General features: G+C 74.0%; 42 protein-coding genes (1 of these 42 only partly in view). 12 read left to right on the top strand and 30 right to left on the bottom strand.

Translation table 11 applies throughout. The features are described from left to right. Positions 1-41: 41 nt before the first annotated feature. Positions 42-1,643: a hypothetical protein gene (locus tag AB0O11_RS02910; protein ID WP_363381079.1), complete on the bottom strand. Its 1,602-nt coding sequence runs from the start codon at positions 1,641-1,643 to the stop codon at positions 42-44. A 96-nt stretch (positions 1,644-1,739) separates the two neighbouring features. After that, positions 1,740-1,997, bottom strand: a complete 258-nt coding sequence (locus AB0O11_RS02905) for an SCO4848 family membrane protein (RefSeq protein ID WP_224277934.1) — start codon at positions 1,995-1,997, stop codon at positions 1,740-1,742. A gap of 136 nt (positions 1,998-2,133) precedes the next feature. On the opposite strand from AB0O11_RS02905, the gene AB0O11_RS02900 reads away from it, so the two are divergent. Next, positions 2,134-3,375 (top strand): D-alanyl-D-alanine carboxypeptidase, encoded by a 1,242-nt coding sequence (locus AB0O11_RS02900; RefSeq protein WP_363381077.1) that lies wholly within the window; start codon positions 2,134-2,136, stop codon positions 3,373-3,375. A gap of 27 nt (positions 3,376-3,402) precedes the next feature. Here AB0O11_RS02900 and AB0O11_RS02895 read toward each other — a convergent pair whose 3' ends face one another. After that, positions 3,403-4,377, bottom strand: a complete 975-nt coding sequence (locus AB0O11_RS02895) for a YihY/virulence factor BrkB family protein (protein WP_363381075.1) — start codon at positions 4,375-4,377, stop codon at positions 3,403-3,405. A 46-nt stretch (positions 4,378-4,423) separates the two neighbouring features. Further along, positions 4,424-5,422 (bottom strand): glycosyltransferase family 2 protein, encoded by a 999-nt coding sequence (locus AB0O11_RS02890; RefSeq protein WP_363381072.1) that lies wholly within the window; start codon positions 5,420-5,422, stop codon positions 4,424-4,426. 133 nt (positions 5,423-5,555) lie between these two features. On the opposite strand from AB0O11_RS02890, the gene AB0O11_RS02885 reads away from it, so the two are divergent. Both AB0O11_RS02885 and AB0O11_RS02880 read left to right on the top strand, forming a co-directional pair. Continuing rightward, on the top strand, positions 5,556-9,128 hold the full coding sequence (locus tag AB0O11_RS02885) for a CDP-glycerol glycerophosphotransferase family protein (RefSeq protein WP_363381070.1): 3,573 nt from the start codon (positions 5,556-5,558) through the stop codon (positions 9,126-9,128). A gap of 253 nt (positions 9,129-9,381) precedes the next feature. Further along, on the top strand, positions 9,382-11,937 hold the full coding sequence (locus AB0O11_RS02880; protein WP_363381068.1) for a CDP-glycerol glycerophosphotransferase family protein: 2,556 nt from the start codon (positions 9,382-9,384) through the stop codon (positions 11,935-11,937). Here AB0O11_RS02880 and AB0O11_RS02875 read toward each other — a convergent pair. From AB0O11_RS02875 to AB0O11_RS02850, 6 genes are all read right to left on the bottom strand, one after another. Next, positions 11,922-12,476, bottom strand: a complete 555-nt coding sequence (locus AB0O11_RS02875; protein WP_363381066.1) for a 2'-5' RNA ligase family protein — start codon at positions 12,474-12,476, stop codon at positions 11,922-11,924. The genes AB0O11_RS02880 and AB0O11_RS02875 overlap by 16 nt on opposite strands. After that, complete coding sequence (trpS, locus tag AB0O11_RS02870) at positions 12,473-13,513, bottom strand: tryptophan--tRNA ligase (protein ID WP_363381062.1); 1,041 nt, start codon at positions 13,511-13,513, stop codon at positions 12,473-12,475. The genes AB0O11_RS02875 and trpS overlap by 4 nt, the downstream gene beginning before the upstream one ends. Positions 13,514-13,543: 30 nt before the next feature. After that, entirely contained in the window at positions 13,544-14,869 is a 1,326-nt protein-coding gene (locus tag AB0O11_RS02865) for a hemolysin family protein (RefSeq protein ID WP_363381060.1), read from the bottom strand. Between the two features lie 108 nt (positions 14,870-14,977). Then, positions 14,978-15,970, bottom strand: coding sequence for a malate dehydrogenase (locus AB0O11_RS02860; protein WP_363381057.1), 993 nt, complete (start codon positions 15,968-15,970; stop codon positions 14,978-14,980). A gap of 213 nt (positions 15,971-16,183) precedes the next feature. Beyond that, positions 16,184-16,609 carry a DUF3017 domain-containing protein gene (locus AB0O11_RS02855; RefSeq protein ID WP_363381054.1) on the bottom strand — a complete coding sequence of 142 codons (426 nt, stop codon included), beginning with the start codon at positions 16,607-16,609 and terminating at the stop codon, positions 16,184-16,186. Positions 16,610-16,628: 19 nt separating this feature from the next. After that, positions 16,629-17,483 carry a bifunctional methylenetetrahydrofolate dehydrogenase/methenyltetrahydrofolate cyclohydrolase gene (locus AB0O11_RS02850; RefSeq protein WP_224282302.1) on the bottom strand — a complete coding sequence of 285 codons (855 nt, stop codon included), beginning with the start codon at positions 17,481-17,483 and terminating at the stop codon, positions 16,629-16,631. Between the two features lie 510 nt (positions 17,484-17,993). On the opposite strand from AB0O11_RS02850, the gene AB0O11_RS02845 reads away from it, so the two are divergent. Then, entirely contained in the window at positions 17,994-18,626 is a 633-nt protein-coding gene (locus AB0O11_RS02845; RefSeq protein ID WP_363381051.1) for a hypothetical protein, read from the top strand. Between the two features lie 82 nt (positions 18,627-18,708). On the opposite strand, the gene purH is transcribed toward AB0O11_RS02845, so the two are convergent. Both purH and purN read right to left on the bottom strand, forming a co-directional pair. Next, positions 18,709-20,286, bottom strand: a complete 1,578-nt coding sequence (purH, locus tag AB0O11_RS02840; protein ID WP_363381048.1) for a bifunctional phosphoribosylaminoimidazolecarboxamide formyltransferase/IMP cyclohydrolase — start codon at positions 20,284-20,286, stop codon at positions 18,709-18,711. Between the two features lie 69 nt (positions 20,287-20,355). Then, complete coding sequence (gene purN / locus AB0O11_RS02835; RefSeq protein WP_363381045.1) at positions 20,356-21,021, bottom strand: phosphoribosylglycinamide formyltransferase; 666 nt, start codon at positions 21,019-21,021, stop codon at positions 20,356-20,358. A gap of 389 nt (positions 21,022-21,410) precedes the next feature. On the opposite strand from purN, the gene AB0O11_RS02830 reads away from it, so the two are divergent. Continuing rightward, positions 21,411-22,061, top strand: coding sequence for a hypothetical protein (locus AB0O11_RS02830; protein ID WP_363381043.1), 651 nt, complete (start codon positions 21,411-21,413; stop codon positions 22,059-22,061). Between the two features lie 18 nt (positions 22,062-22,079). Here the strand turns inward: AB0O11_RS02830 and AB0O11_RS02825 are convergent, their stop codons facing one another. Continuing rightward, a complete protein-coding gene (locus tag AB0O11_RS02825) occupies positions 22,080-23,483 on the bottom strand; it encodes a DUF6350 family protein (RefSeq protein WP_363381040.1) in 1,404 nt (467 codons plus the stop codon). A 132-nt stretch (positions 23,484-23,615) separates the two neighbouring features. Between AB0O11_RS02825 and AB0O11_RS02820 the strand changes: the two genes are divergently transcribed. Further along, on the top strand, positions 23,616-25,682 hold the full coding sequence (locus AB0O11_RS02820) for a LuxR C-terminal-related transcriptional regulator (RefSeq protein WP_363381038.1): 2,067 nt from the start codon (positions 23,616-23,618) through the stop codon (positions 25,680-25,682). Positions 25,683-25,749: 67 nt separating this feature from the next. On the opposite strand, the gene sucD is transcribed toward AB0O11_RS02820, so the two are convergent. The 5 genes from sucD to AB0O11_RS02795 form a co-directional block, all read right to left on the bottom strand. Continuing rightward, complete coding sequence (sucD, locus tag AB0O11_RS02815) at positions 25,750-26,640, bottom strand: succinate--CoA ligase subunit alpha (RefSeq protein ID WP_363381036.1); 891 nt, start codon at positions 26,638-26,640, stop codon at positions 25,750-25,752. Positions 26,641-26,659: 19 nt separating this feature from the next. Next, positions 26,660-27,832: an ADP-forming succinate--CoA ligase subunit beta gene (gene sucC / locus AB0O11_RS02810; protein WP_363381035.1), complete on the bottom strand. Its 1,173-nt coding sequence runs from the start codon at positions 27,830-27,832 to the stop codon at positions 26,660-26,662. A 303-nt stretch (positions 27,833-28,135) separates the two neighbouring features. Next, on the bottom strand, positions 28,136-29,317 hold the full coding sequence (locus AB0O11_RS02805; RefSeq protein WP_363381033.1) for a VWA domain-containing protein: 1,182 nt from the start codon (positions 29,315-29,317) through the stop codon (positions 28,136-28,138). Between the two features lie 69 nt (positions 29,318-29,386). Beyond that, positions 29,387-31,753, bottom strand: a complete 2,367-nt coding sequence (locus tag AB0O11_RS02800) for a DUF5682 family protein (protein ID WP_363381031.1) — start codon at positions 31,751-31,753, stop codon at positions 29,387-29,389. Then, on the bottom strand, positions 31,750-32,832 hold the full coding sequence (locus AB0O11_RS02795) for an AAA family ATPase (RefSeq protein WP_363381029.1): 1,083 nt from the start codon (positions 32,830-32,832) through the stop codon (positions 31,750-31,752). The genes AB0O11_RS02800 and AB0O11_RS02795 overlap by 4 nt, the downstream gene beginning before the upstream one ends. Before the next feature lie 189 nt (positions 32,833-33,021). On the opposite strand from AB0O11_RS02795, the gene AB0O11_RS02790 reads away from it, so the two are divergent. Beyond that, positions 33,022-34,314, top strand: a complete 1,293-nt coding sequence (locus tag AB0O11_RS02790; protein ID WP_363381027.1) for an SWIM zinc finger family protein — start codon at positions 33,022-33,024, stop codon at positions 34,312-34,314. Positions 34,315-34,546: 232 nt separating this feature from the next. Further along, positions 34,547-36,136, top strand: coding sequence for a DUF5691 domain-containing protein (locus AB0O11_RS02785; RefSeq protein ID WP_363381025.1), 1,590 nt, complete (start codon positions 34,547-34,549; stop codon positions 36,134-36,136). Positions 36,137-36,229: 93 nt separating this feature from the next. On the opposite strand, the gene AB0O11_RS02780 is transcribed toward AB0O11_RS02785, so the two are convergent. Further along, a complete protein-coding gene (locus AB0O11_RS02780) occupies positions 36,230-36,634 on the bottom strand; it encodes a cobalamin B12-binding domain-containing protein (RefSeq protein ID WP_224285525.1) in 405 nt (134 codons plus the stop codon). Positions 36,635-36,953: 319 nt separating this feature from the next. On the opposite strand from AB0O11_RS02780, the gene AB0O11_RS02775 reads away from it, so the two are divergent. Next, positions 36,954-37,760: a peptidoglycan DD-metalloendopeptidase family protein gene (locus AB0O11_RS02775; RefSeq protein WP_363381022.1), complete on the top strand. Its 807-nt coding sequence runs from the start codon at positions 36,954-36,956 to the stop codon at positions 37,758-37,760. Positions 37,761-37,764: 4 nt separating this feature from the next. Here AB0O11_RS02775 and pcrA read toward each other — a convergent pair whose 3' ends face one another. The 3 genes from pcrA to AB0O11_RS02760 all read right to left on the bottom strand — a co-directional run bounded on the left by pcrA (position 37,765) and on the right by AB0O11_RS02760 (position 42,589). Then, a complete protein-coding gene (pcrA, locus tag AB0O11_RS02770; protein ID WP_363381020.1) occupies positions 37,765-40,374 on the bottom strand; it encodes a DNA helicase PcrA in 2,610 nt (869 codons plus the stop codon). A 111-nt stretch (positions 40,375-40,485) separates the two neighbouring features. Beyond that, on the bottom strand, positions 40,486-41,163 hold the full coding sequence (locus tag AB0O11_RS02765; RefSeq protein ID WP_355255707.1) for a response regulator transcription factor: 678 nt from the start codon (positions 41,161-41,163) through the stop codon (positions 40,486-40,488). Then, entirely contained in the window at positions 41,156-42,589 is a 1,434-nt protein-coding gene (locus AB0O11_RS02760) for a PspC domain-containing protein (RefSeq protein ID WP_363381265.1), read from the bottom strand. The genes AB0O11_RS02765 and AB0O11_RS02760 overlap by 8 nt, the downstream gene beginning before the upstream one ends. Positions 42,590-42,753: 164 nt before the next feature. Between AB0O11_RS02760 and AB0O11_RS02755 the strand changes: the two genes are divergently transcribed. Together AB0O11_RS02755 and AB0O11_RS02750 are read left to right on the top strand one after the other, a co-directional pair. Beyond that, positions 42,754-44,229, top strand: coding sequence for a PspC domain-containing protein (locus tag AB0O11_RS02755; RefSeq protein ID WP_363381019.1), 1,476 nt, complete (start codon positions 42,754-42,756; stop codon positions 44,227-44,229). Then, positions 44,226-44,435 (top strand): hypothetical protein, encoded by a 210-nt coding sequence (locus tag AB0O11_RS02750; RefSeq protein ID WP_355255701.1) that lies wholly within the window; start codon positions 44,226-44,228, stop codon positions 44,433-44,435. Before AB0O11_RS02755 ends, AB0O11_RS02750 begins: the two co-directional genes overlap by 4 nt. Positions 44,436-44,469: 34 nt before the next feature. On the opposite strand, the gene AB0O11_RS02745 is transcribed toward AB0O11_RS02750, so the two are convergent. The 7 genes from AB0O11_RS02745 to AB0O11_RS02715 all read right to left on the bottom strand — a co-directional run bounded on the left by AB0O11_RS02745 (position 44,470) and on the right by AB0O11_RS02715 (position 57,064). Then, positions 44,470-45,519, bottom strand: a complete 1,050-nt coding sequence (locus AB0O11_RS02745; RefSeq protein ID WP_363381016.1) for a Rieske 2Fe-2S domain-containing protein — start codon at positions 45,517-45,519, stop codon at positions 44,470-44,472. Positions 45,520-45,728: 209 nt separating this feature from the next. Continuing rightward, positions 45,729-47,324, bottom strand: coding sequence for a glutamine-hydrolyzing GMP synthase (gene guaA / locus AB0O11_RS02740; protein WP_363381014.1), 1,596 nt, complete (start codon positions 47,322-47,324; stop codon positions 45,729-45,731). 1,011 nt (positions 47,325-48,335) lie between these two features. Further along, positions 48,336-50,273 carry a hypothetical protein gene (locus AB0O11_RS02735; RefSeq protein WP_363381012.1) on the bottom strand — a complete coding sequence of 646 codons (1,938 nt, stop codon included), beginning with the start codon at positions 50,271-50,273 and terminating at the stop codon, positions 48,336-48,338. Between the two features lie 121 nt (positions 50,274-50,394). Beyond that, positions 50,395-52,200: a GMC family oxidoreductase gene (locus tag AB0O11_RS02730; RefSeq protein ID WP_363381011.1), complete on the bottom strand. Its 1,806-nt coding sequence runs from the start codon at positions 52,198-52,200 to the stop codon at positions 50,395-50,397. A 90-nt stretch (positions 52,201-52,290) separates the two neighbouring features. After that, positions 52,291-53,922, bottom strand: coding sequence for a succinic semialdehyde dehydrogenase (locus AB0O11_RS02725; RefSeq protein WP_363381010.1), 1,632 nt, complete (start codon positions 53,920-53,922; stop codon positions 52,291-52,293). Between the two features lie 101 nt (positions 53,923-54,023). Next, entirely contained in the window at positions 54,024-55,769 is a 1,746-nt protein-coding gene (locus AB0O11_RS02720) for a protein kinase (RefSeq protein WP_363381008.1), read from the bottom strand. Positions 55,770-55,930: 161 nt separating this feature from the next. After that, positions 55,931-57,064, bottom strand: a complete 1,134-nt coding sequence (locus tag AB0O11_RS02715; protein WP_363381006.1) for a protein kinase — start codon at positions 57,062-57,064, stop codon at positions 55,931-55,933. Positions 57,065-57,122: 58 nt separating this feature from the next. Here AB0O11_RS02715 and AB0O11_RS02710 point away from each other — a divergent pair, with 58 nt between their 5' ends. After that, positions 57,123-57,656 (top strand): SHOCT domain-containing protein, encoded by a 534-nt coding sequence (locus AB0O11_RS02710; RefSeq protein ID WP_363381004.1) that lies wholly within the window; start codon positions 57,123-57,125, stop codon positions 57,654-57,656. A 1-nt stretch (position 57,657) separates the two neighbouring features. Here AB0O11_RS02710 and AB0O11_RS02705 read toward each other — a convergent pair whose 3' ends face one another. Next, positions 57,658-57,671: the 3' portion of a serine/threonine-protein kinase gene (locus AB0O11_RS02705; protein WP_363381002.1), read on the bottom strand. It continues 1,885 nt past the right edge of the window; 14 of the gene's 1,899 nt are visible here — the last part of the coding sequence; its start codon lies off the right edge, out of view; it ends in the stop codon at positions 57,658-57,660.

The following is a 57,671-nucleotide window of genomic DNA, read 5'->3' as shown; positions in this document are numbered from 1 at the left end:
CGATCGCTCGGGCGGGGCCTTCGCGCTTCGCACGGGTCGGGTCAGTTCAGCGCGCCGAGGTCGTTCTCGTCGGTCCAGCCGCTGTACATCACCAGGTGCCGGTCGGCCGTGACGGCCCACAGGTCCGGCTTGCCGTCGCCGTCCGCGTCACCGGAGCTGCCGAGCGTCGGGTACGCGGCCACGGTGAAGCCGCTCGCCACGACGTCCGCCTTCGGGTCCGCGAGGGCGGAGAAGTCGAAGGTGCCGTCGGCCTTCTTCGGGACCGGGTAGGCGTGCAGCTCGCCGGTGGCCCGGTCACGCGCCCAGAGGGCGAGGTTGCCGGCCGCGTCCGGGCCGGGTGCGATCAGGTCGTAGCCGTTCCAGGCGCCGGAGGTGGTGAGCTTGGTGACCTTGTAGAAGCCCCAGGTGGCCCCGTCGAGCAACCAGAGGTTCCCGCCCTCCAGCGTCAGCAGCGACGGAGAAGTGCCCCCGCTCACCGGGCCGAAGGCGACGATCTGGTCGGTCTTGGACCAGTCGGCGGCGTAGCCGTCCGGGCAGGACGGGTCGTCGAAGGGGTCGCCGCACTTGCGGTCGCTCAGAACCATGGACCCCTTGGTCATGCCCCCGTAGTCGAAGTTCCGGTAGACCGTCAGGGCGGCGTCGCCCGGCTGGTGGATGAACAGGTCGTCCGAGGACGGCGCGTGGGCGCTGCTGTCCCACCCCCGGTGGGCGATCTGGTAGGGCGCCCAGCTCTTCCCGGACGGGGAGCGCCGGGCCTGGATGACGGTGGTCGGCGTGGCGTCGGTCCCGTTGACCGGGATGTACTGCAGGTTGCCCTGGGCGTCCGGCAGCAGGATGTCCGCGACGCCGTCGCCGTCCACGTCGCCGAGGGTCTTCGGCGGGTTGGGGTTCGTCGGGGCGTAGAAGCTGTAGGTCGTCCGGCCGACGTTGCCCGCACTGTCGATCACGTTGACGACGAGGTTGTTGGTGCCCCACTCCGGGACCTTGATGTCGATCTTCGCCGTCCCGTCGGCGTCCGGCTCGACGGCGTCCGGCGAGTTGCAGTCACTCCCGGCGTACGTCCAGCCGTACCGGAAGCAGGCGACGCCGGAGGCCTCGCCGCCGGCGGGGACCGCGTCCGCCCCCTTGAGGACGAAGGTGCCCTTCTGGCCCGCGTACTTGGTGGCGGTGCCGCTCGCCGGGAAGTCGGTCGAGGAGACCGTGGCGGTCGGGCTGGTGGTGTCCACGGTGAAGTGGCAGTCCGCCGACGGGGCGGAGGTCTGGGTGCCCTGCAGCGCCCAGGCATGCCAGGCATAGCTGTGCCCGTCCACCAGCTCGGGGACGCTGAGCGAGGCGGAGGGCAAGCCGTAGGTCCGGGCCTCACCGGTGAACACCGGGTCCTCGGCGCCCGTGGTCACGTCCCAGACGCCGAACCTGACGGCCTCCCCGGTGACCTTGGCGCTGAGCGCCGGGCCGTTCATGGTCCGCCCGATCCAGGTCGGATCGCCGGTCGAGTCGCAGGCGGCGGTCGCGTAGTCGGCGCCCTGGCTGGTGCCGAGGACGGCCGGCGCGGTGTCGGCCACCGCTGCGGCCGGCGCGAGCAGTCCGGCGGCCAGGGCCGCCGCGGTGACCCCGCCGAGTCTGCGGGCACGCGAAAGTTCCATGGAGATTCCCCACCCCTTGTGATCAGCGCGTCCGGTACGCGCGTGAGAGCGGTGAGGATCCTGCCAGGAGGCACCGACAGCGGCAACGGTGATTTCTCAGTCGGTGACCGGGGCGCGGCGGGTGGCGCGCAGGCCGCGCAGGCCGATGCTGCCGACGGCGATGCCGAGGACGAAGGAGGTGACGGCGAGCAGGAGGTGGATCCAGAAGAAGGCGGTGGGCTGGGAGTGGTCGCCGTTGGTGAAGGCCTGGCCGCCGGAGTCCTTCCAGAGGTTCTTCACGAAGGTCGTCCAGATGATGATCGACCAGACCCCGAAGGCGGTCAGGAACCAGGAGGTGCGGCGGCTGAGCTTCATGGGGGTCCTCGGCGTGTGAAGGCGGTGTGCATCCCCAGTATGCGCAGGCCGCCGATCGGCGTACGGCGGGCCCCTCCTGCGGAGGACGGTCCCTCGGGAGCGGGCGCCGGAAGCCGGGAGTGGGTACGGTCTGCGGGTGCCCACACCCCGTCATGCGTTCGGTCGCCTGTGCGCCGCGGTCACCGCGGCCCTGCCGGTCCTGCTCGCCGCCCCGGCGGGCGCGGCCCCGCAGCAGCCGCCCCCGTCGGCCGCGATCGGCGGCGAGCGACTCGGGCTCCCCGGGGTGCAGGTCGCCCCGATGGCGGGCGCCCCGCCGCTGCCCGCCAACCTCACCGGCCGGTCCTGGATAGTCTCCGACGCGGCGTCGGGCGAGGTGCTGGCGGCCAGCAATCCGCACCTGCGGCTGCCCCCGGCGAGCACCCTGAAGATCCTCTTCGCGGACACCGTGCTGCCCAAGTTCGACCGCAACGCGGTGCACCGGGTGGCCGACCAGGAGATCCAGGGGATCGGTCCCGGCAGCAGCCTGGTCGGCATCAAGGAGAACCTGGACTACCGGGTCGAGGACCTGTGGCGCGGGGTGTTCCTGAGCTCCGGCAACGACGCGGTGCACGTCCTGGCGCACATGAACGGCGGCGTCCGGCAGACCGTCGCCGAGATGCAGGCGCGCGCCGACGCGCTCCAGGCCCGGGACACCAAGGTGATCTCCCCGGACGGCTACGACATGGACGGCCAGGTCTCCTCGGCCTACGACCTGTCGCTGTTCGCCCGGGCCGGCCTGCGTAACGCGGACTTCCGGACGTACTGCGCCACCCGGGACGCCATGTTCCCGGGCGCCATCGACAAGAACACCGGCCAGCGCGGCAGCTTCGGGATCGCCAACACCGACCGGCTGCTGGGCAAGTACCCGGGCCTGATCGGCGTGAAGAACGGCACCACCACCAACGCCGGATCGACCTTCGTCGGCGCCGCCGAGCGCGGCGGCCGGACCCTGCTGGTGACGGTGATGCACCCGGTCAGCTACCAGAAGGTGTACGACGAGACGGCCGCCCTGCTGGACTGGGGCTTCGCCGCAGCCGGCAAGGTCCAGCCGGTGGGCAGGCTGGTCGACGAGCTCCCGCCCGCCGGCGCCGAGCCGACCGGCCAGGTCGCCACTGCCGAGCCGACCGGCCAGGCCGGCGGCGCCGACGGCACGCCCGGGCCGCCGCCACAGCCCTCGGCCGCCGCCGCACCGGCACCCCCCGCCGCGGCCGCACCGGCACCCCCCGCGGCGGGCGGGCGCGACGGGCTCGCCATCGGCGGCTGGTCGGCCGTGGTGCTGGTCGGGGCCGCGCTCGGGTACGGCGCGGTGCTGCTGCTGCGGCGCCGCCCCACCGACTGATCCGCCGACCGGTGGCAGGGCCCGGCCTCAGTCCCGGGGCCGGGCCCGCCCCTTTCCCTTCTTCTCGGCCCGGACGGCCTGCTCCTCGACGTCCGCCGCCTCCGCCTTGTCAGCTGCCTCCAGCAGTGCCCGGCCGTGCGCCCTGGTCCGTTCCCGGGCGGCCGCCGGGTCGGCCGTCGCCGTCCAGGCGACGCAGTACATCAGCAGCCGGGAGACGAAGTTGATCCACAGCAGCAGCGCCACCGGCGTCGCGAACGCCCCGTACAGGCTCCGTCCGGCGACCGAGCCCAGGTAGGAGGCGAGCAGGAGCTTCAGCAGCTCGAAGCCGACCGCGCCGATCAGCGCGCCCCGCACGAGGTCCCGGCGGCGCTGGTCGGTGATCCCGGGGAAGGGCGCCAGCAGGTAGGCGAAGAGCAGCATGTCGCACGCTATGGCGATCAGCACACCGACCGTGGTCAGCAGGTAGCCGTTGCCCAGGCCGATCGCGTCGGCGGTCCGGCCGGCGAGCGTGGTCCCGGCGGCGGAGGCGGCCAGCGAGAACAGCGACACCAGGCCGAGGCCGGCCAGCACCGCCACGTCCCAGGCCTTGCGCAGCACCGGGTTGCCCTCCTCGTGGGGCAGCTGCCACAGGTCCCGGATCGAGGTGCGCATGGTGTCCACCCAACCGAGGCCGGAAACCAGCAGCAGCGCCCCGCCGACCAGCCCGACGGCGCCCGCGTTGGACACCAGGGCGGGCAGGTTGAGCGCGTCCGAGAGCCCCGGCAGCTGGTCGGCGATGTGCTCCTGCAGGTCGTGCACCTGGCTGTCGCTCAGCGTCGCGGCGGCGATCGCCAGGCCCACCGTGAGCAGCGGGAAGAGGGCGAGGAAACCGAAGAAGGTGACGGCGCCGGCCAGCCGGTTGCCCCGGGCGGCGGAGAAGTACTCGTACACCCGGTACGGACGGCTGCGCAGCACCCGGGCCACGAGCGGGCCGACGACCGGCAGTCGGGTCAGGAAGTCCACTCACCGGTTATACCGGGGTGTCCCCCGAACGGGCGTCAGGCCGTGCCTACCGCTTGACGATTCGACGGGCCTTGGCGAGGGCTCGGACCGCCTGGTACGCGCCGTAGCGGCCTTGGCTGAGCAGCTCGGTGCGCACGCCGTCCACGCCGGCCGGCGGCCGGTAGCCGGCCGGCCGCAGCCGGGCGCAGTGCGCGGCGGCCCGGCGGAAGTACTCGCGGCGGTCGCCGGACGGGACCCGGCCGGGCTTGGAGACCACGGTGTTGAGGTGGTGCAGCATCCGGCCGTAGACGACCGGGCGCCAGCGGTCCAGGTCGGGGCGGCCGTCGAGGAAGGCGAAGACCAGGTCGTACTGGGCGAACACGTCGAAGTGCTTGCGGCTGGCGGTGGCCAGGATGTTGCCGCCCTCCTGGCGCTGGCGGTAGTGCACGCCGACCTGGTCGAGCAGGGTGATCCGGGCGGCGGCGAGCAGCGCCGGGTACGTCCAGGGGGTGTCCTCGTAGTAGCCGGCCGGGAAGACCAGCTGCTGCTCGGTGACGAAACCGCGGCGGTAGGCCTTGTTCCAGACGACCTGGAGCAGGTCGAGCAGGTCGGGGCGGGCGTCGAGGTCGAAGACGTCCGGGGAGGCGGCGCCGAAGACGTGTGCGGAGGCGGCCCGGGCGATCCGGCCGTCGGCGTAGGTGCGGGCGTAGTCGTAAACCAGGATGTCCGGTTCACCCGTGGCGGTGAGCCGCTCGTCGATGCTCTTCAGCAGTCCGGGGGTCAGTGTGTCGTCGCTGTCGAGGAAGATCACGTAGTCCCCGGTGGCGGCCTCCAGGCCGGCGTTGCGGGCCCGGCCGAGGCCGACGTTCTCCGGCAGGTGCAGCACCCGGACCCGGGGATCGGCGGCGGCGGCCTCGTCCAGCATGGCGCCGCAACGGTCCGGGGAGCGGTCGTCCACCGCGATCAGTTCGAAGTCCGGGCCGTCCTGGCCGAGCACCGAATCGAGGCACTCGGTGAGATAGTCCTGGACCTGGTACACGGGGACGATCACGCTGAAACGGGACACGGACCCAGCGTAGTGGTCCCGAGGTCGGAGAGGTCCCCGGAGGTAGGATCGGGGCGCACGTACGCACCGATCCAAGTGCGGTCAGGCCCCGTACGGGCTGCCACGCTCCTCCAGAGAAAGGCCTGCGTAGCCGATGGCTCCCCGCCTCTCCATCGTCGTCCCGATCTACAACGTCGAGCGCTACCTCATCGAGTGCCTCGACTCGATCGCCGCCCAGACCTTCACGGACTTCGAGTGCGTCATGGTCGACGACGGTTCGAAGGACGGCAGCGCGGCGCTCGCCGAGGCGTACGCGGCCGAGGACTCCCGGTTCCGGCTGGTCCGGCAGGTGAACAAGGGCCTCGGCGCGGCCCGCAACACCGGCATCCGGCACATCGACCCGGACTCCGAGTTCCTGTGCTTCGTGGACAGCGACGACTCGATGCCGCCGAGTGCGTACGAGCTGATGATCAACACGCTGGACGAGACCGGCTCGGACTTCTGCACCGGCAACGTGCTGCGCTTCCGCGCCGTCGGCTACTACCAGTCCGGCGGCCACCTGAAGCCGTTCAAGGAGACCAGGCTCAAGACCCACATCACCGAGATCCCGGCGCTGGTCACCGACCGCACCGCGTGGAACAAGGTGTACCGCCGCTCGTTCTTCGACGCGGCCGGCCTGCTCTACCCCGAGGGCATCCTGTACGAGGACGCGCCGGTCAGCGTGCCGCACCACTACCTGGCCAAGAGCGTGGACGTGCTCTCCGAGCCGATCTACCACTGGCGCGAGCGCGAGGTCGGCGAGATGTCGATCACGCAGATGCGCACCAACCCCAAGGGCCTGATCGACCGGGTCACCTCGGTCGAGCTGGTCCGCGGCTGGCTGACGAAGCAGACCGAGCCGCGCTTCGCCGAGTACCTGCGCTCCTACGACGAGAACACCCTCGTCGAGGAGATCCCGATGTTCTTCCTGTCCCTCGTGGAGGGGGACAAGGAGTACCGGGACGCCTACCTCCAGCACGTCGGCCGGCTGCTCCGGGCGATCGGCTCCGAGCAGGTCGGCAGGCTGCGCGCGCCGCTGCGGCTGAAGTACCACCTGACCCTGTCGGACCGGATGGACGAGCTGGTCGAGCAGATCACGTACGAGCGCGAGAGCGGCGGCGGTGTCCAGGCCCGCGGTCTGCTGCGCCCGTACGCCGACTACCCGTTCCTGCGCGGCGGGCGCAAGAGCGTGCCGGCCGGGGTGCTCAAGCTGGACAACTCGCTGGTCATCCGCAGCCGGCTGTACCGGGGCTCCTGGGAGGACGGGAAGCTCCGGCTGACCGGGCACGCGTACCCGGAGCAGCTGGGCGCGGCCGGCAAGCACGACATGGTCCGCACCCTGGTGCTGCGCGCGGCCAAGGGCCGCCGGGTCATCGCGGTGCCGATGAAGACGACGTACAGCCCCGAGGCCACCGCGACCTGCCACCACGACCTGTACAGCTGCGACTGGTCCGGCTTCACCGTCGCCGTCGACCCGAAGAAGCTCAGGCACCGCGGCCAGTGGAAGGACGGCAACTGGCGCGTCCTGGTGGCCGGCGCGGGCAAGGGCGGGGTCTACAAGGGCCGGATCTCGGCCGGGTGGAGCGACAGCGGGCAGTTCCTCCCCTCGCACTGGGTCGAGCCGGACGTGCGGATCGTGCCGTGGGTCCGGGACAACTTCGTCTACCTCCGGGTGGAGACGGTCAAGGCCCGGGTGACCGGCCTGGCCGCCCACGGCGACCGGCTGGAGGTCTCGGGCGCGGCCCGCTCCGGCCCGAGCTTCGCCGGGGCGCGGCTGCGGCTCACCCACGCAGAGTCCGACCGCCACGTGACCTTCCCGCTGGAGCTGGGCACCCCGGTCGGCTCGCTCCAGCCGTTCAGCGCGGCCGTCCCGGTCGCCGAGCTGACCGCCGTCCGCGAGGCCTGGGCCGAGCTGGACCCGGTGGCCGCCGAGCGCAGCCGCGACCACTGGGACGGCGCGCTGCTGCTGGCCGACGGCAGCACCGTCCCGCTGGCCTGGGACGACCGCAACGCGCCCGAGCGGCTGCACCTGGCGCTGAACCCGCAGGCGCCGGTCGCCGAGCGCCGGGCGCTCTACTCCAAGCCCTCCCCCACCGGGCACCTCCAGTTCACCGACCAGGTGCTCCAGCCGCTGGTGGACGAGGTGTCCGGGCGCGGCGCCGACGGCTTCCTGCTGAGCGGCTCGTTCCCGCTGCCCGGCGCGCACCGCTGGGAACTGGTGGTCCGTCACGAGTGGCGCGAGGAGGAGCACGCCTACCCGGTGGAGATCTCGGACGGCCGGTTCCGCACCGCGCTGCCCGCCGTGCCGACGGCCTCCTTCGCCGGCCGGGTGCCGCTCTCCAGGGGCACCTGGAACGTCACCTTCCGCCCGGTCGGCGTGCCGGTGCCCGAACTGCCGGACGCCGCCGCACTGGTCACCCCGGACTGCTTCGACGTCCTGCCGGTCGAGGTGGAGTCCCGTGGCAAGCGGATAGTGCTGGAGCGCCGCAACCACGACGGCCTGTCGCTGGAGTCGCACTCGGTGCTGCTGCCCGAGGAGTCGGCCGGCTACCGCCAGCGCCAGTTGCAGAGCGTGGACTACCCGGCCGCCCGTCGGCTGCCGGTGCGCAACACGGTGGTGTACCACACCGGCAAGTACGGCACGTACGCCGGCTCGCCGCGGGCGGTCCACGAGGAGCTGGTCCGCCGCGGCCTGCCGCTGGAGCACCTGTGGGGCAACGACGACATGCAGGCCGAGCTGCCGCGGAGCGCGACCGCGCTCCGGTACCGCAGCCCGGAGTGGTACGAGGCGCTGGCGACCGCCAAGTACGTCGTGGCCAGCACCCACCTGCCCGACTTCTTCGTCCGCCGCCCCGACCAGGTGGTCGTCCAGACCTGGCACGGCACCCCGCTGAAGCAGATCGGCTTCGACTTCGAGAAGGTCTGGTTCACCGACTCCAAGTACCTCAAGAGCCTGGCCCGGGAGGTCCCGAACTGGAGCCTGCTGGTGGCCGGCAACAGCTGGTCCGCCCCGGTGCTGCGGCGTGCCTTCGACTTCAAGGGCGAGATCCTGGAGAGCGGTTCGCCCCGGAACGACCTGCTGTTCGCGGCCGACCGGGAGAAGACCGCCGAGCAGGTCCGGGAGCGGCTCGGCCTGCCCGAGGGCAAGAAGGTCGTGCTCTACGCGCCGACCTGGCGCGAGGACCGGCGCCGGCCGCAGGACGGCTACCAGATCGACCTGCGGATCGACCTGGCGGCGGCCAAGGCCGCGCTCGGCGACGACCAGGTGCTGCTGGTGCGCCGGCACCACCTGATGTGCGGCCAGATCCCGGGCGCCGGCAACGGCTACATCTGGGACGTCGGCACCTACCCCGACATGGCGGAGCTGCTGCTGATCGCCGACGTCCTGGTGACGGACTACTCGGCCAGCGTGTTCGACTTCGCGTCGACCGGCAAGCCGATCGTGTTCTTCACCTACGACCTGGAGCACTACCGGGACAACCTGCGCGGCTTCAGCCTGAACTTCGAGGCCGAGGCGCCCGGCCCGATGCCGGCCACCTCCGAGGAGCTCGTCTCCGTGCTCGGCCGGGTGGACGGGATCGCGGCCGAGTACGCGGACCGGGCCGCCGCGTTCCGCGAGGCGTACTGCGACCTGGACGACGGCAAGGCCTCCGCCCGGGTGGTCGACGCGATGCTCCGCAAGGAGTAGCCCTCCGCGCGCGATCCGGCAGGCGCCCGGCACCGGTGGTGCCGGGCGCCTGCGCATGTCCGGGAGCCACCCGGCGGCCGAGCGGAAACCGTCCGGAAACCGGCGGCACCGGAATGACCGGAACACCGGATCCGCTCTCGAAACGGTGTTCCCCGGAATGAATTCCCCAGGGGAATTCGAAAATGCGTGCAATTGACCCTGGCGCCATTTCCGGATGGGATGTGAATTTCCCTTCCGGAGGACTCCCACTGACATGCCTGTGCTCACGCGGCTGGTCCTGCCGCACGCCGCTCCCCGGGTGGCCGTCGCCCGCCCCGCCGACGACGAGGACGTCGTCTTCGGACTGCTGCGCGCCCGCTGGCACGGCCGCGGCCTGGAGCTCACCGGCTTCGCCCGCCCGAACGACCAGGACACCGGCCGGCCCGGCTCCGCCTGGACCTGGCTGACCCTGCGCCACCGGAACCGCTCCCAGCCACCGCTGCACCTGCGCTCCCGGCCCCTCCGGCTGCCCGAGGTCACCGACGACAGCGCCCAGCCCGGGCACAACCACGACTGGTCCGGCTTCACCGCGCTGATGGCCCCCGGCCGGCTCCGACGCGGGGGCCACTGGCTGCTCGGCGACTGGCGGATCGAGACCACGCTCTTCACCCGCCCGCGCCCCACCCGGGTGCGCCGCCGGTACGGAGCCCTCGCCCCGCACTGGTGCGGTTCCGGCGAGTACCCGCCGGCCCACTGGGTGGACCACGACGTCCGGCTCCAGCCGTTCTTCGCCGACGGCCGGCTGCGGCTGCGGCTGGAGCGCCCCGCCGTCCGGATCACCCGCGCCGCCCCCGCCCCCGCCGGCCTGGAGCTGGGCGGGTTCGCCGACGCCTGCCCCTCCGGCACCGTGCTGCGGCTGCGCCACCGGGAGAGCGACGCGGCGGTCGAGCAGCCGCTCGCCCGCACCGGCAACACCTTCACCGTCCGGGTGCCGTACCGGCCGTTCACCGCCGACGGACGGGGCGGCGGAAGGCTGGAGCACTGGGACGCCGAACTGCTGCGCCCCGACGGCGGAACCGAGCAGCTCTGCCTCGACGAGCGCGGCGGCCCGGTGGCCGGCCAGCACCCGCTGCCCGGTGCCCCGGACCGGGTGCTCTACCTCAAGCACCTCGCCGACGGCCGGCTCCAGCTCTGCGTCCAGCCCGCGGCCGGCCTGGTCGACCGGATCGCCGTACGGCACGGCGGCTTCGAGCTGTCCGGCCACTGCCCGGGCCCGGCCTCGGACCGGCTGGAGCTGGTGCTGCGGCACTCCGGCACCGCGAGCGAGGTCCGCACCCCGGTCGACACCGCCCCGGACGGCCGCTTCCGGGCCCGGGTGCCCGCCACCCGGACCGGCTCGGACGGCGTCGCGCTGCCGCTGCGCAAGGGCCTCTGGGAGGCCGCGCTGGAACCGGCCGGCCGGCCCGGGGACGGCCGGCCGCTGTTCGCCGCCCCCGCCGTGCTGCCCGCCGTCCCCGCTGCCACCACCGCCGGCGGCAAGCGCATCCTGCTGCAACGCCGTTGGCACGACACCCTGCTGGTGGACTCCACCCCGGTGCTCACCGCCGACGAGCGCAGCGCCTGGACGCAGCACCGGCTGCGCACCGAGCGCTACCCGGCCGCCCGCCGCGCGCCGCTGCGCGAGGCGGTGCTGTACGACGTGTTCGGCGGCCGCGGCTACGCCGACTCCCCGCGCGCGGTGCACGCCGAACTCGTGCGCAGGCAAGCCCGGTTGGAGCACCTGTGGGTGGTCGACGACGCCCAGGCCGAGGTGCCGCCCGGGGTCGTCCCGGTGCGGAGCTGGAGCCCGGAGTGGTACCTCGCGCTGGCCACCTGCCGGTACCTGGTCGGCAACACGCACTTCCCGGACTTCCTGGAGCGCCGCCCCGGCCAGGTCGTCGTGCAGACCTGGCACGGCTCACTGCTGAAACGGATCGCCCACGACGTCGAGAGTCCCTGGCTGGCCGACCACGGCTACCTGGAGGCGCTCGACCGGGAGACCCCGCAGTGGAGCCTGCTGGTCTCCCCCAGCCCGTTCGCCACCCCGATCCTCCGGCGCGCCTTTCGCTACGGCGGCGAGCTGCTGGAGTCCGGCTACCCGCGCAACGACGTGCTCGCCCGCCCGGACCCGCGGACCACCGCGTCCGTCCGCCGCCGGCTCCGCATCCCCGAGGGCAGGCGGGTCGTGCTGTACGCGCCGACCTGGCGCGAGGACCAGCAGCGCGGCGACGGCGACGGCTTCCGGCTCGACCTGCGGCTGGACCTCGACCACGCCCGACGCCTGCTCGGCCCGGACCACGTGCTGCTCGTCCGCCCGCACGCGCACGTGCGCGAGCAGCTGCCCGGCGCCGGTGACGGCTTCCTGTACGACTGCGGGGACTACCCCGACCCGCAGGAGCTGCTGCTGATCGCGGACGTCCTGGTGACCGACTACTCCTCGATCATGTTCGACTTCGCCGTCACCGGCCGCCCGATGTACTTCTTCACCTACGACCTGGAGCACTACCGCGACACCCTGCGCGGCTTCTCCTTCGACTTCGAGCGGAACGCCCCCGGCCCGCTGGTGGCGACCTCGGCCGCACTGCTCGGCGCGCTGCGCGAACTCGCCGACGGCGACGCCGGACTGCCGCCCGGTTACGCCGAGCGCTACCGGCGCTTCCGGGCCGAGCACTGCGCGCTGGACGACGGCGGCGCGGCCCGCCGGGTGGTCGACCGGCTGCTCGAACTCGGGCGGGCCGCGACGCGGGCCGGGATGCGGACCGGCCCGGACCGGCCTCAGCCGAAGGAGTAGCTCCGCCAGGGCCGCCAGACCTCGTCCGCGTCGAAGCGGGAGAGGCCGAAGCCCGGTACCGGGAAGGCCGCGTGGAAGCCGCGGGCCTGTTCGTACGCCTGGTCCAGCACGTCGTCCGACAACCCGTGGGCGACCGTCACGTGCGGGTGGTACGGGAAGGCCAGCTCACGGGCCAGCGGGCCGGAGCGGACGTCCGCCTCCAGCAGCCGGCACTCCTGCGCGCCCTCCTCGACCCGGACGTACACCACCGGGGAGACCGGGCGGAAGGTCCCGCTGCCGCGCAGCAGCATCCGGAACGGCCGGTGCGCGGTCGCCACCGCCGCCAGGTGCTCCTCGATCTTCGGCAGCTCCTCGGCGGGCACCTCGGTCGGCGGCAGCAGGGTGACGTGCGTGGGTATCGACCGGGCCAGCGGATCGCCGTGCCCGGCCCGGGCGTCCTGGATCGCCGTGCCGTACGGGTCCGGGACGCTCACGGACACGCCGATGGTGACGACCTCGGGGAGGTCGTCACCACCGGGCAGGTGCGTGAGGGGAGTCACCGCTTGGCGGCCGGGAGGAAGCCGATCCGGTCGTACACCGTCTCCAGCGTCACCGACGCCACCTCGCGGGCCTTCTCGGCGCCGATCGCCAGGACCCGGTCCAGCTCCGCCGGGTCGTCCAGGAACATCCGGGTGCGCTCCTGGAAGGGGGTGACCCACTCGGTGAACAGCTCGGCCAGCTCGGTCTTCAGGGCGCCGTACATCCTGCCCTCGAAGTGCGCGACCAGCTGGTCGATCGACTGGCCGCTGAGCGCCGAGTGGATGCGCAGCAGGTTGGAGACGCCCGGCTTCTCCTCCTCGTCGTAGGACACGACGGTGCCGGTGTCGGTGACGGCGCTCTTGAACTTCTTGGCGCTGGCCTTCGGTTCGTCCAGCAGGCTCACCAGGCCCTTGGGCGAGGAGGCCGACTTGCTCATCTTGACGGCCGGGTCCTGGAGGTCCTGGATCTTCGCCGTCTCCTTGAGGATGTACGGCTTCGGCACCGTGAAGGTCGGGCTGTAGCGGGTGTTGAAGCGCTCGGCGATGTCGCGGGTGATCTCCACGTGCTGGCGCTGGTCCTCGCCGACCGGGACGGCGTCCGCCTGGTAGAGCAGGATGTCCGCGATCTGGAGGATCGGGTAGGTGAACAGGCCGACCGTGGTGCTCTCGGAGCCGTACCGGGAGGACTTGTCCTTGAACTGGGTCATCCGCGAGGCCTCGCCGAAGCCGGTGAGGCAGTTCATCACCCAGGCGAGCTGCGCGTGTTCGGGCACGTGCGACTGGACGAAGAGCGTGCAGTGGTCCGGGTCCAGGCCCGCACCGAGCAACTGGGCGGCGGAGACGCGGGTGTTCTCGCGCAGCGTCACCGGGTCCTGCGGCACCGTGATCGCGTGCAGGTCGACGACCATGTAGAAGGCGTCGTTCTCCTTCTGCAGGTCGACCCACTGGCGTACCGCGCCCAGGTAGTTGCCGAGGTGGAACGAGCCGGAAGTGGGCTGGATGCCGGAGAGCACCCGGGGACGGTCCTTGACCGGACCAGTGACCGCTGCGTTGACCATGCGGGCCATTGTTCCAGTTCCACCGCTCGCTCAGGAAACCTCCGCCCCGAGCGGTTCGGCCAGTGTGACCGCACTCACCCCCACCCGGGCGATCCGCCGGCCCTCGACCTTGGCCACCGTCAGCAGCACCTCGCCGCCGCCCTCGACCGGGACGCGCACCTGGTCGCCGTCCCGGGGCAGCCGGCCGAGCGCGGCGACCAGGCAGCCGGCCACCGTCTCGTACGGACCCTCGGGCAGGGTCACTCCGGTCTCCTCGGCGAAGTCGCCGAGGTTGAGCAGGCCGTCCAGCTCCATGCCGCCGCCGGCCAGCCGGCGGGTGGGGGCGGCCTCCGGGCGGTCGTACTCGTCCCGGATCTCGCCGATCACCTCCTCGACCAGGTCCTCCAGGGTGACGATCCCGGCGGTGCCGCCGTACTCATCCACCACGATGGCCAGGTGGTGCCCCTCCCGGCGCATCTCCCCCATCGCCTCCAGCACCAGCTTGGTGCCGGGCAGCAGCTTGACCGGCCGGGCCAGGTCGCGGACCTTGGCGGCCTGCTCGCCGCGCGCGCCGTACAGGTCACGGACGTGGACGAAGCCGACCACCGCGTCGGCGCTGCCCTCGACCACCGGGTAGCGCGAGTGCGGCGAGGTGTCGGCCTGGTGCCGGACGGCGGCCAGCGGACGCTCGGCGTCCAGGAAGGTCACCTCGGTGCGCGGGACCATCACCTCGCGCAGCTGGCGCTCTCCGGCGGAGAACACATCGGCGATCAACGCCCGCTCGTCGCTTCCGAGTTCGGTGTTCGCGGCGACCAGGCCGCGCAGTTCCTCGGAGCTCATCGAGCCGCGGCCCGCCGCCGGGTCCCCGCCGAGCAGCCGGACCATCAGATTGGTGGAGTGGCCGAGCAGCCAGATCACCGGCCGCAGCACCACCGACATCACGTCCACCACCGGGGCGGCGACGACCGAGATGGACTCGGCGCGCTGCAGGCCGATCCGCTTGGGGGTCAGCTCGCCCAGCACCAGCGAGGCGTAGCTGATCACCAGGGTGAGGCCGACCAGGGCCACCGCGTCGGACATGCCCTGGGACAGCCCGGCCCGGACGAACAGCGGGGCGACCTTGCCGGACAGGGTGTCCGCGCCGAAGGCGGCGGACAGGAAGCCCATGCAGGTCACCCCGACCTGGACGGCGGCCAGGAAGCGGTTGGGGTCGGCGGCCAGGTGCGCGGCCCGGGCCGCGCGCCGGGTTCCGCGCCCCTCCAGCGTCCGGATCTGACCCTCGCGCAGCGAGATCAGCGAGATCTCGGCGACGTTGAACAGCCCGCCCAGCAGGATGAAGACGAGGACGAGCGCGGCGTCCCCGAGTGTTTCGTTCACAGCGGGCCAGTGTAGGACGGCCGGTACCGGCCGGGGCCGGACACGGCGGCGGCCCGCCGCTTCCGGGAGGGAAGCGGCGGGCCGCCGGTGAAGCCGTGCGGGGCGGGCTCAGATGAGGCCCAGCTCCTGGACCGCGTCGCGCTCCTCGGTCAGCTCCTTGACCGAGGCGTCGATGCGGGCGCGGGAGAAGTCGGAGATCTCCAGGCCCTGGACGATCTCGAACTTGCCGTCCTTGGTGGTGACCGGGAAGGAGGAGATCAGGCCCTCCGGAACGCCGTAGGAGCCGTCGGAGACGACACCCATGGAGGTCCAGTCGCCCTCGGCGGTGCCGTTGACCCAGGTGTACACGTGGTCGATGGCGGCGTTGGCGGCCGAGGCGGCCGAGGAGGCGCCGCGGGCGTCGATGATGGCGGCGCCACGCTTGGCGACGGTCGGGATGAAGTCGCTCTCCAGCCAGGCCAGGTCGCTGCCGATGGCCTCGAAGGCCGGCTTGCCGGCGATCTCGGCCTGGAAGACGTCCGGGTACTGGGTCGCGGAGTGGTTGCCCCAGATGGTGACGCGCTTGATGTCGGAGACCAGGGCACCGGTCTTGGCGGAGAGCTGGCCGACCGCGCGGTTGTGGTCCAGGCGGGTCATCGCGGTGAAGCGCTCGGCCGGGACGTCCGGGGCGTTGCGCTGGGCGATCAGGGCGTTGGTGTTGGCCGGGTTGCCGACGACCAGGACCTTGATGTCGTCCGCGGCGTGGTCGTTGATCGCCTTGCCCTGCGGGCCGAAGATGCCGCCGTTGGCCTGGAGCAGGTCCCCGCGCTCCATGCCCGCGGTGCGCGGACGGGCGCCGACCAGCAGCGCGACGTTGGCGCCGTCGAAGGCCTCGTTCGGGTTGTCGGTGATCTTGATGTCGCGCAGCAGCGGGAAGGCGCAGTCGACGAGCTCCATGGCGGTGCCCTCGGCGGCCTTGAGGCCCTGCGGGATCTCCAGGAGGCGCAGGTTCACCGGCACGTCGGCACCGAGCAGGTGGCCCGAGGCGATGCGGAAGAGCAGCGCGTAGCCGATCTGGCCGGCCGCTCCGGTGATGGTGACGTTGACGGGGGTGCGGGTCATTTCTACCTTCTCCAGCAAATCGCCAGGCGCCCCAGGCACACCGGCACTGGAGCCAGGATGATCTCTCGACATCGAGAGACCGGCGTCAGGTTATCGCAAAGGGAAGCGTACGCCGGGTGTCCTGACGTGGCTGATGCGTCACAGAAAAGGACGGCCCCCGCCCGGCCCCTGGACTTCCAAGGTGCCGGGCGGGGGCCGTCACGGGCCCGCGGATCAGTGCCTGGGCCGGCCCATCAGCTGGCCGATGTTGTCGAGCAACGGGATCTGCAGCCACGGGTTCGGCTGCGCCACCAGGGTCAGCAGCACGATCGAGGTGCCCAGGAAGCTCAGCACGATCACGTCGGTGAAGCGGCTGCGCACCGCCAGCATCCCGACCTCGGGCAGCACCAACCGCAGCACCGCGCCGAGCAGCACGCCGCCGCCGAGGATCAGCAGCCCGTACTTGAAACCGTCCTTGAAGTCCGCGAACCAGGTGACCGCGAGGCCGGCGCCGACGACCAGCAGGACCAGCGTGATCGGCCACTGCCGCACGGGCAGCGCGTGATCGCGTCCGAGGGCCGCGGCCGAGCCCTCGGGCGGCACGGTGCCGGTGGTCCTGGCCGGCCTGCGGGGGGACCGCGCCGGGCGCGGTTCAGTCATGCTCGCCGTCCCTGGGGTGTCAGATGCCGGCGCGGCGCTCGGCCGCCTCGACGATGTTGTTGAGCAGCATCGCGCGGGTCATCGGGCCCACGCCGCCGGGGTTCGGGGAGATCCAGCCGGCCACCTCGGCCACGCCCGGGTGCACGTCGCCGACGATCTTGCCCTCGCTGCGGCTGACGCCCACGTCCAGCACCGCCGCGCCCGGCTTGACGTCCTCCGGCTTCACCAGGTGCGGCACGCCGGCGGCGGCCACGATGATGTCGGCCTTGCGCAGGTGGGCGCCGAGGTCCCGGGTGCCGGTGTGGCACAGGGTGACGGTGGCGTTCTCGCTGCGGCGGGTCAGCAGCAGGCCGATCGAGCGGCCGACGGTGATGCCGCGGCCGACCACGACCACCTCGGCGCCGTTGATCTCGACGTCGTGGCGGCGCAGCAGCTCGACGATGCCGAGCGGGGTGCACGGCAGCGGGCCCTCGATGCCCAGGGCGAGCCGGCCGAGCGAGGTCGGGTGCAGGCCGTCGGCGTCCTTGTCCGGGTCCATCAGCTCCAGGACCGGGTTCTGGTCCAGGCCCTTGGGCAGCGGCAGCTGGACGATGTAGCCGGTGCAGGACGGGTCGGCGTTGAGCTCGCGGACGACGTTCTCGACGTCCTCCTGGGTGGCGGTGGCGGGCAGCTCGCGCTGGATCGAGGCGATGCCGACCTCGGCGCAGTCCTTGTGCTTCCCGTTCACGTACCAGCGGCTGCCCGGGTCGTCACCGACCAGGACGGTGCCGAGGCCGGGCGTGACGCCCTTCGCCTTGAGGGCCGCCACGCGGGCGGCGAGTTCGGACTTGATCGCGGCGGCGGTGGCCTTGCCATCGAGAATCTGGGCAGTCATGACCCCATTCTCCCGGATCGCCGGGGGTCTCCGCACCGAGGGCCCGACCGGCGCGGGACGGTCCCGGACGGATGGACGGGCGGGTGAACGGATGGGTACGAAGGTCCGCCGCACGTTGCGGTTGCGCCACAGTCTCGGCGCGGCGCGCCGAACCGGCTGGACAGGGCGCCGTCGTCCGGATGACGATAAGCGCATTCCCGCCGCGAACCGGCCCGGTGACGGGCCGACGGCCCTCGCGGCGGAGCGTTGTACCCGGGGGAAAGAGCCAGTGAGCCGACCACAGCAGAACGAGCAGTCCGACCGCGGGGGCACCGTCCCGCCCCCGCCGTACCCGTCGGCTGCCTCGCGCCCCTGAGGCTCACCACGCTGCCGCGCCGCGGCGCCCGTCACCGCCGCCTGGCTGTCACCCCGCTCCGCTAACGTCCCCTTCGGTCGGTGACCCGACTCACCGACCGGCACCGGGCCGCCAGCGTCCCGTCCCCGCGTCCCCGTAACTGCCCGGAGGCATCCATGAGTTACCCGCCCGACCCGAACAACCCGAACAACCCGTACGGCCAGCCGCCGGCCGCCCAGGGCTACGGCTACCCCCAGCAGGCCCCGCCGCCGCCCGCCGCGGGCTACGGCTACCCCCAGCAGGCCCCGGCCTACGGGCAGTACGGCTACCCGCCGGTGGCAGCCCCGCCGCAGTCCATGCCGGGCCTGATGGTGACCGCCCGGGTGCTGCTGTTCATCGTCGGCGGCACCCAGGTGCTGGCGGCGCTGTTCTGCCTGATCGGGGCCGCGGCCGCCAAGGACGTCGTCAGCAACAGCGACTCGAGCGACGAGGGCCTGCTCGCGCTCGGCAACGCCGCCGCCGGCGTCGCGGCCGTCATCGGCGTCGTGTTCGCGCTGGCCGCCGCGCTGTCCATCACCCTCGGGGTGAAGTTCGGCAAGGGCGGCAACAGCGTCCGGATCATCACCATCGTCTACGGCTCGATCGGCGGCCTGCTCGGGCTGCTCGGCCTGCTCGGCTCGTTCGGCGCCGAGAAGGGCCAGGCGGCGAACCTCGTCGTCGCCCTGCTGTGGGTGGCCATCAGCGTCATCTGGATCACCGCCGTGTGCACCCGGGACGGCGTCAACTGGTTCAACCGGCCGCGTTACTGACCGGCCCGCACGACAGAGCGGCCCGGCTCCCTCCTCGGAGGGGGCCGGGCCGCTCTGTCACACCGTCACGCCGTCGGCGGGATCAGTGGAAGAAGTGCCGCGCACCGGTGAAGTACATGGTCACGCCGGCCTCGGCGGCCGCCGCGACGACCTCCTCGTCACGGATCGAGCCACCCGGCTGGACGATCGCCTTGACACCGGCCGCGATCAGGATCGCCGGGCCGTCCGCGAACGGGAAGAAGGCGTCCGAGGCCGCGTAGGCGCCCTTGGCACGCTCGCCGGCCCGCTCGACCGCGAGCTTGCAGGAGTCCACCCGGTTGACCTGGCCCATGCCGACGCCGACCGAGGCGCCGTCCTTGGCCAGCAGGATCGCGTTGGACTTGACGGCCCTGCAGGCCCGCCAGGCGAAGGCCAGCTCGGCCAGCTCCTCCGCGGTCAGCGCCTCACCGGTGGCGAGGGTCCAGTTCGCCGGGTCGTCGCCCTCCGCGTGCACCCGGTCCGCGTCCTGGAGCAGCACGCCGCCGGAGATCGGGCGCACCTCCTGGCGGTTGGCCGGGGCCTCGGGGGCGAGCAGCACCCGCAGGTTCTTCTTGCGGGTGAGCACCTCCAGGGCGCCCTCCTCGTAGCCGGGGGCCACGACGACCTCGGTGAAGATCGGGGCGATCTGCTCGGCCAGCGCGACGGTGACCGGGCGGTTGACGGCGATCACGCCGCCGTACGCGGAGACCGGGTCGCACTCGTGCGCCTTGCGGTGCGCCTCGGCGACGTCGCTGCCGGTCGCGATGCCGCACGGGTTGGCGTGCTTGATGATCGCGACGGCCGGGGCGGCGTGGTCGTAGGCGGCGCGGCGGGCTGCGTCGGTGTCGACGTAGTTGTTGTACGACATCTCCTTGCCGTGCAGCTGCTGCGCGCCGGCCAGACCGCCGGTGCCGTCGCTGTACAGCGCGGCGCCCTGGTGCGGGTTCTCGCCGTAGCGCAGCACGTTCTGCCGCTCCCAGGTCGCGCCCAGGAACTCGGGGAAACTCTCGTCGCTCGGCGCGTAGCCGGCCTCGAACCAGGAGGCGACGGCCACGTCGTACGCGGCGGTGTGGGCGAACGCGGCACCGGCCAGGCGCTTGCGGGTGGCCAGGTCGAAGCCGCCCTCCCGCACCGCCTCCAGCACGTCGCCGTAGCGGGCCGGGTCGACCACGACGGCCACCGACGGGTGGTTCTTGGCGGCGGCGCGGACCATGCTCGGGCCGCCGATGTCGATCTGCTCGACGCACTCGTCCGGGGTGGCGCCGGAGGCGACGGTGGCCTTGAACGGGTAGAGGTTCACGACGACCAGGTCGAAGGGCTCGACGCCCAGCTCGGCCAGCTGCGCGCGGTGCGACTCCAGCCGCAGGTCGGCCAGCACGCCGGCGTGCACGCGGGGGTGCAGCGTCTTCACGCGCCCGTCCAGGCACTCCGGGAAGCCGGTCAGCTCGGAGACCTCGGTCACCGGGACACCGGCGGCGGCGATCCGGCCGGCGGTGGAGCCGGTGGAGACGATGGAGACCCCGGCGGCGTGCAGGCCCTGGGCCAGCTCCTCCAGACCGGTCTTGTCGTACACGCTGATCAGCGCACGACGGATCGGACGGATGTTCTCCGAAACGGGGGGCGTGGTGGAGCTGGCACTCATGCTCCCACCTCGCTGCGGTCGGCGGGCGCTGCGCGCCAGGCACCCCTGTCGATGACTCGTTCGCTGCGCTCACTCATGTGCCGGAATCCATACCTTTCGGTCCTCGATGCGGTGACCTTCGCGGGCCAGCCGACCCACGACGTCGACGAGCAGCTTTCGCTCGACAGTCTTGATGCGCTCGTGCAGCGCTTCGCCGCCATCGGCGTGGTCGGAGTCGACGACCTCGACGACGCCCTGCGCGATGATCGGCCCGGTGTCCACGCCGGAGTCGACCAGGTGGACGGTGCAGCCGGTGACCTTCACCCCGTACGCGAGCGCGTCGGTGACGCCGTGGGCGCCGGGGAAGGCGGGCAGCAGTGCGGGATGGGTGTTGACGATCCGCCCGGCGAAGGCGGTGATGAACTCGGGGCCGAGGATCTTCATGAAGCCGGCCGTGACCACCAGGTCCGGCTGGTACTCGGCGACGGAGGCGGTCAGCGCGCGGTCCCAGGCGGCCCGGTCCGGGTGGTCCTTCACCCGGTGGACGAAGGTCGGCAGGCCCGCCTTCTCGGCGCGCTCCAGACCGGCGATCCCGTCCCGGTCCGCACCGACGGCGAGGATCTCGGCTCCGTAGGCCGGATCGGCGACGGCGTCGATCAGCGCCTGCAGGTTGGTGCCGGAGCCGGAGACCAGCACCACCAGGCGGGCCGGTCCGGGCGTACGGGGCGGGAAGTGCTGGGCGGGGGCGGCGGCCACTGCGCGTTTCTCCGTAGGTCGGGCGCCGTCCGCTGGTACGTCCACCGGCGGTGGGGCCACTACGAACGGCAGGTCGAGCGAGGGGGAACTCCGGGGAAACCCGCCGCGACGCGGGCCCCGGGGAACCTCTGTGGGCTGCTGACCGTCACCACGATAACGGCTGGTCGGACGGCCTCCGCACCCTCCCGGCGGCGCTACGCGCGTAGTTGAGACGGGGATCTCCTCCGGCCCACCGCACCGGAGTTGCCCCGGCCCGCAACGCCCGGCCCGGCCCCGCGGCACGGGCCGCCGGTGGCCCGCCGGACGACTGCGGGATCATTGGGGCGCGGGAGACCGCTCCGACGCGAGAACCTCCGAACGAGCCCCGACCGAGAAGGAATGGCTGAACCATGAGCAGCGGCGACGACACCGGCGAGCGCAACCCCTTCGCGCCGCCGCCGGCGGATGCCCCGGACCAGCCGTGGCAGCCGCGCAGCCCCTGGGCCGGCGGAGGCCACGGATCCGACGGGCAAGGGGGGCCCGGCGGCCAGGGCGGCGAGCGCCCCCAGCTGCCGCCGCCGTGGGGCTCCGGTGGCGACGGCCGCCCCGGTCAGCGGCCGCCGGCCCCGCAGCCGCCCCGGCTCGACCTCTCCGATCCGGCCCACCGCAAGGCCCGCAACGCCGCGCTGGCCGGGCCGTTCGCACTGGTCTGCCTGTTCGCGGGGCTCCACTGGATCGCCCTGCTGGTCGGGGCGCTCGGCATCGTCTGGGGCGTCGGCGCGCTGCGGGACCGGCGGTCCGCCCCGGCCGCCACCGCGGTCGCCGGGCCGGGCGGGCCGCTCCCCGCGGCCCCGGCACCGAACCCGCTCACCCCGGCCGCGCTCGCCGGCATCCTGACCGGCGCGATGACCGTCGTGGTCGCCACCTCGGTGATCGGCCTCGGGTACCACTACCGCGACTACGTCACCTGCGTCCAGGACTCGCTGACCGCCGTCGGCGCCCAGAACTGCGACCGGTACGCACCGCAGTGGTACGTGGACTTCACCGGGAACGCCGAGTAGTCGGACCGCCGGATCCGCTCAGACGTCCGGGTCCCACTCGTCGGGGCCCGGCTCGTCGGCGTTGCGGACGGCCGGCCCGGAAAGCCGCACCACGAGGGCGTTCGTACGGGCGCGCAGTCCCAGCACGCCCCGGTGGACCTGCCGCGCGAGCCGGGCGTACACGCCCCTGCCGTCCGCCGGGCCCAGCATGCGGTACCGCACCAGCAGCGCGCCGGGAACGGCGACCAGCGCGATCCAGCCCACCGCCGCCGGACCCGACCACGGCACCGGCCCCACCCAGGCCAGCCGCTTCCCGGCCAGCGCCCCTCCGGAGAGCCAGCCCAGCACCGCCGCCCCGGCCCCCACCGACAGCGCCGCCGCCAGCGCGGCCACCACCGTCGCGGCCGGCCGCCAGGGCTCGGGCCGCGGCCCGGCCCCGGCGGCCGGAAGCCGCCGGCCCGCCGCCGCTCGGCCCAGCAGCACCGCCGGCACCACCCCGGCCAATAGCGGCAGCGCCAGCGCCACGAGCCGCCAGCCACCCGGTCCGTCCGCCGGCAGCAGGGCGAACAGCGGGAACTCGGGCACCGGGCCCAGCACCGTACCGGCCGGCGACACCACCGTCCCGGCGCCCACCGCGAAGCCGGGACCCAGCGCGTACGCCGCGCCCCACAGCACCGCGTTCGGCAGCAGCGCCACCGTGAGCAGCAGCAGCCCCGACAGCGCGGCGGACCCGCCCCCCAGCAGAGCCATCCCGCGCCCGCCGCCGGCCACCGCGCCCAGCAGCGCCGAGAACACCACCAGCAGTCCGCCCGCCGCGACCAGCCCGGCCCCGGCCGCCAGCGTCGCGGCCCGCACCACCGGCCCGGCGCCGGCCGGACGGTACGGCGGCGGGAGCCGGTCCAGCAGGGAGTCTGCCGGTACGCCGAGGACGGTCACCGAGCGGGCTCCGGCAGCCGTCGCCAGGCCCGCCACCAGCGTCACCACCAGGACGTCCAGCAGCACCCGGCTGCGGAGCGGACCGGTGCCCGCGCAGTGCAGCGCCACCGCGACGGCCACCACGCAGTACCCCGCCCACACCGCCACCGGGCCGCCCCAGCGCGAACGCAGCCCGCGCCGCGCCGCCACCCCGGCGCCCATCCGGTAGAGCTGGACCACGGCCAGGGCTCCGAGCAGCAGCGGAGTGACGGTCAGCGGGGCGTCCGCCGCCCCGCGCAGCACCGGTGCACCGTGGCCCAGCAGCCAGAGCACCCCCGTCAACCGGGTGACAGCGGCCGCGCCGCCGTCCGCGTACGGCGTCACCAGCCAGAGCCCGAGCACCGGCGCCCCGACCACCGCCAGGCCGACCAGCGCCGTCCGCACTCCCGTCAACAGGTCGGCCAGCGCGGGGCGTCCGCCCAACTCGCCGGGCAACTCCAGGATCGGACGGCCCATCAGCTGCGTCATGCGCCACATGGTGCCAAGGCGACTCGCCATGCTCCGTGAAGCGCCAAACCACCGCCGTGTCCCAGATTATTGGCTTATGCGCATTTTCAGACCCCACCCCCAAGCCGCCGGCGCCCCGGCCCGGAGCGTCTGATGACCACGCCACCCACCGCCGACTCCCCCACCCCGGAGCGCCACCGCAAGCGCGCCCACGCCGCAGCCGAAGCGGGCTGCCCGCCACGGAAACTGACCCCCCGTGAGGCGCAGACCCTGGCCCACCTCGTGGCCGGCCACGACCTCCCCCGCACTGCCGCCGCCCTCGGTGTCACCCCCACCACCGCCCGCAGCTACCGTCGGCGCGCGCTGCGCAAGCTCGGCACCCGCACCGAGGCGGAGGCCCTCGCCCTGCTGGGCGGCACGCTGCCGCACCCCTCGGGCCCCGGCCCGACCGGGCACCCGGCGAACTGCGCCGACCTCGACCCGGCCGGCCCGGTACCGGCCTCGGCCGCCCCCGGTCCCGTACCGGCAGCACCGGCAGCCGCCGGGAAGCCCGCCCCGGGAGCCTCCGACGGCACTCGGCGGGCAGCCCGGGACGCGCGCGTGCGGGTGGCCGCCCGGCCCGCGCGGGCCGTGAACGGCGGCGCAGGCCCCGGGACTCCGGCCGAGAAACCGCGCCAGGCCGCCGGCACGCCGCCTTCCACCGGGAAGTGCGCCGCCCCGGGGCGCGCGCAGGACCAGCGCACGCCCGTCGACCAGCCGGAACACGTCACCACACCTCCGGTGTGCCAGGCCGCACCGGCGGCGGGCGACGGGCAGCGCCGGCCGTCCGACGCGAGCCGCGAGCCGGTGGCCCCCGCAGGCCCCGAGCAGGCCCGGCCGGAGAGCACCGCGAACGCGGGCGGTGGCAGTGGGCCGGCGGCCCCCGCCGCCGCGGCCGCCGGCAGCGGCGACACACCGCCCCGGACCGCGGCCGCGCAGGGAGCGGACGGCAGGCACACGCAGGCCGCCGGCCCCGACCGGGCCCGGAAGGCCCGGCCCGCACAGGAGGAACGCCACACCACCGCCGCACCCGCGGCACACGCCCAGGACCCGGCCGGCCGCGAAAGCGCCACGCCCCCGCCCGTCGGCCCCGGCCGGGCGGCGTTGGCCGCCGCCGCTCCCGCGGGTGCGGACGACGACCTCGACGCGGAGCCCCCGGCGGTGAGCTTCGAGGAGCTCTACGAGACCGCGCACACCCGCCTGGTGCAGCAGGTGTTCCTGCTGACCGCCTGCCGGTACCGGGCGGTGCGCTGTGTACGGCGGGCGTTCGGGGAGGCCCGGCGGCGCTGGGGCGCGGCGGTCGCCTCGGGGAGCCCGGAGGGGTGGGTACGGGTGCGCGCCTGCGAGCTGGCGCTGTCCCCGTGGCACCGGGGCAGGCCCCGGTGGGCGCACGTGTGGAGGCTGCCGCACCGGCGGATCAAGGTGCGTCCGGCCGACGAGGCGCAGGCGGTGCTGCCGGACCACGACCGGCTGACCGACGGGGACCGGGCGCTGCTGAAGGCGCTCAAGCAGTTGTCCCGGCCGCAGCGCCGGGCGCTGGTGCTGCACGACGGGCTGGGGCTGCCGGCCGCGGCGGTCTCGGTGGAGGTGGAGTCCACACGGGCGGCGGCCGAGGGACGGGTGTGGGCCGCCCGTACGGCGCTGGCGCAGTGGGTGCCGGAGCTGGTCGGGCCGGACCCGGCGGCGCCCGGCTTCGCGGACGGGCTGAGCGGGCTGCTGTACCGGGCGGCGGTGCGCGGCTGTCCGGAGCCGCACCGGACGCCGGTGCCGGTGCTGCGGGCCCGGCACCGGCTCCTGACGGCGAGCCGGACGGGCGCGGCGGCGCTGCTGACGGTCGCGGTGGGCGGGGCGACGCTGGCGACCCTGACGGGGGTGCGCCCGGCGGCGCTGTTCCGGTCGACCACCCCGCCGACACCCGCGCTGTGCCTGCCCGCGACCGGGGAGCGGGCGGCGGAGCCGGGCGTGCCGCTGGTGCCCGGCGGGGCGCCGAACGGCATCACCAGCATCTGGTGCAGTCCGGCACCCGGCCGGGAGGCCGTCCTGGTGGAGCCGCACCCGCAGGCGGCCGCGCGCTGGCGGCTGCCGACGGCGGGCCGGATCGGCGCTCCGCCGCCGCAGGGCCCGATGGCCTGTCGGCCGTGGTCGCCGCTGCCCTGCACGACGGGGCCGAGCGGGCGCTGAACGCGCCGGGGACGACGAGCGCCCCCGCCCGGGGAGGGCGGGGGCGCTCGTCACGCGCGGGGCGGGATCAGCCCTGGGCGGCGATGATCTCGCGGGCCAGGCGGGCGGTCTCGGACGGCGTCTTGCCGACCTTGACACCGGCGGCCTCAAGGGCCTCCTTCTTGGCCTGGGCGGTGCCCGAGGAGCCGGAGACGATGGCGCCGGCGTGGCCCATGGTCTTGCCCTCGGGGGCGGTGAAGCCCGCGACGTAGCCGACGACCGGCTTGGTGACGTGCTCGGCGATGTAGGCCGCGGCACGCTCCTCGGCGTCGCCACCGATCTCACCGATCATGACGATGATCTCGGTCTCCGGGTCCTCCTGGAAGGCCTTGAGCGCGTCGATGTGGGTGGTCCCGATGACCGGGTCACCGCCGATGCCCACGGCCGAGGAGAAGCCGATGTCCCGCAGCTCGTACATGAGCTGGTAGGTCAGGGTGCCCGACTTCGAGACCAGACCGATCTTGCCGGAGCTGGTGATGTCGGCCGGGATGATGCCGGCGTTCGACTGTCCGGGGCTGATCAGGCCGGGGCAGTTCGGGCCGATGATGCGGGTCTTGTTGCCCTTGGCACCGGCGTGCGCCCAGAAGGCGGCGGTGTCGTGCACCGGGACGCCCTCGGTGATGACGACGGCCAGGCCGATCTCGGCGTCGATGGCCTCGATCACGGCGGCCTTGGTGAACGCCGGCGGCACGAAGAGGACGGAGACGTCGGCCCCGGTCTTCTCCATCGCCTCGGCGACGGAGCCGAAGACCGGGATCTCGGTGCCGTCGACGTCGACCGTGGTGCCGGCCTTGCGCGGGTTGACACCGCCGACGATCTGGGTGCCGGAGGCGAGCATGCGGCGGGTGTGCTTCATGCCCTCGGCGCCGGTCATGCCCTGAACGATGACCTTGCTGTCCTTGGTAAGGAAGATAGCCATGGTGTGAAAGTCCCCTTCCTTACTTGTTGGCCAGCTCGGCGGCGCGGTCAGCGGCGCCGTCCATGGTGTCCACGCGCTGGACCAGCGGGTGGTTGGCGTCGTCGAGGATCTTGCGACCCAGCTCCGCGTTGTTGCCGTCCAGGCGGACGACCAGCGGCTTGGTGACGTTCTCGCCCTTGCTCGCGAGGAGCTCCAGGGCCTGCACGATGCCGTTGGCGACCGCGTCACAGGCAGTGATGCCACCGAAGACGTTGACGAAGACCGACTTGACGTCGGGGTCGCCCAGGATGATCTCCAGGCCGTTCGCCATGACCTCGGCGGAGGCGCCGCCACCGATGTCGAGGAAGTTGGCGGGCTTGACGCCGCCGTGGCTCTCACCGGCGTAGGCGACCACGTCGAGGGTGCTCATGACGAGGCCCGCGCCGTTGCCGATGATGCCGACCTGGCCGTCGAGCTTGACGTAGTTCAGACCCTTGGCCTTGGCGGCGGCCTCCAGCGGGTTGGCCGCGGCCTTGTCCTCCAGGGCCTCGTGCTCCGGCTGACGGAACTCGGCGTTCTCGTCCAGGGAGACCTTGCCGTCGAGCGCGATGATCTTGCCGTCGCCGGACTTGATCAGCGGGTTGACCTCGACGAGGAGGGCGTCCTCCTTGATGAAGACGGTCCACAGCTTCTGCAGGACGTCGGCGACCTGGTCGGCAACCTCGGCCGGGAACTTCGCCGCGGCGACGATCTCGGCGGCCTTCTCCGGGGTGCAGCCCTCGTTGGCGTCGACCGGGATCTTCGCGAGCGCCTCGGGGTTCTGCTCGGCGACGACCTCGATCTCCACGCCGCCCTCGACGCTGGCCATGGCCAGGAAGGTGCGGTTGGTGCGGTCCAGCAGGAACGAGACGTAGTACTCGTCCTTGATGTCCGCGGTCTGGGCCAGCATCACCTTGTGAACGGTGTGGCCCTTGATGTCCATGCCGAGGATCTGCTCGGCCTTGGCGACGGCGTCCGCCGGGTCGGCGGCGAGCTTGACGCCGCCGGCCTTGCCTCGGCCGCCCACCTTCACCTGAGCCTTGACGACGGCGCGGCCGCCGAAGCGCTCCGCGATGGCGGCAGCGTCTGCGGCGGTCTCGATGACATCGCCGTCAAGCACGGGCACGCCGTGCTTGGCGAAGAGGTCCCTCGCCTGGTACTCGAACAGGTCCACGTGTTTGTCCTTGTTCGTGGTCGCGGATTGTGTCTCTACGAGCGTGCCACGGCAGGATCTTCGCTGCGGGTCGTCGGGGCGGTGCGGGTACGCAGAGGTACGGCCTTGCGGCCCACACAGCCACGGGCGCACACGTCAATCAACACGCGCGTCACGTCCGTCTGGCAGGTTATCCCCGCGGGACGGGACTGTTCCGCCCGGGGCCTGCCCGTCTTGGGTGAGAACCGTCACAGAAGGCCCGGAGGGGCGGGGCCGGGCGGCCGGTCCACCGATCGAGCGGATTAGCGCGTTCGGGTGAACCCTTCAGATCCCCTGTGCGGCCCCCTTGATCAGGTGCTGCGGGATCGGGCGCTTCTCGATGGCCGCCGCCATGATCTCCGGGAACGCGTCCGGGGTGCAGGCGAAGGCCGGCGCCCCGAGCGAGGCCAGGGCGGCGGCGTGCGCGTGGTCGTACGCCGGGGCCCCCTCGTCGGAGAGCGCGAGCAGGGCGATGAACTGGACGCCGGCCGCCTTCATCGCGGCGACCCGCTTGAGCATGCCGTCCCGGATGCCGCCCTCGTACAGGTCGCTGATCAGCACCACGACGGTCTCGGAGGGCCTCGTGATCTTCGACTGGCAGTAGGCGAGCGCCCGGTTGATGTCGGTGCCGCCGCCGAGCTGGGTGGCGAACAGGACGTCGACCGGGTCGGTGAGCTGTTCGGTGAGGTCGACCACCGAGGTGTCGAAGACGACCAGCCGGGTGTCCAGGGTGCGCATCGAGGCGAGCACCGCGCCGAAGACCGCCGAGTGGACGACCGACGGCGCCATCGAGCCGGACTGGTCGATGCAGAGGATGACGTCCTTCTTCACGGCGCGCTGGGCACGGGCGTAGCCGACCAGTCGCTCGGGGACGACGGTGCCGTGCTCGGGCAGGTAGTTCTTCAGGTTGGCCCGGATGGTGCGGTCCCAGTCGATGTCGCGGTGGCGGGGACGGTTGACCTTGGCGCTGCGGTCGAGCGCGCCGCCGAGCGTGGACCGGGTGCGGTCGGCGAGCCGGCGCTCCAGGTCGGCGACCACCTTGCCGACCACCGCCCGGGCGCTCTCCCGGGTGGTCTCGGGCAGCGCGTGCTTGAGCGAGAGCAGGGTGCCGACCAGGTGCACGTCCGGCTCGACGGCCTCCAGCATCTCCGGCTCCAGCAGCAGCCGGTCCAGGCCGAGCCGGGTGATCGCGTCCTGCTGCATCAACTGCACGACGGTGGACGGGAAGTACTCACGGATGTCGCCCAGCCAGCGGGCCACCTGCGGGGCCGAGCCGCCCAGCCCGGCGCTGCGGCGGCCGGTGCGGCCGGACCGGCTGCCCTCCTCGGGGGCGCCCCGGTAGAGCGCGGCGAGGGCGTCGTCCATCGCCGCGTCGCGGCCGCGCAGGGTGCAGCCGGTACCGTCGGCCTCACCGCCGAGCACCAGCCGCCAGCGGCGCAGCCGTTCGTCGGTCGTGGGCGCTGCCATCTCGTCCTCCTTCAGCGGGTCCTGCGGTGGGGCAGGTGTTCGGTGCGGTGAGTGTCACTGCGGCGGGTGTCAGGTGTCGGGGCCGGCGGCCTGCCGGGGGATCTTCGGTCGTACGCCTAGCAGCAGGGCCACCACGGGGACGGCAGCGTCGGCGCGGGTCCGGTCCAGCTCGCCGGCCGCGGCCTGCGCGGCCGGGGGCTCGCCGAGGGGGCCGGCTGCGACCCGGCCGCCGATGGTGGTGCGCACGCCCGCCTCCAGTCCGGCGAAGGTGCGGCGCAGCAGCGGCAGGACGTCGGTGAAGACCTCGCCGCTCACCCCCGTCAGCCACTCGTCCAGCAGGGCGAGCAGCCGCGGGTCGTGCAGCAGCAGGGCGCCGCCGCCGGTCAGGAAGCCCTCGACCCAACCGGCCGCGTCCGCCGGGGCGTTGGCGACGGAGAGCACCAGCCGGAGCCGTCGCCCGGCCTCCTCGGAGTCGAGCCGGCCGTCGTCCAGCAGCAGCCGCACGGCCCGGCCGCGCAGCAGCCCGGGGGCGCCGGTGGCCGGTCCGCCGGCCGGCTCGCGGCGGGCCAGCGAGCGCAGGGCGGCGGCCCAGCGATCGGCCAGGCCTGCCAGGCCGTCGGGGTCCGGCGCGGGGCCGGCCGGGGTGTCGGCCGGGGTGTCGGTGCCGGCGGTCAGCAGGCCGATCGCGCCGTGCACCTCGTCGAGGCGGCCGCGCATCGCCGCCGCGCTCTCCGCGTCCAGGCCGACGCAGGCGGGCGGCATCCCGACGCAGATCCGCTCGGCCAGGCCCGAGGCCGCCTCGGCGAGCGCGCCGTGGTCGGTGCCGCGCACGTCCCCGTAGCGCAGCGCGCGGACCAGTGCGGGCAGCGCGCCCGCGAGGTGCGCGACGTCGGCGTCCAGGGCCGCGCAGTCGGCGAGCACCCGCATCACGGCGGGCAGTGCGCCGGACAGCCCGGCCAGCAGGCAGGTCTCCACCAGGCCGGTCAGCTCGGCGAGCTCCTCGGCGGCGCGGGCGGTGCCGACGGCCTTGTTGACCGCCGCCTCCTCGACCGTGGTGCCCCACTGGGCGGCCTCGGCGATCCGGACCGCGAACTCGGGCTGCCAGCACAGCCGCCAGCTCTCCCGGAACGTCCCGGTCGAGTTCACCGAGGAGCGCGCGGGCACGCCCCAGTCCACGCCCAGCAGCCGCAGCCGGTGCAGCAGCCGGGAGCGGGCCGCGTCGGTCTCCTTGCGCAGGTCGAGGTCGACGTCCTTCGGCGCGGCCTCGGGCTTGAGCCGCAGCGAGCGCTGCAACCGGGTCAGGTCGCGCTGGAGCGGCACCGCCGGAGCGGTGTCCGGGACCTCGCCGAGCGCGTCGCCGACCACCAGGCGGTCCCGGACCAGCTCCAGGGCGACGTCCGAGCCCTCGCAGAGCACCGCGCGCACGGCGTCCAGGGTCTCGGTCAGCCCGGCGAGCGGGCGGCCGCGCAGCACGGCCAGCGTCTCGGCGAGCCGGACCGCCTCGATCACGTGCGCGGAGGAGACCGGGTGGTCCTCGGCGCGCAGCAGGTCGGCGGCCCGGGTGAGCCAGCGCGGCACCGGGTCCCCGTCGGTGGTGAACAGGTGGTGGTACCAGCCGGGCGACTGCACGCCCGCGCCGTAGCCGGTGGCCTGGGAGAGCCGGCGGTGCGTCCACGGCACCCAGGTGATGTCCGTCCGCACCTTCTTCGGCAGCCCGGCGAGCAGCGCCCGGTCGTGGGCGACGGTGGGCATCCGCTCCAGCGCGGGGACGTGGAAGGCCCCGCAGACCACGGCGATCCGCTGGTGCCCGGCGCGGCGGGCGGCGCGGATCTGCTGGCGCATGTACGCCTCGCGCAGCAGGTCCCGGCGGGATCCGCCGAGGCCCTCGGCGCGCAGCGTGCCCATCGCCTCGGCGACGGCGGCGAACGGCGCCAGCGCGTCGCCGCCGGGCGCGCGGTGCTCGACCACGTCCTCCCACCAGCGCTCCGCGTCGTCGTGCCCGGCCGCCTCGGCGAGCAGCGCCAGCGGGTCGGCGGCCGGCTCGGCGCCGTCCTCCTCGGAGCCGCCCTCCTCGGCCGCCGTCTCCGGGGCCGCGTCCTCCCCCGGGGCCGGCGCGAAGCCGTACCCGGCGGGCAGGTCGATGAAGCGGACCGGCAGGTCGTGCTCCACGGCGTGCCGGATCGCCACCCACTCCGGGGAGAACTCGGCGTACGGCCAGAAGGCGGCCTTCGCCGGGTCGTCCACCGCGTGGGCGAGCAGGGCCACCGGCGGGACCAGGTCCTTCTCGGCGGCCAGGTGGACGATCCCGTCGGCCTCGGGCGGGCCCTCGATCAGCACCGCGTCCGGCCGCCACTGCGCCAGCGCGGCGGCCACCGCCCGGGCCGAGCCGGGGCCGTGGTGGCGGATGCCCAGCAGGGCGACCTCGGAGGTTGTCATACCGCCACCTCGCGGGCGGCGCGGTAGAAGTCCTTCCAGCCGTCGCGCTCGCGCACCACCCCTTCGACGTACTCGCGCCAGACCGCCTGGTCCGCCACCGGGTCGCGGACGACGGCGCCGAGGATCCCGGCCGTCACGTCCCCGGCGCGCAGCACGCCGTCGCCGAAGTGGGTGGCCAGGGCGAGTCCGTTGGTCACCACCGAGATCGCCTCGGCGGTGGAGAGGGTGCCGCTCGGGGTCTTGACCTTCGTCCGGCCGTCCACCGTGATCCCGGCCCGCAGCTCGCGGAAGACGGTGACCACGCGCCTGATCTCCTCGGCGCCGCCGGGCAGTTCGGGCAGTTCCAGGGAGCGGCCGAGCTGGTTGACCCGGCGGGTGACGATGTCGACCTCCTCGTCCAGCGAGCCCGGCAGCGGCAGCACCACGGTGTTGAAGCGGCGGCGCAGTGCGCTGGACAGCTCGTTGACGCCGCGGTCGCGGTCGTTGGCGGTGGCGATCACGTTGAAGCCGCGCACCGCCTGCGTCTCGGCGCCCAGCTCCGGGATCGGGAGCGTCTTCTCGGACAGGATGGTGATCAGACTGTCCTGTACGTCGGCCGGGATGCGGGTGAGCTCCTCGACCCGGGCGATCTTCCCGTCGGCCATCGCCCGCATCAGCGGCGAGGGCACCAGGGCGTCCCGGCTGGGCCCGTGGGTGAGCAGCTGGGCGTAGTTCCAGCCGTACCGGACGGCCTCCTCCGGGGTGCCGGCGGTGCCCTGCACCAGCATCGTGGAGTCGCCGCTGATCGCCGCGGCCAGGTGCTCGGACACCCAGGTCTTCGCGGTGCCCGGCACGCCGAGCAGCAGCAGCGCGCGATCCGTCGCCAGGGTCGTCACGGCGACCTCGACGACCCGGCGCGGACCGATGTACTTGGGGGTGATCCGGGTGCCGTCGGGCAGTTCGCCACCGAGCAGGTACGTCGCCACGGCCCACGGCGAGAGCTTCCAGCGCTCGGGGCGCGGACGGTCGTCCTGCGCGGCCAGCGCGGCCAGTTCACCGGCGAAGGCGTCCTCGGCGTGCTGCCGCAGAACGTCGGTCATGGGGGCTCCTTCAGGTCGGCCGCCGGGCACACGGGTGCCCTGGGCGGCAGGGTGATCGGGGGGAGCCAGGTCGGCGTCCCGGCCTGTGGGAACCACCCTGCACCGGACCACTGACACCGGCCGCCGACCCGGCGGGGGCTGCGGACGGACCGTCAGCCGCTGTCAGTGCCGCCGCCTACGGTCGGTCGCATGGAGGAACGCTGGAGCACCGAACACGTCCTGTCCCTGGCACCTGACGCCGCCTCGCAGAAGGCGGCGGGCAAGCTCTCCTCGCCCGCGCCGTGGTCCGGCACCGGCACCGACGGCACCGCGCTCTGGGGCGAGTGCAAGGGCAGCGGCCGCACGCCGTACCGCACCGCGATCGAACTCGCCACGCCCGCCTACCAGTGCAGCTGCCCCAGCCGGAAGTTCCCGTGCAAGCACGCGCTCGGGCTCCTCCTGCTGTGGAGCGGATCCCCGGAGGCCGTCCCGGCCGGCGAACCCGCCGACTGGGTGGCCGAGTGGCTCAAGTCCCGCCAGGAGCGCGCGGAGAAGCGCGTCGAGAAGCAGGCCGACCCGGAGGCCGCCCGCCGCCGGGCCGCCCAGCGCGGCGCCCGGGTCGCGGCCGGCGCGGCCGAGCTGCGGCTGCGGCTGGCCGACCGGATCCGGCACGGCCTGGCCGACCAGTCCACCGCCGGCCCCTGGGAGGAGGTCGCCGCCCGGATGGTCGACGCGCAGGCCCCCGGCCTGGCCACCCGGGTCCGTGAGCTGGACGCGCTGCCGCAGGAGCGACTGCTGGAGGAGTACGCGATGCTGCACCTGCTGGCCACCGCCGCCACCCGGACGGACGAGCTCCCGGCCGAGCTGGCCGCCACCGTCCGCACCCGGGTCGGCTACCCCGCGGACACCAGCAAGGCGGGCCCCACCGTCCGCGACCGCTGGCTGGTGCTCGGCACCCGCGACACCACGGACGAGCGGCTCACCACCCGCCGGGTCTGGCTGCGCGGCGCCAAGACCGGCCGCCCGGCCGTGCTGCTGTCCTTCGGCCACCAGGGCCAGGCCCCCGCCCTCGCCCTGCCCACCGGCCGCCTGGTGGAGGCCGACCTCGCCTACTTCCCCGCCGCCCACCCGCTGCGCGCCACCCTCGGCGAGCGCTACGGCGCCCCCGAGCCGGGCCCCGCCGACCCGCCGGCCGGGCTCACCGTCGCCGAGGCGGTGGCCGGCTACGGCACCGCCGTCGCCGACGACCCGTGGCTGGAGAGCCGGCCGACCGTACTCGGCGACGTCGTCCCGGTCCGCACTCCGGACGGCTGGTTCCTGACGGACGGCCACCACACCGTGCCGGTCCGCACCTCGGCCGTCCCGGAGGCCGCGCTGTGGCGGCTGGCCGCGGTCTCCACCGGCCGCCCGCTGACGGTCTTCGGCGAGTACGGCCACCAGGGCTTCGCCCCGGTCACGGCCTGGGCCGCAGGCCGGCACCCGGTCGGCCTCACCAACGCCTAGGGCGTCTCTTGTGGATCCCCGCCGGGCCCGTGACGCCGCGGCACGCACCTCGCCGCGTCGTCGCCGGTCACCCATGGCCCCCGGCCCGGCGGCCGGGAGGTGCCCCCACCGCAGTGACTCCGCCCCCAGCCTCCGGCCCGGGAGGCACCCCACCTCCGCCTCGCGATGCACGCACCCTGACGCCGCGGCCCGATCCGCCGAAACCCACACGACACGCCCAGGAGAACTCGGCATGACGATCACCCAGGACCCGTGGGAGACCCTGCACACCAGCGCCCTGCTCGGCACCGACCGCCGCCCGCTCCCGGCCACCGCCCTGCCGCTCGCCGACGCCGTGGACCGGAGCGATCCGGCCACCGCGCTGCTGGAGCTGGCCGCGCTGGCCGCCGTCCGCCGCCGGGCCGGCGCGCTGCCCGTACCGGCCGCCGAGCCGCCCGGCCCGCCCGCGGCCGAGGACACCCGCCCGGAGCTGCCCGAACCGGCCGCCCGCCGACTGGCCGTCCTGCTCTCGGGGAGGACCGGCGGCAGCAGCAGCGGCACCCTGGCCAACCTGGCCGAGCTGCTGCCGCAGTGGCTCGGCACCGCCCGGGCCCGGGGCCTGCGCCCGCCCGCCGCCCTGGTACCCGGCCTGCTCGACGCCGCCCGCGCCCGCAGCGAACTGCGCGCCGACGCCGCGGCGTTGGCCGGTCCGCTGGGCCGCTGGCTGGCCGAGCAGAACCCCGACTGGCGGTTCGTGCTGCGCACCACCACCCCCGAGGTGCCGCAACAGCCCACGGACGACCGGCTCTGGCACGAGGGCCTGTTCGCCGAGCGGGTCACCCATCTCACGCTGCTGCGCCGCCGCGATCCCGCGGCCGGCCTGGAACTGCTGCGCGGCACCTGGTCCACCGAGCGCGCCGAGGACCGCCTGCTCTTCCTGGACGCCCTCCAGGACGGCCTCTCCCCCGCCGACGAGCCGTTCCTGGAGGCCGCCCTCGGCGACCGCAGCAAGAACGTCCGGGCCACCGCCGCCGAACTGCTCTCCACCCTGCCCGGCTCCGCGCTGGCCCGCCGGATGGCCGAGCGGGCGCGGGCCGCCGTCCGGCTCGCCGGCACCGGCACCCACCTGCTGGTCACCCCGCCCGCCGAGTGCGACGCGCAGATGCAGCGCGACGGGATCGCACCCAAGTCGCCCACCGGGCGCGGCGAACGGGCCTGGTGGTTCGGCGAGGTGGTGGCCGCCGCACCGCTGTCGGTCTGGCCGAAGAGCACCGGGCTGACTCCCGAGCAGCTGCTCGCCCTGCGGGTCGGCGACAGCATCGACGAGACCAGCAGCAGCTGGGCCGACGACCTGCGGGAGGCCTGGGCCCGGGCCGCCGTCCGCCAGCAGGACGCCGACTGGGCCCGGGCGCTGCTCGGTCCGGCCCCCGTCCCGCCCGGCCGCGGTACGCGGGCCCGGACTCCGCGCGCCACCGGCGCCCCGGCCAAGCTGCTGGCCGTCCTGCCGCCCGAGGAGCGGGTCGCCTGGACGGCCGCGTTCATCGAGGTGCACGGGCTGGGCGAGGCCTTCCAGCTGCTCGGCGCCTGCACCACCCCGTGGACGCCGCCGCTGTCCACCGCCGTGGTGACCGCCCTGGCCCGGGCGGCGGCCTCCGGTGCGTACCCGTGGAGCCACAGCGGGGTGCTCGGGATGACGGAGCGCGCGCTCGCCCCGGAGACGGCCGCCGCGGTGGAGGAGCTGGCCGCCGGGGCCGCCCCGGACTCCGCCTGGTCCGAGACCTTCACCCGACTGGCCGGCACCCTGCGCTTCCGGGCGGCGATGCTCGCGGAACTGGCGGGCTGACGCGGGGCTCCCGCGCCCCGGAACGAAGGAACAGGCCGGGACGACGGAGCGGGCCGGCCCCGGGAAGGACCGGCCCGCTCGACGCTCCGTGGCTCAGCCGGCCCGCAGGTTCGACTCGACCCAGGCGACCACGTCCCGGGTCGGCGTGCCCGGGGTGAAGATGTCCGCGACGCCCATCGCCTTGAGCTCGGCGATGTCCTCGTCCGGGATGATCCCCCCGCAGAAGACCTTGATGTCCTCGGCGTCGCGCTCCTTCAGCAGCTCCAGCACCCGCGCGCACAGCGTCATGTGGGCGCCGGAGAGGATCGACAGCCCGATGCCGTCCGCGTCCTCCTGGATCGCGGTGTCGACGACCTGCTCGGGCGTCTGGTGCAGGCCGGTGTAGATGACCTCCATACCGGCGTCGCGCAGGGCGCGCGCGATGACCTTGGCACCACGGTCGTGACCGTCGAGCCCGGGCTTGGCGACCACCACACGGATCGGCCCCGACACACTCATGACTGCCTCCTGGACCTCGTCGTCCACCATCCGACCGGACCTCGTGGGCCGCCGGCGCGGTTAACGGTCAATAACAACCTGAGGGGAGGTTAGCGCCACCGGACGCGGTTGACCGTGCCGCCTCCGAAGAGGAGGGCAAAGTCACAGCTCCGGGCCTTGCTACCAGCGGGTATCCCCTCCTCCCCGCAACCTCCGCACAGACCCCCGGCCGCCCCCTTGACATCCGCGGGTTTTTCCGGGGCATCGGCGATCGGGCTACAGTCACGGCTGATTTCCCTCGACCGACGACGTCCGAGGCCCACCGAGGAGGCAGCCCCCGATGGCTCCCGATGCAGCCGCCCGCCCGACCCGTGCGGAGCTGCGCCACGCGGCCCGCGAGCAGTCCCGTGCCCAGCGCCGCGGCGCCGCCAAGGCGGCCACCCGGACGGCGCTGCTGCGGGTCGCGCTGCCGTCGGTGGCCGCGCTCGGGGTGGCCGCGGCGGCGGCGATCACGGTGCAGGGGGAGGCCGACCAGCAGCGCACCCAGGCCTCCGGGCAGGTGCCGCAGGCCGCAGCGGAGGACACCGCGACCACGCAGGCGGCGGCCGCCCAGGCGATCGCGGCCGGCGCCCCGGCCCAGGCCTCGCGCGGCGACGCCCGCAAGCCGCTGGCGGGCGCCCAGCCCGCCGAGGCCCCTGCCGGGGCCCCCACCGCGCAGCCCACCGCCGAGCCGACACCCGAACCGGTCAAGCCCAAGGTGGCCATGCCGGTCGCCCGGCACGGCCTCGGCGAACTGTTCGGCGAGGCCGGCACCCACTGGGCCAACCGGCACACCGGCATCGACTTCCCGGTGGACGGCGGCTCCGAGGTCTACGCCGTGACCGACGGCACCCTTCGGACCCAGTGGAACCCGTTCTACGGCTACATGACGATCATCAAGATGCCCGACGGCACCGAGGCCTGGTACTGCCACCTGCGGGCGTACAAGGTGCGCAAGGGCCCGGTGAAGCAGGGCGACGTGATCGCCTTCGTCGGCAGCAGCGGCAACAGCACCGGCCCGCACCTGCACTTCGAGATCCGGCCGCCGGGCAGCGGGCCGATCGACCCGCTGCCCTGGTTCCTCTCGAACGGGCTGGACCCGCGCTAGCGGATCAGAGCTTCTCCACCGGCGCGTAGCGCAGCAGCAGCTGCTTGCGCCCGTCGGTGCCGAAGTCGACGGTGGCCTGGGCACGGTCGCCGACGCCCGTGACGGCCACCACCGTGCCCAGCCCGAAGCTGTCGTGGGTGACCCGGTCGCCGACCGCCAGCGAGACGGCCTCGCGCTCCACCACCTGGCCGCCGCGCCGCGCCGACTGCCCCCAGCCGGCCTTCGGCGAAGCCGACGAGGAGGAGCGCGAACTCCCGCCCCCGGACGAGGACTTGCCCCAGGACGAGCCCGAGGAGTAGCCGCGCTGGACCGGCGCCTGGGCCGCCCCGGTGCGCTTCCACTCCACCAGCGTCTCCGGGATCTCCTCCAGGAACCGCGAGGCCGGGTTGTACGCCGGCTGCCCCCAGGCGCTGCGCAGCACCGAGCGGGTCAGGTACAGCCGCTCGCGGGCCCGGGTGAGCCCGACGTAGGCGAGCCGGCGCTCCTCCTCCAGCTCCTTGACCTGGTTGAGCGCCCGCATGTGCGGGAAGATCCCGTCCTCCATGCCGGTCAGGAAGACCACCGGGAACTCCAGGCCCTTGGCGGTGTGCAGGGTCATCATCGTGATGACGCCCTGCCCGTCCTCGTCCTCATCGGGGATCTGATCGGAGTCGGCGACCAGCGCGACCCGCTCCAGGAAGTCGGCCAGCGAGCCGACCGGCGGCGTGCCCTCCTCCCCGGCGTCCGGCCGCTCGCCCGGGTCCTGCTCGTACTCCAGCGCGACGGAGGCGAGCTCCTGGAGGTTCTCCACCCGGGTCTCGTCCTGCGGGTCGGTGGAGGCCTGGAGCTCGGCCAGGTAGCCGGTCTCCTCCAGGACGGCCTCCAGCACTGCCGCCGGGCCCGCGCCCGACTCGACCACCTGGCGCAGCCCGGCCATCAGGGTGTTGAACTTCCTGACGGCGTTGGCCGAGCGCGCGGCCATCCCGTACGCCTCGTCGACCCGCAGCAGCGCCTGGGCGAAGGAGATCCGCTCCCGCGCGGCCAGCGCGTCGACCATCGCCTCGGCCCGCTCGCCGATGCCGCGCTTGGGCACGTTGAGGATCCGGCGCAGCGGCACGGTGTCCTCCGGGTTGGAGAGCACCCGCAGGTACGCCAGGACGTCCCGGACCTCCTTGCGCTCGTAGAAGCGCACCCCGCCGACCACCTTGTACGGCAGACCGACCCGGATGAACACCTCCTCGAACACGCGGGACTGGGCGTTGGTCCGGTAGAAGATCGCGACGTCGCCCGGCTTGGCCTCGCCCTTGTCGGTGAGCCGGTCGATCTCGTCGGCGATGAACTGGGCCTCGCCGTGCTCGTCGTCCGCGACGTAGCCGATCACCTTCTCGCCGTGCTCGCCGGCCGTCCACAGCTTCTTCTCGCGGCGGTTGGCGTTGCGCTCGATGACGGCGTTGGCGGCGCTCAGGATCGTCTGGGTGGAGCGGTAGTTCTGCTCCAGCAGGATCGTGGTCGCGTTCGGGTAGTCCTCCTCGAACTGGAGGATGTTGCGGATGGTCGCGCCGCGGAAGGCGTAGATCGACTGGTCCGCGTCACCGACCACGCACAGCTCGGCCGGCGGCACCTCGGCCAGGCGCCCGGCCGCCGGGTTCACGAGCTCGCCGTCCACGGTCCGCCTGGGGGCGTCGGCCACCGAGCCGCCGGTCAGCTCGCGCACCAGCGTGTACTGGGCGTGGTTGGTGTCCTGGTACTCGTCGACCAGGATGTGCCGGAACCGGCGCCGGTAGTGCTCGGCGACGTCGGGGAAGGCCTGCAGCAGGTTCACCGTCGTCATGATGATGTCGTCGAAGTCCAGCGCGTTGGCCTCGCGCAGGCGCCGCTGGTAGAGCGCGTACGCCTCGGCGAGCTTCTTCTCCATCGGGTTGACGGCCTGGTCGGCGAAGGTCTCCTCGTCGATCAGCTCGTTCTTGAGGTTGCTGATCTTCGCCGTGAAGGACTTCGGCGGGAACTGCTTCGGGTCCAGGTCGAGGTCGCGGCAGACCAGCGACATCAGCCGCTGCGAGTCGGCCGAGTCGTAGATCGAGAAGCTGGAGGTGAAGCCCAGCTGCTTGGACTCGCGGCGCAGGATGCGCACGCAGGCGCTGTGGAAGGTGGAGACCCACATCGCCCGGGCGCGCGGGCCGACCAGCGCCTCGACGCGCTCGCGCATCTCGCCGGCCGCCTTGTTGGTGAAGGTGATCGCCAGGATCTCCCCCGGCTGCACCCCGCGGGCGCCCAGCAGGTGGGCGATCCGGTGGGTCAGCACCCGGGTCTTGCCCGAGCCGGCGCCGGCCACGATCAGCAGCGGCGAGCCGGCGTGCAGCACCGCCTCGCGCTGCGGGTCGTTCATCCCCTCCAGCAGCTGCGCCGGGTCCACCACCGTACGCGCGGCGCCGTTGCGGTACCAGGCGTCCCGCTCCGCCTCGGCGGCATGGTCGGTCCGGAACAGCCCGTCCGGGATGGCCTCCTCGTACGCGTCGTACGGGACGTCGTCCTCGAACGGCGGGGGCTCCTCGTCGATGGGCGCGTCGGGCTGCTTCGACCCGGCGGCGGGTGCCTCGAAACCGGGGAGCGGAAGGTCGTCAAAGAGGCTACTCATGGCACATCGAGTCTATGGCCACTCACCGACAAGCCCGCCCGCCCCGGAGAATCCGAGCGGACGGGCTCGTCGGCGTCAGTGCGATGGAACCACGGTCCGGAACCGGGGTTGTCAGACCAGGCGGCGGGCGGTGGCCCAGCGGGTCAGCTCGTGGCGGTTGCTCAGCTGGAGCTTGCGCAGGACGGCGGAGACGTGGCTCTCGACCGTCTTCACCGAGATGAAGAGCTGCTTGGCGATCTCCTTGTAGGCGTAACCGCGGGCGATCAGCCGCAGGACCTCGCGCTCGCGCTGGGTGAGCCGGTCCAGGTCCTCGTCCACCGGCGGGGTGTCGGTGGCGGCGAAGGCGTCCAGCACGAAGCCGGCCAGCCGGGGCGAGAACACCGCGTCGCCGTCGGCGATCCGGAAGACCGCGTTCACCAGGTCGGTGCCGGTGATGGTCTTGGTGACGTAGCCGCGCGCGCCCCCGCGGATGACGCCGATGACGTCCTCGGCGGCGTCCGACACCGACAGCGCCAGGAACTTCACCCCTCCCTGCTCGCCCATCACCCCGACCGAGCGGCGCAGCACCTCGACGCCGCCGCCGCCCGGCAGGTGGACGTCGAGCAGCACCACGTCCGGCCTGGTCTCGGCGACCACGCGGACCGCCGAGTCCACGTCGTCGGCCTCGCCGACCACGTCGATGCCGGTCACCTCGGTGCGGCCGATCTCGGCCCTGACCCCCGTCCGGAACATCCGGTGGTCGTCCACCAGCACGACCCGCGCCGTGCGCTCCGGAGCTGCCTCAGTCATCCGTTCTCTCCATCTCCAGCTCGACCTCGGTGCCGCCGCCCGCCGCCGGCCGCACCCGAGCGGTGCCGCCGTTGCGCTTCATCCGGCCGATGATCGACTCCCGTACGCCCATCCGGTCCTCGGGCACCGTGTCGGGGTCGAAGCCGGGGCCGTGGTCGCGGACGAACACCGACACCGTCCTCCCCTCCACCTCGGCGTAGACCTGGACCGGTCCCCCGCCACCGTACTTGGCCGCGTTGACGGTCGCCTCCCTCGCGGCCTGCATCTGTGCCGCGATCCTCTCGTCCATCGGGCAGTCGCCGACGATCACCAGCTCGACCTGGACGCCGTGCCGGTCCTCGACCTCGGCGACGGCGGCCCGCAGGGTCTCCGCCATGGTGTCCGGCGCGGCCTCGGCGGCGGCCTCCGGGCGGTACAGCCACAGCCGCAGCTCGCGCTCCTGCGAGCGGGCCAGCCGCAGCACCTCCTTGGGGTCCTCGGCCCGGCGCTGGATCAGGGTCAGGGTGTGCAGCACGGAGTCGTGGATGTGCGCGGCGATCTCGGCCCGCTCCTGGGCACGGATGCGGGCGGTGCGCTCGGCCCCGAGGTCCTGCCAGAGCCGCAGGCCGTACGGGCCGAGCAGCACCAGCACGCCGGCCAGCACCGCGAGCGAGGCCTCGATCACCGAGCCGAGCGTGGAGCCGCTGCCCTGCATGGCGAGCAGCGCGATGGTGCCGGCCACCGCGAGCAGTACGCCCGCGCCGACCCGGGTGTAGGCGCCGCGCCGCTTCTCGCCCTCCTCGATGCCGAACCAGCGCTGCCAGCGCGAGTCGTCGGCCTGCCGCCAGACCAGCGCCACGCCGACGCCGATCGCCAGCAGCGGCCAGGTGTACGGCTTGGCGGTCTGCAAGCCGAGCACGTTGAGCAGGGCGATCAGGCCGATCACCGTCATCACCAGGGCGGCGAGCTGGCCGAGGCCGCCCTGCCCGCCCTTGCCGGCCGGCGCGGCCTCCTCGCCCTCCGCGGGGGCGGCCACCGGCTCGCCCTGCAGGGTGTGCTGGAGCAGCTGGCGCATCCGGCCCACCCAGCCGCCGGCCTGGCCGCCCTTGCTCAGCAGGCCGCCCTGCATCCCGGGCGACGCCGGGACGAACACCCCGTTGAGGTACACCCACTGGGCTCCGCCGCGCTGCGAGGGCTCGCCGATGCCGATCGGCACCACGAACCAGAACGCGGCGTACAGCAGCGCGCCGATCCCCTGCGCGAAGAACAGCACGACGAAGGCGAGCCGCACCCATCGCACCGGCAGCCCGAGGTGCACCGCCAGGCCGTGCGCGACCCCGCCCAGCATCCGTCCCTGCGGACTGCGGTAGAGCCGCCGGTAGGGCGGCCTCCCGCCGTCGGGCGCGCTCGGGTCGGCGCCGGCCGACGACGCGGTGTCGGGGGCGATGGATCGGGGATCGGTACCGGGGGCTGCCACGCCACCGATGGTTCCACGCGGGCAGCCACGGACGCATCAGGGTGTGTCCCCATCCCGTATCAGGGACAAGTCAGGGTAGGAGCAGGGGTCGCCCCGGTTGGGCCGGCCCGTCCTCTGCCGGAAGGATGGTGCCCATGACCGAGGACCCCCGCATCGAGGAGGCCGGGCCCGCCGCCCAGCCGGAACCGGACCGCCCGCCACTGACCCGGGCCGAGCACCACCGCGTGGTGGCCGGCGTCTGCGGCGGCCTCGGGCGGCACCTGGACATCGACCCGGTGGTCTTCCGGATCGTCACGGTGGTGCTCTGCCTCTCCGGCGGCCTCGGGCTGTTCCTGTACGGCCTGGCCTGGCTGATCGTCCCGACCGACGACGAGGCCAAGGGCCGCGGCGGGCGCACCGAACTCCAGCGGGTGCTCACCGGGCGGGTGGACGGCCAGTCGGTCGGCGCGGTGCTGCTGACCGTGATCGGCACCGGGGTGTTCTTCTCCTCGATGGGCGACGGGGACCAGATCTTCCCGCTGCTGCTGCTCGCCGCCCTGGTCTTCCTGGCGGTGCGCTACGACCCGGAGCGCCGCCGGGACCACGGGCGCGAGCGCCGCGGCGGCGGCCCGTACGACCGCCACTTCCCCGAGCCCGAGGGCCCTGTGGTCACCGGCGGCGCCGGGGCCTACCAGTGGCCGCGGCCTGAGCAGGACGAGTCGGCCCGGACCGAGCCCGCCGCCGCCCGGGCCGCCGGGAAGGTCCCCGCCGACAGCCCGGCCCCGGGCGCCGGCGGCTACCTGTGGGACCCGCGCCACCCCGAGCGCAACCCGTACGGGGGCGCCACCTCGGCCACCCCGACCCCGCCGTTCGGCACCCCGACCCCGCCGTTCGGCACCCCGGTGCCGCCGGCCGGCGGCCCGGCCCAGCCCTGGTGGCAGCGTGCCGACCTGCCGGAGGGCGACCCGCTGCGCAAGGAGCGTGCGAAGCGCGGCCCCGAGCCTGCCGTCGTACGGCACCCCCGGGAGCGCTCGGCGCTCGGCTTCTTCGGCTTCCTGCTGGCGGTCGGCGCGGGTGCCGCGGTCTGGGCCGTCTCCTCCGACCACCACAACCCCACCGTGCTGAGCGCGACGGTGGTGGCCACCGCGCTGCTGGTGGTGGGCCTGACGCTGCTGGTCGGCGCGAAGTTCGGCCGGGCCCGCCGGCTGGCGGTGACCGGTCTGCTGCTCACCCTGGCGCTGGCCTTCGTCGGCCACTCGCCGGACTCCATGCGCAACGCGGTGGGCGAGCGCGACTGGACCGTCGCCTCGGCGGCCGACCTGCACGACCGGTACAACCTGGGCGCCGGGCAGATCAGGCTGGACCTGTCCGCGGTCGACCCGGCCGGGGCCACCCTCGCCACCAAGGTCGACCTCGGCACCGGCGACATGACCGTCACCGTGCCGGACGACGTCACGGTGAACCTGGTGACCCGGGTCGGCCTGGGCAACGTCACCGTCCCCGGTGAGCGCAACGACAGCACCGGGCGGCACAACTACCTGATCGGCCCTGCCGGCGGGCAGCCGGCCAAGGGCACCCTCAATCTCGAACTCGGAATCGGGCTCGGCAACATCAAGGTGGTCCAGCAGTGAGGAAGCACCGGCTCGACCTGTTCTCGCTGATCGCGGGCGCGCTGTTCACCGTGATCGCCGTGCTCTACCTGGTCGCGGCGGTCAACGACCAGTCGGTGAACGGGCGGATCGTCATCCCGGTCACCTTCATCGTGCTCGGCGTCGGCGGCCTGGCCGGCGCGGTCGCGGCGGTGGCCCGGCGCGGCCGGCCCGACCGCGAGGAGTGACCGCGCGGAGAGGCCCCTGGCCGGCCCCGGGTCCTCAGGTCTGCTGCGGGCCCAGGGTCAGCTGGTCCCCGTCCTTGCTGACGGCGTACCTGGGCAGCGGCTTGACCGCCGGCCCGTTGATCACCGCACCGGTCGCGGCGTCGAACCGGGAGCCGTGGCAGGGGCAGTACAGCCGGCCGTCCTTCGGCGCGTCCACGGCGCAGCCGGTGTGGGTGCACACCGCGGAGAAGGCGCAGTACTGGCCGGCCTTGGGCTGCACGATGTAGACGGCGTCACCGGTGACCGGGTCCTTGACCTGGGCCGAGCCGCCGACCGGCACGCTCGCGGCGGGCACCGCGGGGCCCGGCGCCGGGGCAGCGGAGACCGGAGCGGCAGAGACCGGAGCGGCGGAGACCGGGGCTGCCGGCTGCTCGGCGGCGGCGGACCTGCCCCGGCCGAAGGTCCGGGTCAGCGAGCCGGTGAGCAGCCCGGCCCCGCCGATCGCGACGGCCGCGATCCCCCCGTCCACCAGGGCCCGGCGCTTGACGTGGTCCTCGCCCAGCCCGCGCGTGCGGTCCCGCTCGGCCCGGCGGGCCAGGTAGCCGTCCACCGACAGGTACGGCGTGCCGGCCAGCAGCAGCGGGGTCCAGGCCATCAGGTAGGCCAGGTCGTTGCCGAGGTAGTACGGCGCGACGCTCCAGCTGATGGTCAGCCACAGGCTGAGGTTGAGCAGCGCGCCGCCGAGCGCGGCGACCCGGCCCCAGAGGCCGAGCAGGGTGCCGAGGCCGATCGCCAGCTCGCCGAAGGCGAGGGCGAGCGCGAACAGGGTCGGGTGGTCGAGGGCAGGGCCGAGCAGGAAGGAGATCGGGCTGCCGCCCGCCTTGGCGGCCTGGGTCTGCGAGACGAAGGAGGCCGGGTCGCCCGCCCCGCCCAGGAAGTGGGCGTCGGAGAGCTTGTCGAGGGCTGCGTAGACGAAGGTGACGCCGAGGAAGAGCCGCAGCGGCAGCAGCGCGTACGTCGACGCGAGCGCCCCCCATCGCGCTGCCCGGTCGGCCGGGCCGACCGCTCCCCCACCGGCCGGCACCGAGTTGCTGGCCTCCGACATCCCTCACACCTTCCCTCGCCGCCTGCCACTGCCTGACAGGTCCGGTCCGCATTCTGCCCGCTCCCGGCCGCTTTCGGTGGGAGGACCTCCCGGAGGGCGGCGCCCGCACCACGAACGGCCGCGCCGTCGTTCCCCTGCTGGAGGGAACGACGGCGCGGCCGTTCAGGCATCGGCCTCGGGACGGGAACGCGCCCCGGCCGGTGGGAGTGCTACTCCCACTCGATGGTGCCCGGCGGCTTGCTGGTGACGTCGACGACGACGCGGTTCACGTCGCGGACCTCGTTGGTGATCCGGGTGGAGATCTTCGCCAGCACGTCGTACGGCAGGCGCGACCAGTCGGCGGTCATGGCGTCCTCGGACGAGACCGGGCGCAGCACGATCGGGTGGCCGTAGGTGCGGCCGTCACCCTGCACGCCCACGCTGCGGACGTCGGCGAGCAGCACGACCGGGCACTGCCAGATCTCGCGGTCCAGGCCGGCCGCGGTCAGCTCCTCGCGGGCGATCGCGTCGGCGTCGCGGAGCAGGTCCAGGCGATCCTTGGTGACCTCGCCGACGATCCGGATGCCCAGGCCCGGGCCCGGGAACGGCTGGCGCTGGACGATCTCCTCCGGCAGGCCCAGCTCCTGGCCGACCATCCGGACCTCGTCCTTGAACAGCTTGCGCAGCGGCTCGACCAGCTGGAACTGGAGGTCCTCGGGCAGGCCGCCGACGTTGTGGTGGGACTTGATGTTGGCGGTGCCGGTGCCGCCGCCGGACTCCACCACGTCCGGGTACAGGGTGCCCTGGACCAGGAAGTCGACCGACTCGCCGTGCTCGCCGGCCTCGGCGATGATCTCGGCCTGGGCCTGCTCGAAGACCCGGATGAACTCACGGCCGATGATCTTGCGCTTCTCCTCGGGGTCGGTGACCCCCTTCAGCGCGTTCAGGAAGCGCTCGGAAGCGTCGACCACCTTCAGCTGGACGCCGGTGGCGGCCACGAAGTCCTTCTCGACCTGCTCGGTCTCGCCCTTGCGCATCAGGCCGTGGTCGACGTAGACGCAGGTCAGCCGGTCGCCGATGGCCTTGTTGACCAGGGCGGCCGCGACCGCGGAGTCCACGCCGCCGGACAGGCCGCAGATCGCGCGCTTGTCGCCGACCTGCTCGCGGATCAGGGCGATCTGCTCCTCGACCACGCTGCCGGTGGTCCAGGTCGGGGCGATGCCGGCGCCGCGGTAGAGGAAGTGCTCCAGGACCTGCTGGCCGTGGTCGGAGTGCAGCACCTCGGGGTGGTACTGGACGCCGTACAGCCGGGCCTCGTCGTTCTCGAAGGCCGCGACCGGGACCAGGTCGGTGGAGGCGGTGACGACGAAGCCCTCCGGGGCGGCGGAGCAGGCGTCGCCGTGCGACATCCACACCGAGTGCTGCGCCGGGACGCCCTCGAACAGGGTGGAGCCGGTGCGGGAGACGGTCAGCGGGGTGCGGCCGTACTCGCGGGCGCCGTTGTTGTCGACGGTGCCGCCGAGCGTCTTGGCCATCAGCTGGAAGCCGTAGCACATGCCGAAGACCGGGACACCGGCCTCGAAGATCGCGCGGTCGATCTGCGGCGCGCCCTCTTCGTAGACCGACGACGGGCCACCGGAGAGGATGATCGCCTTGGGGTTCTTGGCGAGCATCTCGGCGACCGGCATGCTGCTCGGCACGATCTCGCTGTAGACCCGCGCCTCACGCACCCGACGGGCGATGAGCTGGGCGTACTGGGCGCCGAAGTCGACCACCAGGACGGGGTCGTTGTCCGGCGCGGACTGGACGGGAATTGCAGAGGACACAGACGGCCTTCCGGCAGCGGTATCGAGGTGTCACGCGTGGCCGCCTCCCGGGTGGGGGCAGCGGCGGCGGACGGTGTGGGGTGTCTGGACTCCGATTCTACCGGGCTGTCCGGTTTCACTCGTCTGCCCGTCCAATGGACCGTGACCGGGCGGGGCGGCGGTTCGTTGCTTCTGACGAACGTACGGCCGCGCCGCGTCCGCCAGACGCGCCGCCCGTCCCCGCGGGGGCACCGCCGTACGGCAGCAGGACCACGCGTGGAGCTCCATCCCAGTCCACCGGCGCACGTGGTGCCGCCGCCCGGCCCGCCGGGCGCACGGCTCCGTGGGACCGTGCGCGGGTGCCGCGGCCGGCCAGCAGGGGACAGCGACCCCGGCCGCGACTGGGCCGAGAGGTGGGACGGCCGGAGTCCGGGGACGCCCGGGACCGGCCGTCGCACCCCCGGTCCGACCCGGTGCACGCCCGGCGCACGCCCCCGAACAACCCGCGCCGCTACGCGCGTCCCCGTGCGCCGCAACCACCAGAACCACTACGCACCGTGATCATCGATGGCGGCCCCGGCGGGAAATGCTCTCTGCCCAACTGTGCCGAACCGGTTGCAGAGCGAGCCCTTTGTCCAGCACGATGCTCGTTGTAAGCGGTTCTCCCGGCGCCTCGCGGCTCACCGAGGAGGCCCGTGCCGTGTTCTCCGCAGCCGCGCCGCAGGGAGGTGGCAAGCGGTTTTCAGTTCACGCTCCGTGAGCACGGGACCAGCGCACACCTGCGCGCCGACCCGCCGCACACGAGCGTGCGCGCCCCGCGCGGCCGGCCACCCACGCCGGAGCCGCACGGCGCACCCCGAAGCCAACCGACACGACGGCGCTCCTCCCCCGGCGCCGTCACCCCAGCACCGGCGCGGCCCTGACGCCGAGTGCTGACCGACAAAGGGCCCCGTTCCCCCGCGGGGCCCTTTGCCCTTTCCCGCCCCTTCCCGCCACGCCGCCGCATGCCCCCGTACGTCCGTGGCCGCGGACTCAGGGGTGCTTGCGCCAGACGCTCGGGTCGACCGGCTCCTCGGCCGGGGGCGGCGGCACCGCGCCCGGTACCGGTGTCCCGCCGGCCGGGGCGGGCGACGCCTCGTGCGAGGCGAGCACCTCGCTCACCCCGCCCCCGGAGGCGAACGGCGCGTCCTGCGGCGCGGCGGCCTGCGGCGGCACGCCGTACCCCGGAGCCCCCTGCCCCTGGCCGGCCGGCACCGGGCCGTCCTGAGCCGGGACGCCGTGCGGCGGCGTCGCGTACGGCACCGCCGGCGGGTACGGCGCGGCGCCCGGGGCCGGAGCGAACGGGGACTCGGCGTACGGCACGGCGCCGCTCGGCGCGCCCGCGCCCCGCCCACGGACGGCCGCCAGCAACGGCGGCACCAGCAGCGCGCCGGCCAGCGCCCAGACCGCGTTGGCCACCAGCACGCTCAGGAACACCAGCCCGACCGACTCCTCCTGGGAGAACTCCATCCGCCCCGAGCCGACCCAGCCCGAGGTGAACATGGTCCGCTTCAGCAGCGCGCCGGACACGGTCATCAGCAGGGTGGACGCCCCGGCGTGCACGGCCGCCAGGCGCAGCCGGTCGGCCGCGTCCAGCCCGCGCCGGAACGCCGCCCAGCCCAGCAGGACCGCCGAGGCGAGCGCGAGCAGACCGGCCCAGCGCCAGTCGCCGGTCAGGTCGTGCAGGTCGAAGAAGGAGAAGCCGGCCTCGGCGCTGCGATCGCCCCAGGAACCGTCACTGCGGGAGTCCTCGCCGCCGGACAGGCCGGAGTGCGTCCGGAAGGTCGCGCCCGAGCCGAAGCCGAGCAGGTTGAGGCCGAGGTTGGGCAGGAAGGCCAGCGAGATCCCGGTCTGCGCACCGCTCTCGCTGTTGGCCGCGACCAGCACGAAGGCCGTCACCGAGGACAGCCCCACCGAGACCGCCAGCGCCTGCCCGGCGGCCAGCGCGGACACCGCCCAGCCGCGCACCGCGCGGCTGCGCCAGGCGGCCCAGCGCAGCGCGTCGGTGCCGTAGACGACGAAGGTCAGCAGGGCGGCCGCCACTGCGGTCCAGGCGACCGCCTCCAGCCAGCCGGACTCCGCGGTGATCAGCGGTTGGCCGAGCTTCTGGCCGCCGGAGCCGAAGTAGTCGGGTTTCACGGCGCTGCCCGCGGGGTGCCAGTCCGTGCTGCCGACCAGCCCGAGCAGCCCGCTCACCGCCGCGAGGACCAGGGCGGTGCGGATCGCCTCACCGGCGGCCTGGCCCCGGGTGAGCTGGCCCTCCACCGCCTTGCGCCGGCGCAGCCCGGCCCGCAGGCCGAGCCAGAGCGCCAGGCACCACAGCACGGTGACGGTCATCGGCAGCACCCGGAGGGCGATCTCCAGCCGGTCGGTCCGGCCCTGGCCCAGCTGGCTCTGGTACCCGAGCCGGAACGGTGCGCCGAGCGCGTTCAGGGCCATCGACAGTGTCGAGCCGAAGCGCTCGCCGAAGCCGGCCGACTGGAACCGGTACTCGTACTGGTAGTCGCTCGGGATCGCCGCGATCAGCGCGGCGGCCAGCAGGACGAGGGTCGGCGCGACGGCCGCCTTGACCGCCGGACGCCAGTCCGCCGCGGTCAGCAGGCGCTGGAAGGTCGACGGCTTGTCGTACGACTGCCCTGCGCCCCAACTGCCGAGGGCGGGCGGGGACGCGGTGGCCGGTCCGTACCCGGGCGGCGGCCCGTATCCCGGCTGCGGTTCGTACCCGGGCGGCGGGACGGCGGGCGGCGGGACGGACGGAGCCGCACCCGGCGGGACGGCGGGCGGCGGGACGGCGGGCGGCGGGACAGACGGAGCCGCACCCGGTGGGAGCGGCGGGACGGCGGGCGGCGGGGGCGCGAACGGCCGCCCGCACGACCCGCAGGCGGGTGACCCCTCCTCCGAAGTCGCCCCGCACGCTGTGCAGTTGGCCATGGCCCGCGTCCCCCCCCGCTCGACGAGTCCCTGGCCGCCCCAGGGAGCCCGTTTATCCCATCGGATCCGAACGGATGTCAACCGGGAACCGGGGCAGGCGGATTGGCCCGCCCGGCCGGGTTCAACCGCGCTTCTTCGGGACCTCCGGGACGGGCAGCAGCGGCAGCCGCAGCGCGCCGAACGCGCCCTCGGGCACGGCCGGCCGCACCGGTGCCACCGCCGCCACCCGCCGGTACTCCTCGCCCTGGGCCGGGCGCGGGTCCGCCTCGCCCTTGTTCGGCCACATCGACATGGCGCGCTCGGCCTGTGCGGTGATGGTGAGCGAGGGGTTGACGCCGAGGTTGGCGGAGACGGCCGAACCGTCCACCACGCTGATCCCGGGGTAGCCGTACAGCCGGTGGTACGGGTCCACCACGCCGGTCTCGGGGGCGTCGCCGATCGGGCAGCCGCCCAGGAAGTGCGCCGTCATCGGAATGTCGAAGATCTCCCCGACGGTGCTGCCCGGGAAGCCGTTGATCTCGGCGGCCAGCGCCTGGGCGCCCCGCTCGGCGGCCGGGATCCAGGTCGGGTTGGGCTCGCCGTGGCCCTGGGTGGAGGTGAGCCGGGCCTTGCCGAGCGGGCCCTTCTTCAGCGAGACGGTGATCGAGTTGTCCAGCGACTGCATCACCAGGCCGATGATCGTCTTCTCGGACCAGCGGCGCTGGTTCATCGAGCGGGCGAAGGTCACCGGGTGGAGCGCCGAGTTGCCCAGGTAGCGCAGCCAACGCGGGATCGTTCCACCGCCCCTGACCTGGGCGATGGACAGCGCGCCCATCGCGTTGGAGCCCTTGCCGTAGCGGACCGGCTCGATGTGGGTGTTGGCGTCCGGGTGGATCGAGGAGGTGATCGCCACGCCCTTGGTGAAGTCCGCCTTGGTGCCGTAGCGCCGGTCGGTGGTCTGCGCGCCCACCAGGGCCTCGGAGTTGGTGCGGGTCAGCTCGCCCAGGCGGTCCGAGATCCGGGGCAGGTGGCCGCCGTCCCGCATCCGGTGCAGCAGCGACTGGGTGCCGTAGGTGCCGGCCGCGACGACCACCCGGGCCGCGGTGATGGTCCGCGCGCCCGCCTTCACCCGGTCGGTCTTCGAGCGCGCGTCGGTGCGGCGCACGTCCACGGCGTAGCCGCGATTCCCGTCGGCCCCGCCGATCTCCCGGATCCGCGCCACCGTGGTGAGCGGGTGGATCTCCGCGCCGCCCCGCTCGGCCAGGTGGAGGTAGTTCTCGGTGAGCATGTTCTTGGCGCCGTGCCGGCAGCCGGTCATGCACTCGCCGCACTCCACGCAGGCCTTGCGCGCCGGGCCGGCGCCGCCGAAGTACGGGTCGGCCACCTCGCCCCCGGGCGCCGCCTTGGCACTGCCGTCGGTGTCCTCGCCGTCGCCGAAGAAGACCCCGACCGGCGCCATGTGGAAGGTGTCGCCGACTCCCATCTGCTCGGCGGCCGCCTTCAGGTGGACGTCGGAGGGGGTGAGGGTCGGGTTGAGCCGGACCCCGAGCATCCGCTGCGCCTGGTCGTAGAACGGCGCCAGCTCCTGCTGCCAGTCGGTGATGTGGCGCCACTGGCGGTCCTCGAAGAAGGCCTTCGGCGGCACGTACAGGGTGTTGGCGTAGTTCAGCGAGCCGCCGCCGACCCCGGCGCCGGCCAGGATCAGCACGTTGGCCAGCAGGTGGATGCGCTGGATGCCGTACAGCCCGAGCTGCGGCGCCCACAGGTAGTTCGGCAGGTCCCAGGAGTTCCTGGGCAGTTCGTCCCGGTCGAAGCGCCGGCCGGCCTCCAGGACGGCGACCCGGTAGCCCTTCTCGGTCAGCCGCAGGGCCGCGACCGATCCGCCGAAGCCGGACCCGACCACCACCACGTCGTAGTCGAACTCCGCCGCACCGCCGGACTGCACCATCTGCCACCGCTCCTTCGCCGGGTCAACCTGCCTGTGGGTACCGCGAGCCGGGCCCCGCCGGAAGTGCGGGGCCCGGTGTGCCGCCGAGGCCTACTTGAAGCGCAGCGCCTTGAGCGCCCGCAGCCCGCCGGTCATCACGGCGGCGAACTGCTTGTCGTCCAGGCCGAACGAGGGCGCGATCGGCAGCAGCCGCTGGGTCGCGATGGTCTGCGCCTCGGTGAAGCGCAGGATGCCCTCGGCGCCGTGCCGGCGGCCCAGCCCGGAGTCGCCCATGCCGCCCATCGGCGAGCCGACCGAGCCGTACGCGGCGGCGTAGGCCTCGTTGACGTTCACCGTGCCGGTGCGCAGCCGGGCCGCGACCGCCCGGCTGCGCCGCAGGTCCCTGGTCCAGACACTGGAGTTCAGGCCGTACGGCGTGGAGTTGGCGGCGGCCACCGCCTCCTCGTCGGTGTCGAAGCGGTAGAGGGAGACGACCGGGCCGAAGGTCTCCTCGGCGCAGACCGCCATGTCCGGGGTCACGCCGTCGAGGATGGTCGGCTCGAAGAAGAACGGGCCGAGGTCCGGCCGGGCGCGCCCGCCGGCCACCACGGTGGCACCCGCCTTGACCGCCTCGTCCACGTGCCGGGTGGTGGTCTCCAGCTGGCGGACGGAGACCAGCGAGCCCATGTCCGCGCCGTACGCGAGGCCCCCGCCGAGGCGCAGCGCCCGGGTGCGGGCGGCGAAGCGCTCCAGGAACTCGTCGGCCACCGAGCGGTGCACCAGCAGCCGCTCGATCGAGATGCACAGCTGCCCGGCGGAGGAGAAGCAGGCCCGTACGGCGCCCGCGGCGGCCGCGTCGAGGTCGGCGTCGGCGAGCACCAGCATGGCGTTCTTGCCGCCGAGTTCGAGCGAGGCGCCGACCAGCCGGGCGGCGGCGCGCTGGGCGACGTCACGGCCGGTCCGGGTGGAGCCGGTGAACGAGACGTAGTCGGCGTGCTCCACCACGGCGGGGCCGATCACCGGGCCGTCGCCGATCACGACCTGCCACAGGTCGGCCGGCAGCCCGGCCTCGACCAGCAGCTCGCGGGCCCACAGGGCGGTCAGCGCAGTCTGGGTGTCGGGCTTGTTGACCACCGCGTTGCCGGCCGCGAAGGCGGGCAGGGCGTCACCGATGGACAGCTCCAGCGGGTAGTTCCACGGCGAGATGTGGCCGATCACGCCCTTGGGGCGGCGGGCCTCGACGGCGTGGGTGAGCACCGGCAGCGCGCCACCGCGCCGCTTGTCCTTGAGGTACCCGTGCGCGGCCCGCCCGTAGTGCCGGGCGGCCATGGCGACGGCCAGCACCTCCTCGAAGGCGTGCAGCCGGGCCTTGCCGGTCTCCGCCTGGATGAGGTCCAGCACCTCGTCCTGCCGCCTGAGCAGCAGGTCGTGGAAGCGCAGCAGGACCGCGGCCCGGCGGCGCACCGGCAGCGCGGCCCAGGCCGCCTGGGCGCGGCGGGCCAGCTGGAAGGCGACCTCGACGTCGGCCGGGGTGGACTGCGGCAGGCTGGCCAGCCGTTCGCCGGTCAGCGGGGCGACGGTCTCCACCAGGTCGGGCTCGCCGGTGGCGGTGACGCCGGCGGCCAGCCTGGCGACCAGGGACGGCGGGACGGCCGCGGCGACCGTACGGCCGCCACCGGGGGCCGCCGGATTGCCGGCGCCGGGGTGTTCGGTGGCCACTGCATCTGCTGTGAGGTCCGACATACGCGCAGCCTAGGCGTTCGGCGGCCGGTCCGGTACCCGCCGGTAACAAGAATCTGCCGCAGTCGGGTGAAAGCGGGCGTCCCGCCCCTGCCCGGCGCCCGTCAGCGGATCGGCGTGAAGCTGTTGAGCACCGCGTAGAAGCGCTGCTCCGCCTCGTTCCACTCGCTGCCCTTCTCCGGGCTGGACGAGTAGATCGCGTAGCTGGTGCCGTCCTGGCTGATGAACTCGGTCTCGATCGCGCGCCGGCGGCCGCCCTCCTTGGCCAGGTAGCTGAACTCCCAGACCGCCGCCTCCTGGCCCTTCACCGCCGCGCCGGCCATCCGGTGCTGCTTGTAGTCCTTGAGCGACTTGGAGAGGCTGGTCTCCATCTGCCGCATGTGCTCCAGCGGCTTGACCGACTGGCCGACGGTGACGGCGAACTGCAGGTAGTGCACCTTGCCGTCGGGGCTGTAGAAGATCTGGTTGTCCCCGGAGCTGATCCGCTGCCAGGGCGGGGTCCCGTTCGGCAGCGGGAAGCGGAAGCCGGCCGGGTCGTCGACCCAGTGGTAGCCGCTGGGCGGCGCCACCGCGGGGGTGGCGTCGCTGGTGGGCTCGGGCCCGGTGGACTCGACGGCCGTCGGCGTCGGGTCGTCGGCGGCGCCGCCGCCGCCCACCATGTGCCGGGTGGTGAGGAAGGTGCCCGCGGCGGCCAGCAGGCCGACGGCCACCGCAATGCCGGCGATCTTCAGCAGGTTGCGGCGTTTGGCCGGTCCGCGCGCGGGCGTGACGGAGTGCGGCACCGGCGCGACGGGCCCGGTGTGCGCCAGCGCGGCGGCCTGCTCGCCCCCCGCGGTGTCCGGTCCGGCGGGGACGGCGGGGACGGCGGGCGTGGACGCCTTCGGCTCGGTCGGTTCCTCGGAGTCCTCGACCGGCTCCGCCACCAGCCCCCGGCCCTCGCTGCGGTCCACCACCGGCACCGACTGGGTGGGCATGCGCACCGCCGCGACCGACTTCAGGCCCATCGTGTGCCCGGCCTGCACCTCGGCCAGCATCCGGGCCGCCTCGTCCGCGGTCGGCCGCTCGTCCGGGTCCTTGGCCATCAGCGCGGCCAGCACCGGCCCCAGCGGCCCGGCCCGCCGCGACTCCGGCAGCGGCTCGTCGACCACCGCGGCGAGCGTGGTGATCGGCGAGTCCCGCCGGAACGGCGACTGGCCCTCGACCGCCGCGAACAGCGTCGCCCCGAGGCCCCACAGGTCGGAGGCCGGCCCGGGCCGCTCGCCCTGGGCGCGCTCCGGCGCCAGGTAGTCCGGCGAGCCGACCAGGTCCCCCGGCCGGGTCAGCTCCGTCGAGCCCTCGTACTTCGCGATGCCGAAGTCCATCAGCACCACCCGCCCGGTGCCGTGCTCCAGCAGCACGTTGGCCGGCTTCACGTCCCGGTGCAGCACGCCCAGCTGGTGGCCGCGGTGCAGCGCGGCGAGCACCTGGCTGCCGACCTCGGCGACGGCGCGCGGCTGCAGGGTGCCGTCCTGGCTGATCACGTCGGCCAGCGAGCGGCCGTCGACCAGCTCCATCACGATCCACGGCCGGCCGTCCTGCTCCAGCACGTCGTGCACGGTGATCACATTGGGGTGCTTGATCCGCGCGGCCGCGCTGGCCTCGCGCTTCATCCGGGTGTGCAGGATCTGGAGGTCCTCCTCCGGCAGGTGGTTGACGGTCAGCTCCTTGACCGCGACCTCGCGGTCGAGCATCCGGTCCCAGGCCCGCCAGACGGTGCCCATGCCGCCCCGGCCGAGCCGCTCGCCGAGCTCGTACCGCCCGGCCAGCAACCGCTCCGCCTCGGCCGCCTCCGGCCGGTCCTGCACGCCCATCTGCGCCCGCTCCCCCACACACTCCGCCTGCCGTCACCGCGACGGAGGGCCTGGTGCAGACCACTGTTCGAACAAATCCCACGCACACATTAGGCGCACCTTGCCGCCCCGGGTAATCACGCCCGCCCCCTGGACCGGAAGGCCTGATTCCGAGCGGGCTGTCAGCCTGCGAACAGCACCACCGCGACAATTCCCAGCGCCAGCAGCGCAAACACTCCCCCCACCAACAGCGGGCCCAATAGGGCGGGGGGTATCCGGGGCGGTTTCGCGCCGCCTCCTGCCCCGAAGTCCCCGCCGTTCCCGCCTTTTCGGGCACTCCCCCCGGCCCTGGGACCCCCGGCCTTCCCGCCGAGCAGGCGCGGCTGCCGCGGCACCGGCGGCGCCTCCGGCCTCGGCCCCCCACCGGTCCGGCCCTGGGCCACCCGCTCCTCGTCGACCGGCTCCGGTGCACCCGCCAGCAGCTCCGCCAGCTCCCCGCACACCGCCTCCGCGGTCGGCCGCAGCACCGGATCGGGCTGCAACAGCCGCTCCACCAGCGGCGCGAGCGGCCCGCACACCACCGCGGGCTCGCGCCGCCCGTCCCGTACGGCCGTCACCAGCTCCGGCACGTCCCGCTCCGGGTACGGCGCGCGGCCGGCGACCAGCCGCTGCACCAGCACCCCGAGCGCCCAGCAGTCGCCCGCCGGACCGCCGTCCAGCGGCCAACGCTCCGCCACCGGGCCGACCAGGGTGGCCCGTACCTCGTACCGGCGCCGACCGCCCGGCCCGCCGAGCTCCTCGGCCAGCGCCTCCTCCGCCACCCCGGCGAGCAGCCCGCCGAGCATGGCCGCACCGTCCTCGCAGACCAGCACCGACTCCGCGGTCATGTTGCCGTGGGTGAGCCCGGCCGCGTGCAGCGCCCGCAGCGCGCCGGCCAGGTCCGCCGCCAACTCGGCCGCCCGGTACGGCGGCAGCGGCCCCTCGGCGAGCAGCTCGGCCACCGTCCACCCGGCCGGCCGCTCCTCCACCGTCCACAGCAGCTCGCCCTCGACGAACGCGCCGACCCCGCGCAGCAGCCGCGGGTGCGCCACCGGCGCGGCCGAGCCGACCGCCGCCACCCGCCGCACCAGCCGATCCGCCTGCGCCGCGGCGGCCTCCTCCGGGTCCTGGCCTGCTGTCAGCAACGCCGGCAGCTCCAGGGCGCTCAGCAGCACCGATTCACCGGTCCGCTCGTCCACCGCGTGGGCGCGCAGCGGTCCGGGACGGTCCGTCAGCCGGTACCGCCCCGCCAGCAACTGCCCGGGGCCGCCTCGCATGCCAGTTCCTCTCGCTCGCCGACCAGCCTACTGAGCGGCTCCGCTTAGGCTCGATCCCATGGACTGGACCGATCTGATCGACACCGCCTTCGAGGCGTCAGGAAACCGCAGCAAAGCCAACCAGGCCGAGGCCCTCCACGCTGTCGAGGCGACCGTCATCGACGGCGAGAAGCCGGTCGCCTCCACCGCCGGGCGCCACCCCGAGCACTTCCGCAAGGGAGTGCTCGTGCTGACCACCCATCGGCTGCTCTTCCTGAAGGACGGGAAACCGCCGATGCCGGTTCCGCTTGCCGCCGTCACCGACGTCACCGTGACCCGCACCAAGCTCAACGGCGAAGTGCTCCTGGTGGTGGCGCTCACCGGCTCGCACCGCTTCGAGGACGTGGTCAAGGCCGAGTTCTTCGCCGAGCAGCTCCGGGCCTCCGCCCGGGCCGCCCGCAACGCCCCGAAGGCCGTGCCCGTCGCCGCACCGGTCGAGGCCGCCACCGGCGAACAGCTCATCGGCCAGCTGGAACGGCTGGCCGCCCTGCACGCCTCCGGTGCCCTCACCGGGGACGAGTTCACCCGCGCCAAGCAACGCCTGATCGGCTGACCTACGGCGCGGGCT

Source organism: Kitasatospora sp. NPDC093102, assembly GCF_040683915.1.
Lineage (GTDB): Bacteria > Actinomycetota > Actinomycetes > Streptomycetales > Streptomycetaceae > Kitasatospora.
The sequence above is the reverse complement of the archived record's forward strand: the minus strand, read 5'-3'. Positions and strand labels throughout refer to the sequence as shown.

Excerpts from the sequence above, each read along its gene's own strand:
- AB0O11_RS02910 (WP_363381079.1), bottom strand. The coding sequence starts at position 1,643 with ATGGAACTTTCGCGTGCCCGCAGACTCGGCGGGGTCACCGCGGCGGCC.
- AB0O11_RS02905 (WP_224277934.1), bottom strand. The coding sequence starts at position 1,997 with ATGAAGCTCAGCCGCCGCACCTCCTGGTTCCTGACCGCCTTCGGGGTC.
- AB0O11_RS02885 (WP_363381070.1), top strand. The coding sequence starts at position 5,556 with ATGGCTCCCCGCCTCTCCATCGTCGTCCCGATCTACAACGTCGAGCGC.
- AB0O11_RS02880 (WP_363381068.1), top strand. The coding sequence starts at position 9,382 with ATGCCTGTGCTCACGCGGCTGGTCCTGCCGCACGCCGCTCCCCGGGTG.
- trpS (WP_363381062.1), bottom strand. The coding sequence starts at position 13,513 with ATGGTCAACGCAGCGGTCACTGGTCCGGTCAAGGACCGTCCCCGGGTG.
- AB0O11_RS02860 (WP_363381057.1), bottom strand. The coding sequence starts at position 15,970 with ATGACCCGCACCCCCGTCAACGTCACCATCACCGGAGCGGCCGGCCAG.
- AB0O11_RS02855 (WP_363381054.1), bottom strand. The coding sequence starts at position 16,609 with ATGACTGAACCGCGCCCGGCGCGGTCCCCCCGCAGGCCGGCCAGGACC.
- AB0O11_RS02850 (WP_224282302.1), bottom strand. The coding sequence starts at position 17,483 with ATGACTGCCCAGATTCTCGATGGCAAGGCCACCGCCGCCGCGATCAAG.
- AB0O11_RS02845 (WP_363381051.1), top strand. The coding sequence starts at position 17,994 with ATGAGTTACCCGCCCGACCCGAACAACCCGAACAACCCGTACGGCCAG.
- purH (WP_363381048.1), bottom strand. The coding sequence starts at position 20,286 with ATGAGTGCCAGCTCCACCACGCCCCCCGTTTCGGAGAACATCCGTCCG.
- AB0O11_RS02830 (WP_363381043.1), top strand. The coding sequence starts at position 21,411 with ATGAGCAGCGGCGACGACACCGGCGAGCGCAACCCCTTCGCGCCGCCG.
- AB0O11_RS02825 (WP_363381040.1), bottom strand. The coding sequence starts at position 23,483 with ATGACGCAGCTGATGGGCCGTCCGATCCTGGAGTTGCCCGGCGAGTTG.
- AB0O11_RS02820 (WP_363381038.1), top strand. The coding sequence starts at position 23,616 with ATGACCACGCCACCCACCGCCGACTCCCCCACCCCGGAGCGCCACCGC.
- sucD (WP_363381036.1), bottom strand. The coding sequence starts at position 26,640 with ATGGCTATCTTCCTTACCAAGGACAGCAAGGTCATCGTTCAGGGCATG.
- AB0O11_RS02805 (WP_363381033.1), bottom strand. The coding sequence starts at position 29,317 with ATGGCAGCGCCCACGACCGACGAACGGCTGCGCCGCTGGCGGCTGGTG.
- AB0O11_RS02800 (WP_363381031.1), bottom strand. The coding sequence starts at position 31,753 with ATGACAACCTCCGAGGTCGCCCTGCTGGGCATCCGCCACCACGGCCCC.
- AB0O11_RS02795 (WP_363381029.1), bottom strand. The coding sequence starts at position 32,832 with ATGACCGACGTTCTGCGGCAGCACGCCGAGGACGCCTTCGCCGGTGAA.
- AB0O11_RS02790 (WP_363381027.1), top strand. The coding sequence starts at position 33,022 with ATGGAGGAACGCTGGAGCACCGAACACGTCCTGTCCCTGGCACCTGAC.
- AB0O11_RS02785 (WP_363381025.1), top strand. The coding sequence starts at position 34,547 with ATGACGATCACCCAGGACCCGTGGGAGACCCTGCACACCAGCGCCCTG.
- AB0O11_RS02780 (WP_224285525.1), bottom strand. The coding sequence starts at position 36,634 with ATGAGTGTGTCGGGGCCGATCCGTGTGGTGGTCGCCAAGCCCGGGCTC.
- AB0O11_RS02775 (WP_363381022.1), top strand. The coding sequence starts at position 36,954 with ATGGCTCCCGATGCAGCCGCCCGCCCGACCCGTGCGGAGCTGCGCCAC.
- pcrA (WP_363381020.1), bottom strand. The coding sequence starts at position 40,374 with ATGAGTAGCCTCTTTGACGACCTTCCGCTCCCCGGTTTCGAGGCACCC.
- AB0O11_RS02765 (WP_355255707.1), bottom strand. The coding sequence starts at position 41,163 with ATGACTGAGGCAGCTCCGGAGCGCACGGCGCGGGTCGTGCTGGTGGAC.
- AB0O11_RS02755 (WP_363381019.1), top strand. The coding sequence starts at position 42,754 with ATGACCGAGGACCCCCGCATCGAGGAGGCCGGGCCCGCCGCCCAGCCG.
- AB0O11_RS02745 (WP_363381016.1), bottom strand. The coding sequence starts at position 45,519 with ATGTCGGAGGCCAGCAACTCGGTGCCGGCCGGTGGGGGAGCGGTCGGC.
- AB0O11_RS02735 (WP_363381012.1), bottom strand. The coding sequence starts at position 50,273 with ATGGCCAACTGCACAGCGTGCGGGGCGACTTCGGAGGAGGGGTCACCC.
- AB0O11_RS02730 (WP_363381011.1), bottom strand. The coding sequence starts at position 52,200 with ATGGTGCAGTCCGGCGGTGCGGCGGAGTTCGACTACGACGTGGTGGTG.
- AB0O11_RS02725 (WP_363381010.1), bottom strand. The coding sequence starts at position 53,922 with ATGTCGGACCTCACAGCAGATGCAGTGGCCACCGAACACCCCGGCGCC.
- AB0O11_RS02720 (WP_363381008.1), bottom strand. The coding sequence starts at position 55,769 with ATGGGCGTGCAGGACCGGCCGGAGGCGGCCGAGGCGGAGCGGTTGCTG.
- AB0O11_RS02715 (WP_363381006.1), bottom strand. The coding sequence starts at position 57,064 with ATGCGAGGCGGCCCCGGGCAGTTGCTGGCGGGGCGGTACCGGCTGACG.
- AB0O11_RS02710 (WP_363381004.1), top strand. The coding sequence starts at position 57,123 with ATGGACTGGACCGATCTGATCGACACCGCCTTCGAGGCGTCAGGAAAC.